The sequence below is a fragment of the Companilactobacillus sp. FL22-3 genome (assembly GCF_054881455.1).
Map to the genome: position 1 here is coordinate 57672 of NZ_JBTYYZ010000008.1, position 57671 is coordinate 115342.

Consider the following 57671-nt stretch of genomic DNA (forward strand, 5'->3'; position numbering starts at 1 on the left):
TGCCAAGTTGAACATATTGACTTGTGTTGATTCCCGCTAAATGTAAGATCGTTGGTAAGACATCGATCTCGCCACCGTAAGTGTGATTGATACCGCCTTTAAGTCCTTTCATGTGAATCATAAAAGGAACCTTTTGCATTTGCGAATCATTGAAGTCTGTCCAGCTACTATTGTCTACGCCTAATAATGGTGCTAAAGCGGTATTTTGACTGTCTGAGAGTCCGTAATGATCACCATAGAGGATTATCATAGAGTTATCATAAATGCCGCTAGACTTGAGATAATCGAAGAACTCTTTCAAGGCGTTATCGAGATAGTGCGCCGTTACAAAGTAGTTATTGACAGCACTATTATCGGTATTAGGAGCTTGGAATCCATCGTTATCCTCATCTGGCAATTGGAATGGGTAGTGATTAGTGACGGTGATGAATTTAGCATAGAAAGGTTGTTGCAACTGTTCGAGATATTTGACACTTTCAGAGAGCATCAATTTATCTTTCATACCATATTCCAAGCTAGAATCATCAGTCTTGTTAAAATAACTGGAATCAAAGAAATAATTGTAACCCATATTCTTATAAACATTGTCACGATTCCAGAAACTGCCTATATTTCCATGGAAAACAGCACTAGTGTAGCCTTGTTTTTGACCCAGGATTGCTGGAGCCGCTTGGAAGGTGTTGTCGCTGCCGAGTTTTGAGAAAAGTGAACCTTCGGGCAAACCGAACAAGCCCGTTTCTAGCATATTTTCGGCATCTGATGTCTTTCCTTGACCGACTTCATGATAAAAATTATCAAATGACATGGTATTTTTATCGTTATAAAGACTGTTTAAAAATGGAGTGACTTCTTGACCGTCGACTTTATCATTGATCAGGAATTGTTGAAAACTTTCTAAATGGATGATGATGATATTTTTGCCCTTGGCTTTGCCAAAATAGGCTGGATTGGGCTTAGCATAATTTTGCTTGATGTAAGTAAGCACGTCATCCATGTCAGTACCGACGGCTTCTGAACGGACCTGATTGTTTTGGACTGTTTTGATTGAATCGTAAGTTAAAAATGTATTCAGTCCTAAGTACTTTACAATGTAAGCTCGATCAAAAGTTCGTCCTAACAACTGGGGACGGTTGCTCTCGGCAAGTGTCAAATTAAAAGAGAACAAGAAAATCCCCAAAAAAGTGGTCGCAATTGCGGTCAATTTTCGCATAGGACGTTGATCTAACTTGATAAAACCAGTTAAAAATAACACCCCAATGATGATGAAATCCAGACCATAAATAACATCGTGGACTTGCATCATATTGGCGGCACTGCCACCCAGACCTTTAGAAACCTTCGAGACTCCAGCAATCGTATTGAAAGATAAAAAGTCGCTGAATTCACGATAATAAAGAATATTGCCATAAAGCAAAAGTGATTCTAAAAAGTAAATTACACCCATAACGATGTAAGAAATTTTAGCACGGTTGATGTATAACGATAGACTCAATAAAATAACTGCTGTAGCGATAGGATTAAGGATCAAGATCAAATGTTGTAACGGGTCCGAAACGCCTAATGAAAAATCGAGATAGTAGGCGATGACCGTTTTGATCCAGAGGAAAAAGATTAGAAGACCCATGAAACCTAGTCTTTTGCTCAAAATACTTTTAAATTTATTCATAGAAAATCCCTTGTTTATAAAAATTCTTTAATAATTCTGTAGAAAAGCTAAATAAATTGCTTAATTGTTAGTATAATACGTTATAGGTAAAAAGTGGGAAAGAATGAGTGAAATGATATTTTTAGGACCGTTATACAATTACATATATCAACTATATGCAATGAAAATCAATCATTTTCCATTGATTCGGCTTTCCTTTTATGCTGTTGATAAAGCAATATTATATACCTTATTTTTTATTATCCTAAGGGTTGTATGGGTAAAAATTAAGCACAAAAAAACACATCCAAGCCGAGAAATCGGTTTAGTGGCTTTTGTGTTTTACGTGCTCCTGCTTTTTGCTTTGACAGTTTTTCGGGATGGCTATTTCATTTGGCAATTCAAATTTTATTTCCATCGACCATTATCCGAAATTAATATAGTTCCACTCGTTGAAACCTTTAAATTATCAAAAGGGCAATCGTTAGTAGACTTTTTTTATAATTTATATGGTAATATTGTGTGGTTCGTTCCGATGGGAGTATTTATTCCGGCATTGACCAAACGAAAACTTGGTTTTTCCCAAGTGGTTTTGATCGGTGCTTTGATTTCAACCTCGATTGAAGCTCTGCAGTTCATTTTGAACACTGGAGTAACAGATATTGATGATGTAATCTTTAATACTCTCGGTGCGGCGGTCGGATATTTGGTATATTTTGTTGGAAAATGGATAAAAAGTTCCAGAAAAGTTTGAAATTTTCTTCGAAAATGATTAATATAGTTTTGACGATATATATGGAGGAGAGAAAATGACACAAATTAAATTTGATGATTCAAAATTAGGCAAGTTTGTTCATGAGAACGAACTTGGCGAGATGCAAGCACTTGTTACTGCTGCTGATGACGAACTACGTAAGGGTACTGGTGCCGGTGCTGACTTCCGTGGTTTCATCGACTTGCCTGTTAATTATGACAAGGATGAATTCGCTCGCATTAAAAAAGCTGCTAAAAAGATCCAATCTGATTCAGAAGTATTTATCGGAATTGGTATTGGTGGCTCATACTTAGGTGCACGTGCTGCAATCGATTTTCTAAGTTCATCATTCTACAATGTTAAAAATGAAAAAGATGTTCCCGAAGTTTACTTCTGTGGTAACTCAATTTCTCCTAACTACATTGCTGACTTACTAGAAGTTATCGGTGACCGTGACTTCAGTATCAACGTAATTTCAAAATCAGGTACAACAACAGAACCTTCAATCGCTTTCCGTATTTTGAAAGCTAAGTTGATTGAAAAGTATGGTGTTGATGGTGCTAAAGGCCGTATCTATGCTACAACAGATCGTGCTAAGGGTGCTTTGAAGACTGAATCAGATGCAGAAGGCTACGAAGAATTCGTTGTTCCTGATGATATCGGTGGTCGTTTCTCAGTTCTTACAGCTGTTGGTCTATTGCCAATCGCCGTTGCTGGTATCGACATCGACAAGTTGATGGAAGGTGCTGCTCAATCACGTGAAGACTACTCATCAGCTGATCTTACAAAGAACGATGCTTACAAGTACGCTGCTTTGAGAAATATCTTGTACCGTAAAGGTTACACAACAGAATTGCTAGAAAACTACGAACCAAACGTTCAATACTTTGGTGAATGGTGGAAGCAATTGATGGGTGAATCTGAAGGTAAAGATCAAAAAGGTATCTACCCATCATCAGCTAACTTCTCAACTGACTTGCACTCACTAGGTCAATATATCCAAGAAGGCCGTCGTAACTTGATGGAAACTGTTGTCTTGATCGACACACCAAGACATGACGTTACAATTCCTGCCGAAAAAGATAATCTTGACGGTTTGAAGTACTTGGAAAACAAGTCAATGGACTATGTAAACAAGAAAGCTTACGAAGGTGTTGTGCTTGCACATACTGACGGTGGTGTTCCTGTTATGTCAGTTCATATCGAAAAACAAGATGCCTATAACTTAGGTTACTTGATGTACTTCTTCGAAATTGCTGTTGGTATTTCTGGTTACTTGAATGGTATCAACCCATTCAACCAACCAGGTGTTGAAGCATATAAGAAGAACATGTTCGCATTGCTAGGTCGTCCTGGTTATGAAGAACTTGGCGAAGAATTAAACAAGAGACTATAATTTTTAACTAAAAAAGTCATTTCTGAAATTCAGTAGAATTTTGGAAATGGCTTTTTTGTCGTTACTGGAGATGTTTTCGCTCAGATGTAGCAAGCGAATGCAGAATGCCCCTACTTGACGATGATTTAAAACTAAAACAATAGGGCTGATTAGCATCAGTCCTATTGTTTACTCTTTTGTATAAACGATTTCATGCAATAAACCGAATTTAGTCTGTTCGGCAATCCGATCAGCTGTTTCCTGAAAACCATACATTTCAAAAAAGGCTCGAGCAGATAGATTATTTTTCAATACAATTAAATTAAGTGAATCATAGTCCTTAGACAAAATATCTAAAGCGCTTTGAAATAGTTTTTGACCGATCCCTTGATGTTGAAATTTAGGCAAAACGTAAAATGAATAAATTTCACCAAAGCCGTAATATTTTTGTCTACGAGCGGGCCCAAAGGTACAGACACCAATGGTTTTTTGGTTGTCAGTGGCGATTAAAGTATTGTTCCATCTAGTCTTAGGATTCCAGGTCGTTTTCAGATCTAATTGATCCAAGAGCAATTCAGGAACTAAACCATGGTAGGAATAACGCCAAGTTTGATAGTAGACTTGTTTGATGGCTTCAAAATCAGAACTTCTATTTGTTCTTGATATTTCAATCGAATCAATCATATTAATCACGACTTTCAACCGAGCTGTTTTCAGCAGCAAAGACACCTAATTTACCAAAGACTAAACCAAGCACGAACCCGGCAAGGGTTAATGTGACCCAACCGAGGCCTTGGCTAGCCATTGGCACGTATTGATGATAGAAGTTCAAGGCAGCTTTAACAACGGCTAAATTAGTTACAGCAGCGGGTGAAGTATTTAACATGTCAAAGATAGCAGGTAAAACGGTAAACGCAATTGTCATTTTATAAACGACCCCTGCATATGGTTTGGCATGGACAGTCAATGATACCAGGATCAAGGCAAGTGAAAGTGGGTAGAGGAGCATAAGGACTGGCAATGACCATGCGATGATATTATCAAGTCCAGCGTTGGCAACTACGAATGAAAGAACGGTGGTAGTTCTTAACCAAGCTAAGTAGCTAACTTTAGGGAACAATTTGTGGAAATCTTGTGCGAATGAAGCAACGAGTCCCATTGCAGTTGTGAAGACTCCTAGAGTGACAAGAACGCCTAAGAAGGCAGCTCCAAAGTTACCAAAGTAGTAATTGACGATTTGTGATAAAGCAACGCCGCCGTTAGCAGAGAGAGTTAATTTGCTCAAACTGAAAGCACCTAATAAAACTAATCCAAAATAGACCAATACTTCTAAGGCGATACTCAAAGATCCGGCTTTAGCAGTTAAACCAGATAATTCTCTATCTTTGTATCCTAAATCTTTAACAGCGTGAACAAAGGTAACACTTAAGGCTAATAGCGCAACGGCATCAATAGTGTTGTAACCTTCAAGCAAACCACTGACGGTGGAATTAGTTTGATAAGCTTGAGTTGGCATATGGTTCAAGCCACCCATGGGATGTAAGAAAGCAGCCACAAAGACTACGGCCAATAATACTAAGAAAATCGTATTGAGATATTTTCCAACGTATTTTAATAAGCGATTTTGATGAACGGTCAAAATATAAGCTAGAGCAAAGAATGCAGCCGTAAATAAAAACATCCCGACGGTGTCATATTTTTTAGGCAAAAATGGTTGAACGGCCATTTGAAAAGCTGTCGCTGCAGTACGCGGAGTACCAAAGAAAGGTCCGATAGTTAAGTGGACTAAAACTAAAAACAATGCGGCATAGAATTTTCCAACTGGTCTAGCTAAATCGTATAAACCGTCACTCTTAGTAACGACAACTGCCAAAATGGCTAATAAAGGGAAAAGCGAACCAGAAATTGCGAATCCAAAAGCGGCCGAAAGCCAGTTATTACCAGCTAATTGGCCTAAATGAACTGGAAAAATCAAATTTCCAGAACCAAAGAACATTCCAAAAATTAATGAACTAACTACTAGTAAATGAAGTACCTGTTTCTTATTTGTATTTTTTCCTGATAAATCGTAATTGTCTTCCATAAAAAATCCTCCTAAAAATGGTGTTTCTAATCTGTGTAATGCCACTAATGTCAGAATCCATTTTTAACCACCTCACTTTTTCTTAAAAAACGTAACGAATAACCTCTAAGTTTTGAATGAGAAACATAAGTATTCTTCAACCCTTGCTAATAAAAAAGAGATAAAAAAAGCCCTCTTCCAGCTAAGGAAAAGGGCTCGAGTCGAACGGTACCACCTTTTTTGAGTATTCAAAGAACACTCGCTCGTTTAACAGACAAAGAATCTATCTGCTAGCCAAATAATGGTGGCAACCACGGTAACCTACATTTCGGAACCGAACTCAGAAATGATTTTCGAAATTCTCTTGACGATCACTTTCCACTCGACGTGACTCACTAAGCGTACTTGAGATTTCTACTTTTTTCTTCAACGTTTTATTGGTTCGTATTATAGTCATCTAAATTTTAAAAAGCAAGAGTATTTTTAATCAAATTACATTTTTTATAATTTATGTGGTGTCCGATTGAGAAAATGTTTGGCGCCGTCGATCACGTGAAAATAAGTTGCTAAGCTAAACATGTCAGGATTGAGACTCCGTAAAAATGGCCACTCACGTAGCGAACCTTTAAATAAAGAATTGTTTTGTTCGATAAATTTCTTGCTGACCATTTGCGGTTGGTCCATGAAGAGACCAGATTGATACAAATAGTTTGAATAATCAAAGAAATATTTAGCAGTACGTTGTTCGCCAATGTTATTTCTTAAAATCTTTGTCCGATCACCGATGAAACCTAGTGAGTTGCGGACAACTTGGCGGCTATTGTCGGATTTAGACAAATAAGCAAAGAGCTCTTCAAAGAAATGTTGATAAGCATGAATCTCACCACTACTCAAATAGGCTCGGGGATGATTCTTGAAAGGATATTTCCAATTGTTAAGATTGTATTCCCATTTTTGACCGATCCAAATTGTGAACGGTAATTCGTAGAAAACCTGCGTCATATCTTGTTCAAAACACTCATTGATTATTTCCGAGTAATCATTACCTAAGAGTCGTTTGATTTCATTATTCATGGTTGGATTAATAAATTTAGTTCCATCCGTATCATCGGTTAAATCTAGTAATTGTTGCCAAGTGTCAGGTGTAAATAAGTTTGGCTTGATATTTTGGACGAGCTTCAAATTGATTGGCGCCGAGTTTAAAGTGTAGCCGGCATCAAAAGAATGATCCATCAGTTGTAAAGTTTGAACAAAGTGACCGCCTAAGGAATGACCAATGCCATATATCAGTGACTGGGAAGCAATATGTGACTTTAAATAACGGACAAAGTCACGAGCTACTAGTAGTTGCCGGTCTTCTTTAGTGTTGCCAATCAAAATAGAGTTAACGTTATAATCCCAATCTTTATAATTTTCAAGAATAGAATTTTCAAAACGCTTACTACGGGACTTGATTTTCTTATCGACGCTAGCTTCAGTACCTTTAAAGGCGATGTAACACTCTTTGACACCGTCAATTATTAATTCAAAAGCAATACAAGAGAATCCACATTCTGCCGCCTCAGGGATGATATCGCGTACGTCGTAAGAACGGATATATTCTGGTAAGCGGTTCGTCAAACTGTAAATCAAAAATTTCAAATAATTTTCGGGACGAAATTCTTGATACAAGTAACGATCATAATCGAATTGCAGTAATTTTGTCCGGAATTCTGAATTGTGGAGCAATTCGCCAGCCTGATAAGGTTCATGACGAATGTTCAGTGGCAATAAATTATTTAATAGCAGGATTACATAGATTTGATTTAAATAACCTCGACAAGGATTGATCTGTTCGTCTTCAATCATTTCAATCAATTGTTTAAGTTTATTAATTTTACGATTACGTGAAGGCATCGTGAAATTATTTTGGCTGTGAGTCTGATCTAAGTTTTTAAGTCTCAATGCTTTATCGATCAATTGCGGGTGGATAGTTGAATCCTTTTTAAATTGAGGAGCTCGTAAGTCGATAATTTGGTTAAGAACTAGATTAGTTAAACGAGTCTTTTCTTTGTTCAAATATGAATAACTGAAATAGAGTCGTTTATTTTGAGGCAGCAGTTGTTTGCTGTCTTCCTTGCTGAAAGTCAATGGAAAGTTTTTATGGGCTCGAAAATTGAGTAAATCGAGTTGATCATAAACGTGATTCAAACGGTTTAAATTGCTTAATAATTCTTTCATGTGATCACCTCTCATCATTTTCATTTTAACAAATTGTTGATATATAAGGAATTAAGAACAATTTTAAAAATAGTTCACAAATGTGGTACTTTACACTTGTGTTATATCACATATGTGCTATAATAGTATTTGTGGAGGTTGGAGAAAGATGAAAATAGACATTAAATCATACATAGAAGACAACGGGTTAACAATATATGTGATAGCCAAAAAGAGTGGCTATGGCTATACGACCCTGCATAAATCTTTCAACAAAAAACAATCTTCCGCCACATCGATCAATTTGCGTGATATAGAGGCAATCGCCAAGGCGCAGGATACGCAAATGTGGAAAGTTCTGCGTGAATTGGAGATGCATTATCTAAAGTGAGGAGGCTTTTTATATATGGCAAGATCATTTTGGGACGACGATCCATTCAACAGTAATATGGACGAAATTTTTAACAATTTTATGAATCAATCAAGGGGCAATTCACAGGCAAAGTATTATGTTAACGGCCATGAATTAACTCCTGAAGAATTAGCAAAATATCAAGAAGCTCGAGTAGCTGGTCAAAACATTCCAGTTACTGACAGCGATAGTAAACAAAAAAATGGCACAATGTTAGACAAACTCGGACGTAACTTAACTCAAGAGGCCAAAGATGGTTTACTTGATCCAGTTATTGGCCGGGATAAAGAAATTCAAGAAACAGCTGAAGTTTTAAGTCGGAGAACGAAGAATAATCCAATTCTTGTTGGTGATGCTGGTGTAGGTAAGACTGCTGTCGTTGAAGGGTTAGCTCAAGCTATCGTCAAGGGCAATGTACCAGAAGCAATTAAAGATAAACAGATTATTTCCATTGATTTATCGTCACTAGAAGCTGGAACACAGTATCGTGGTTCCTTTGAAGAAAACATTCAGAATTTACTCAAAGAAGTTAAAAAGGCCGGTAACGTAGTCTTATTCTTTGATGAAATTCATCAGATCATTGGAGCCGGTTCATCAGGTTCAGATTCAGGTAGTAAAGGTTTAGCCGATATCATCAAACCAGCTTTGAGCCGTGGTGAGATTTCAATTATTGGTGCAACGACACAAGATGAATATCGTAATACGATCATGAAAGATGCTGCTTTAGCCAGAAGATTCAATGACGTAACGATCAATGAACCAAGTAAAGACGCCACCTTGGCCATTTTGAAAGGTTTAAGAAAAGTTTATGAGAATCATCATCATGTCAAATTACCAGATGAGGTCTTGAAAGCAGCCGTTGACTACTCGGTTCAATATATTCCTCAAAGATCTTTACCAGACAAGGCAATTGACTTGATCGATATGACAGCTGCGCATTTAGCAGCTAAGAATCCGGTCACCGATAAAGTCAGTTTGGAAAAAGATTTGAAACAGGCACAAAAAGATAAGGATGAAGCTGCTGCTAAAGAAGATTACGAAAAGGCTGCTAACTTGAAGAAACAGATTGAAAGTATTCAAGCTAAGTTGAATCAGGATGATACAAGCAGTGAAGAACCAGTAGCTAGCGTCAATGATATTGCTGAATCAGTTCAAAGATTGACTGGCGTACCAGTTTCTCAAATGGGAGCTAGTGATATCGAAAGACTCAAAGGTATGGGTAAACGCCTTAAAGACAAGGTCATTGGCCAAGATGAAGCCGTTGACATGGTCGTTAGAGCCATTCGTCGTAACAGAGCTGGCTTTGATGAAGGCAATCGTCCAATCGGTAGTTTCTTATTCGTTGGACCTACCGGAGTTGGTAAGACTGAATTGGTAAAACAATTAGCTCAAGATATGTTTGGTTCCAAGAATTCGATCATTCGTTTGGATATGAGTGAATATTCTGATTTAACAGCGGTTTCTAAGTTGATTGGGACATCAGCTGGTTATGTTGGCTATGAAGATAACGGCAATACTTTGACTGAAAAAGTTCGTCGTAATCCATACTCAATTGTTTTATTGGATGAAATTGAAAAGGCTAACCCTCAAGTGTTGACCTTATTACTTCAAGTAATGGATGACGGTCGTTTGACTGATGGACAAGGAAATGTCGTTGATTTCAAGAACACGATCATTATTGCTACTTCAAATGCTGGTTTCAGCACTAAAGGCAGCAAGAATGAAAAATTAATGGACAAATTAGCACCATACTTCAGTCCAGAATTCTTAAACAGATTCAATGGTATCGTTGAGTTCACGCATCTATCTAAAGATGACTTGAATCAAATCGTTGAATTAATGTTGAACGATGTTAACCGTAATTTAGCTAAAAAGGGAATTAAACTAGAAGTTACTCCTGAAGCTAAGGAATGGTTGATTGACGAAGGTTATGATGAAGCCATGGGTGCAAGACCATTACGTCGTGTGATTGAACAACAAATTAGAGATAAAGTTGCTGAGTTCTATCTCGATCATATTGACGTCAAGGATTTGAAGGCTGATTTAGTTGATGGCACGATTAAGATTTCTGAAAAATCTGCGGTTACTAATTAATAATTAACAATTTAAAATTGCTGTATTGCTGGGATGGTTTTTTGGATTCTAGTGATGCAGCTTTTTTTGTGGTGGTTCACTGCCGTCTTCCGTTCGGCTCTGAGGGGTCTGGAACGCCATGGGCATCGCTTTGAACCAATTGAAGTTCGCAATTGTTTCAAAGTCGAGCCTTGTTCTAAGTGTGCTTCGCCCACTAAGAACAATTTCATGGCTGAGACCCCTCAGAGCTCTCACTACAGCCTAGGATGTTAAAATATGTTTGGATATCCCTCAAGTGAACAAGTTCAAGAGCAGTAGCAAGTTCAAAGGCTAAAGATTAAGGTCAAAAGCTTAAATGCTTAAGGTCTTAAAGATTTAAAGGCTTAAAAACAAATAGAACCTATATTTTTTATAGAAATTAAAAAATGTATTGAATTGATATGATTATGTCAGTTCAATACATTTTTTGTCTTATCCTTTATCTTTTGCCCTTAAGCACTAGGGGTTTCCAGCTTCCACTCCTACCAAGCAAAATAAGGAACGTAGGATTCCTATAAATATCACTAACAAATCAAATACGCAGTATCCTAGTCAGGAGCGGAAGTTCTGGGGGATATCAGTGGTGAAATTTTACTTAATTGGCGATCTTTGCCAATTTAGTAAAAGGTCGAGCTTGAAGACCGTCAGCTTGCTGAGGGGCTCCAAGTCGGCCCACCACGTTCCATATCCCTCAGAACTAGAGCGGATGACGGCAGTGAACCACCAATAAACGCCTCCCAAAGTAGTACAATGAATGCAAAAAGTTTAGGGTCGTGTTATGAAGTGACTTTGTTAGAATTGAATCTGATTTTAATTGTTACAGGAATTGTGGCTGGTATTGTTAGTACAGCTGCGGGTTTGGCTTCGTTGGTTTCTTATCCAGTTTTGTTAGCTTTAGGATTACCTCCAGTAACTGCAAATGTAACCAATACCTTGGGTTTGCTGTTCACTAGTGTGGGAGCGGTGGCGTCTTCGCAAAAGGAATTGAAGGGTCATGGTAAGAGTTTGGGACTAATGCTGCCACTGACGCTTTTGGGTAGTATTGTCGGAGCTTTTTTATTGTTTTTGATTCCAGAAGCAACTTTTGCCAAAATCGTGCCTTTCTTTATCTTCGTAGCCGCAATTTTGATTTTTTTTCCGCATCGCACTCGGTTGTCGGGTCAAGAAGTTAAAGTTCCTTCGATGGGGAAAAAGCTTTTGACTTGGTTAGCCATCTTTCTAATTGGTAGTTATACGGGTTATTTTGGTGCTGCTGGTGGAGTTTTGATGTTGTCATTATTGGCTTGGACTTCGAATGTTTCTTTTCCTGAATATAACGCTCAAAAGAACTTGGCTTTGGGATTGGCTAATGTGGTGGCAGCGGTGATCTATGTTACAAAAACACCAATTCCTTGGAACCATGTGATCTTTTTGGGGATCGGTTTTTTGATTGGTGGCTTCTTGGGACCTAGAATCGTTCGTCATTTACCAGCCCAATTGTTGAAAATTTTAATCGGTATTGGAGCTTTGATTTTGGCTGGCAGTTTATTCGTTCAGGCCTATCATCTTTGAGAAAAAAACTCAATTGAATGTTTTTTCAACCATTAGACGATTCTTAGGGTAAAAGACGAACGTTACCTGCTGATTTTAGAAAATGGATAGCTAATCTGCTGATTTAATTACTAAAATAATAGCAAAAGCCGAACTATATTTATAATTAATGATATAAATGTTTCTAACCTACTTGTCAAAACCCGAATAATCTGTAATACTAGATAAGTTCAAAAAAGAGATTATTTTTTTAAGGGGCGTTTATAGTGAATTCATTAGACAATAGAGGGAATTTAAGTTTCTTGGAACGTTTATTCCATCTTGAAGAAGCCCAAACGAATGTTAAGCGTGAGATCTTAGCTGGTCTGACGACATTTGTTTCGATGGCTTATATTTTATTCGTTAATCCTCAGGTGTTAGGGGATTCCGGTATGAATAAGGGCTCACTGTTCACGGCAACGGCTTTGACAGCGGTTGTTGGTTCGGTATTAATGGGGATTTTAGCTAATTATCCAATTGCGATTGCTCCAGGTCTTGGAGACAATGCCTTTTTCAGTTATTCAGTGGTAATTGCCATGGGAATTCCTTGGCAAACTGCAATGGCAGGGGTTTTTGTTGCCAGTTTGATTTTCTTAGTTTTATCGTTGATGAAAATTCGTGAGGTTGTCATCAATGCCATTCCTAAAGATTTGAAGTTAGCTGTGGCAGCGGGCTTGGGAATATTTATTGCCTTTGTCGGCCTGCAAGGTGGCGGTTTAATTACTGCTAGTAAGTCTTCTTTAGTAGCAATCGGTTCATTTGCTAATCCGACTACTTGGTTGACGATCGTTGGTTTGTTGGTTACAGCCATTTTGATGGCTCGAAAGATTCCTGGTGCTATTTTTATTGGTATGGTCTTTACGACGATCGTTGGTCTAATCACCAAGTTGATTCCAGCACCAGCACATATTGTTTCTGCCATTCCTAGTTTAAAGCCAACTTTTGGAGTTGGTGTGGCGCATATCGGTGATATTAAAGAACCACAGCTCTGGGCGGTAGTAATTATCTTCTTGTTAGTGGCTTTCTTTGATACGGCGGGTACTTTGATTGGCTTAGCCGAACAAGTCGATGTTATGCAAGATGAGAACGGGAAGATGCCTAGAATTGGTCATGCTTTGATGGCTGATTCAATTTCTATGGTCAGTGGGGCAGTCTTTGGTACTACTCCACCAACGGCCTATGTTGAATCTTCTGCAGGTATTGCAGTAGGTGGTCGGACTGGTTTGACTTCAATCACGGTGGGGGTATTGTTTGCCTTATCGATGTTCTTCTCACCATTATTGACAGTTGTGACAAGTAACGTTACGGCCCCAGTTTTGATTATCGTAGGTACTTTGATGGCACAATCGATGAAGGGAATCCAGTGGGATCGATTTGAGATTGCCCTACCAGCATTCTTGACGATTGTTGGTATGCCTTTGACCTACAATATTTCTTACGGAATCGCTTTTGGATTCTTAGTTTATCCAATTACGATGTTAGCTGCCGGCAAACGTAAAGAAATCAATCCAATTATGTATGGATTGTTCGTAGTTTTTGTAATTTTGCTATATATTATCAATATCTTGCCAAAAGCTAGTTTGGCATAAAAAAATAATTCAAGATTTTAAGCATAAAATAAGTCCTATAGTGTGGCTAAACGCCAGATTATAGGGCTTTTTTTGTCTTAAAGACCAATTTCAAATGCAAAAAAATTGCTTAGATAGCTCTTTTAATTACACTCATGAAATTTCGAAAAGGAATATAATGAAAGGGTAATCGCTTACAAGGAGGGGTAAACAAGTATGAAAAAAATTATTAACAAAGTAGAGGACATCGTACCAGAAATGATCTCAGGACTGGTTAGAACAAATTCTGATCTAGTTAAACAAATTTCAGGAACGACTGCGGTTGTGAGAAATGATCGTAAGTTCAAAGAGTCTAAACAAGTCGGAATCGTCTCTGGCGGTGGCAGTGGTCATGAACCTTTGCATGCTGGATATGTTGGTGATGGAATGTTGAGTGCTGCAGTTGCCGGTGAGGTCTTTACTTCACCCACTCCTGACCAAATTTATGAGGCTATTAAAGCTGTCGACCAAGGACAAGGCGTTTTGTTGATCGTGAAGAATTATTCTGGCGATGTGATGAACTTTGACATGGCCAAAGAGATGGCTGAAGCTGACGATATTGAAATTAAGACAATTGTTGTAGATGACGATATTTCAGTTAAAAATAGTGAATTCACTCAAGGTAAACGTGGTGTTGCTGGAACGGCTCTGGTCGAAAAAATTGTTGGTGCGGCCGCTCGTTCAGGCATGGATTTAGCCGATTTAGCAGCGTTGGGTCAAAAGGTGATCGATAACACTAAGACGATTGGTATTGCCTTACAAGCAGCCACAGTTCCCGCTGTGGGCCATCCTGGTTTTGAATTGGCTGATGATGAAATTGAATATGGTATCGGTATCCACAATGAACGTGGTTATGCGGTCGAAAAGATTCAGCCTGCAAAGAAATTAGCCCACGAATTGATTGAAAAAATAATGAATGAATTTTCTGATTCAGAAGGTGATTTCGCTATTTTAGTCAATGGTATGGGTGCTACGCCGTTGATGGAACAATATATTTTTGCCAATGATGTCTTAAATGAATTAGAAAGCGACCAGATCAAAGTTTCCTTTACTAAAGTTGGCAACTTGGTTACTTCGCTTGATATGCAAGGAATTTCTTTAACAATTATGAAAGCTGACAGCGATTGGATCAAATACTTGCAAGAACCAGTCAATACAATCGCTTGGTAAAGAGGGAGATTTGATGAAATTAGAATTAGCAGCTGCAAAAAAATGGATTGATTTATTCGTACAACAACTTGAAAATCAACAAACGACTTTAAATGAACTCGATACAGCAATTGGTGATGGCGATCACGGAACCAATATGAAACGTGGAGCTATTGCTATTGGTGAGTCATTCGAAAAAAAGAACCCAGAGAATCTTGCTGACCTTTATAAGGCAACCGCCTTTGCGATGATCCAAAAAGTTGGAGGAGCTTCCGGACCATTGTATGGAACTGCCTTTTTGGATATGTCTAAAGCAGTAAAAAGTGAAAATATTGAACTAGCTGATTTGATTCAAATTGGGACTGATGGGCTCAAACGTCGTGGTGAATCCGATGTCGGTATGAAGACTATGATCGATGTTTGGCAACCAGTTAGTGATGCTCTAGCGGCTAATAAGTTTGATCAAGCAGTGATTGATTCCGCCTTAGAATCAGTGAAGGGATTAGTTGCTACAAAGGGACGTGCTAGTTATTTAGAGGAGAAATCAAAAGGTCATATAGATCCAGGAGCTCAATCGAGTGCCTATCTATTCAGTGCTTTACTCGAAGTGATGGGAGAATAAATATGAAATATGGAATTTTGATTGTTTCGCATTCTTCAGATATCGCCAAAGGTGTTAAGGCACTAATATCACAAGCAGCGCCTGATTTGTCGATTACAGTTGCTGGAGGAACTGACGATGGAGAAATCGGTTCTTCTTTAGAAAAAATTCAGCAGGCCGTTGACGATAATACTGGTGATGAGATCTTAGCCTTTTACGACTTAGGCAGTTCCAAAATGAATTTGGAAATGTTATTAGAAATGACCGATCGGGTAATTCATAAATATGATGTCGCTTTGGTTGAAGGAGCATATACAGCGGCTACTTTAGCCCAGGTTGAAGCACCCTTAGCCACGATTGAAGATAATCTGAAAAAATTAATCATCAAATAAAAAAAGATATCTAATTCAAATACGAATTAGTGCGTTAGTCCTTGTCAAGTTGACAACTGAAATAATATAAAATTGAATATGTTTCTAAATGGCCATATCTCGGTATTCTGCTGGGGTATGGCCATTTCTTGTATGTGATCTGCTTATTTCATTAAAGTAGTGAATCCCATCATTCTCTAATCGAACTAATTCCTCAAATGTCTTCGGAGTTGGGTGTATGTCCATCCATCGAAGCTTGAATTCACTCCGCCAACGTTCCATTGAGGCATTGTCATATGGCGTTCCCGGACGAGACATACTTCTGGTGACGCTATGTTGATCAAGGAAATTATTAAATGAGTTCGATGTAAAGGCGGCTCCTCGATCTGTATGTACCATCGGATGAAATTATATTATTTCATCTGACAACCACAAAGGGATTATCGCAAATAATAAGCTAATCTTTTTTTAATGTAAATAGATTTTTTGACATTTTATATAATGATGTCACTGTATTACCATCGTTGGTTCTGAAGGGAACAGTGTATATAAGTCAAAATTAAAAAATAATTATTGGTTTTTAATAAAATTAGAGTATTATTACAACAATACCTTAGGAAGGAAGTACTGATATTGAAGACTAATCCAGAAAAAGTTTCATTTAATGTATCTCCAACAGATTTAGGATATGTCGATTTGCTCATTTCAAGGGGAATATATACTACGAGAACAGACTTTTTTCATAATGCTATTAAAGATGAACTGACAAATAATCAGAAACAAATAGGAGTATTGTCTGAAGAATTACATCCTAAATATGATAGTTCGATAGAATTAATTATCGGAACGTATAGTTATTCAGATGAAGAGATATTAAATTTAATGAGAGTAGGAAAAACTAATTTAGTAGTCATAGGGAAGTTGGATTTGACGAGGGTCACAGATACAAAAAATTATATGAAGCAATACATACCATTCGTGTTTTTGGAAAGTTTAATGCATCAGAGGAGATTTTCTTGCATTATACAAATTAAGTGATAGATGGGAGGAGTATTATGAAGAATAAGTCGAATAAACAACTCTGGCTATCCGTTTTCAGTTTGCTTACAGGATCAATTGCCAGTGAGGTTTTCACATTTGCATTGGGGATGTATATTTTAAAAATATACAAATCTAGTTTTCTATTTTCTATGATAATTTTGACTGGACCAGTGGTATCACTGCTTTTAAGCCCACTAATTGGACATGTTGTAGATAATTTTTCACATAAAAAAATTGTAATGATATCACAATCGGTAAGTATTATTGTAATGGCTATTGCAACACTACTGATTTTCAATTGGTTTAATAAATATATCTTCATACTGTTAGTCATTATATTATCAGGCATACTTGAGGCCTGTGATGCCTTTCAGTCAACTGCTTATAAAGCATCGACTACGGGGATAGTTGTCAAAGAAGATCAACAAAAGATTATTGCATTAGAACAAGGTGTGAATATTGTAGTAACTTTATTGAGCCCAATTTTAGGTGGGGTGTTGTATGCAATACTGCCAATAAAGTATTTCTTTTCTTTTGATTTAATAGGTGAAATTTTAACGTTGTTATTAATTATTCCATTAAATTTCCAATTGTTTAGTACCTTGAAGACAGCAGTTACACAAAAAAGAAAGCACATTCTCGAGGATTTCAAAGAAGGTATCAGCTTTATCATTAAGGATAAGATTTTAGTTTCTTTGACAGTTTTCAGCGTTGTGATAAACCTTTGTCTAGCTTCTATCAATGTTGGTGTTCCCTATATTTTGTTGACGAAGTTATCCATGAATACGAGAGAATACGGAGTCATCCAAGCCCTTCTGGCTCTAGGAATGTTAGGTGCAAGCTTGATTTGGAGCACTGTAAAGTTGAAATCTTCTTTGTTAAAAACTACAGGCTTATTTGGATTACTGGTAACGTTGAGTTTGATTCTGTTTTGTTCGCCAATAGCTTCGAGAAGTTATGTAGGTATTACCTATGGAATAGCGATGACAATTTTAGGATTTGCAATTGTATCAATTAATATGCCATCTTCAATTTACGTAAGAACACAAGTAGAAGAGGATTATCAGGGAAGAATTAATATATTTTTTAATTCGACTTTGGGAATCTTAACACCCATTGGAACGGCTGTATTTGGAATACTATTTGAAAAGGTATCAGGCACAATATTATTCTTTGTTTCAGCATTAATAATATTGTTGATGTCAATTTTGTTAATTACTGAGAATAATGTAACCTCAAATGAGGTACATACAAAATTCTGATAAATATAAAATTCTTTCTCATATTTAGCTATATAAAGTTAATCGATATACAAAAAATCGCCTAATCACATTACATGATTAGGCGATTAAAATTAACTGAACTCCAATTCATTGGGTCCACTTCAAATACGAATTAGGTCTCTTTTGATGTTAACCATTATATTTAGAAAGTTTAAATTCAACGTGGTCTTTATTCTTTAATTTTTTCTTGTCGGCGGAAACGTCAACTTGTTTCTTATTGACTGTGTAAGTCCAGTAAATCTTTTTCTTGGCATTTTGTTTGTGACCGTCGATTTTGGTAATAAAGCCGCCTTTGTCAGTAACTTTGAAAGCCTTCTTCAAGCCAGTAGTTACTGAGGCACCTTTCTTAACTGTGACAGTTTTTTTAGCAATCTGTTTGGTATTTTTTTTCAAGGTATAAGTTACCTTGATATTCTTAGTTGAACTTGCTTGAACTGTTGTAGCAGTGGCAGGTGCAAAGACGCCCAACAGCATAAGCAATGAAGCTAAGAAAGCCGCAAATTTTTTCATATTAATTTTCCTCCTCATATTTTCACAACAGATTTAATTATAGCAAATTAAAAACCTTCTGAATCAAATAGATTTTTTCAGTGAATACGTTAAAATAAGAATATTATGTAAAAAGAGGTGGCAAGATGAATCTGTTGATTAAAAACTTTCGAGAAAATATCAATAGTTTGACTAGTTTTATTTATTTGGTCAACGTAATCTTGATTACCTTGCTCTACAACAATCCCGTCATTTTATTAGGTATCAGTTGTTCGTTAATAATTATGGCGAGCCTAACACGAAAGGAAAAATTAAAAAGTTATGGTCAGTTTTCAATCGTAATCTTTATCGTGACCGTTATTTTTAATCTGTTGTTAAATCAAAGAGGAAACGACCTATTATGGCAAATTCCTTTCGTCAGAATCACTAGCGAATCGTTGGTCAATGCGTTGACGTTGGGCCTTTCATTCGTAAATTTATTATGGGCCTTTTATTTATATGACAGTATGATTCGAATCAAAAGTATTTTTGAATTATTGGCCAATCTGTTTAAAAGTATTGCTATTATTTTTATTTTAACGGTAAAATTTATTCCTGAGATTATTCAGATTTATCAAAATACCAAAGCAATCAGTCGATTTCGCGTAGCAATTATGGCTGAACGTCGTAATTGGTTGAAGAGAATCAGACAGACAATTGATTTGAACGAAGTTATCTTGAATAAAGCTATTGCTAATTTTATGAATGTTTCGGATACATTGATTCTGAAAAGGTATGACACTAGACAACGTCACTTTGGCCGAATTGAATTTAAAAAGTTGGATTGGTTTGTCGTAATTTTAAGTGGAGCCAGTCTCTTATTTAATTCTGTCATGACAATCATGAAGTTCGGTAAGATCAACTTTGGATCTGCTGATTTAGAGATATCGTTTAGCTTAGTAAGAACAATTTTACTTGCTAATTGTTTATTTATTTTATTACCGTTGTTAATAGGAGGCATGAATTACTTATGGTGGAAATTGCACAGTTCCAAGACTACAGCTTCCAATACAATAACAGCCAAAAATTATCGTTAGATAAGATTAACTTTTCACTTGCACAAGGTGACTTCATAACTTTGATCGGTGCTACTGGTAGTGGCAAGAGTACTTTCTTGAAGCAGTTTTTGCCTAAGTTGGCAGCTGGAAGAGTTATTTCGGGACAGTTAGTCAAGACGACTCAAAATATTAGCTATGTTTCCCAATTCGTTGATAATCAGATGATCATGGAAAATCCGCGGGATGAATTGAAGTTTGTTTTGGATAACCAAGGCGCGAGTGAAAATGAAATTCAATTAAGAATCACGGAGATTGCCAGCTTTTTAGGAATAATTGACTTATTGGACCAACCGGTTAAACAGTTGTCGGGTGGGCAAAAGCAGTTGGTCAATCTAGCATCGGCTTTGATTTTAAAACCGGATCTTTTGTTGTTGGATGAACCGACTGCTCAGTTGGACCCAGTAGCATCCGAGAAATTGTTGCAGATGGTTCATAAAGTCAATGTGGAATTCAACATGACGATTGTCTTAGTTGAACACGAATTAGAGCAGGCCGTAAAGTTTACCAAACGTTTACTGATCATGGAAGATGGGCAATTGTGCCTTAACGAGCCGATTAATAAGGCTTTACCACGATTGTTTGAGAATAAATCATACCGCAATTTTTTGACGCAAATAGACCGTCTGGCCTTGGAACTGAATTTGGATGTGCAGTTGCCAATTAATAACCAAAATTTAAATCATTCTCTGAAAAATCAGCTTGCAAGTTTCGTCAGTCGAGAAGTTTCACAATCCCAAGTATCGAGTCCAGTTTTGTTAGCAGCAAAGAATATAAGCTTTCGTTTTGAGTTTAATGGCCGACAAATTATTGACAACGTAACGCTGCAACTTGAGACGGGACATTCCTACTGTATTGTCGGTCCAAATGGGATGGGGAAGACAACTTTATTGAAAGTGTTGACTCAACAATTAAAACCACAGTCTGGTAAGTTAAGCCTTAACGGACAAAGTTATGATCAGACTTTTTTTCAACAAGTCTTCGTACTTCCCCAAAATCCGGCCGATTTATTTATGAAGGAAACTGTGGCTGAAGAACTTTCGTTTCAAATCAAGCAGAGCCATAGTTCCCAAACCATTGCAGAGATTTTGGGGCAATTTTCCTTAACTGGCTTAGAGGAGAAGAGTCCTTATGATCTCAGTGGCGGACAACAAGAATTCTTGGCATTAGCCTTAGGATTTATCAAAAATCCCGCAATTATTTTCTTAGATGAACCGACAAAAGGATTAGACCCCAATAAAAGAATCGAATTAGGTCATTTGTTGCACAAGTTTCAAAAACAAGGTGGCACGATTTTAGCCAATAGTCATGATTTATTGTTCGCAGCCAGTTATTTCGACCAAATTGCGATGATGTTTGCGGGAAAGCTGAGTGAATTTGCAGAACCAGTCACTTTTTTCAGTGATAAGTTCTTTTATACGACGGAAATAAACAAAGCCTTACGGGATATTTTTCCGCAGGCTTTAACTTGGAAGGATGTTTTAAAACGTGAATCGTAAATCAGTATCGTTATTAGCAGTGGCATTAGTTGTCTTATTGTTGATGGTAATTTTTGCCAGTAAAAATTATCTCTTGTTTTCATTTGGCTTTTTAGTGGTCACAATGGGGATTTATTTCTGGCGTTTTGAAAAGTCAGGTCATAATTCAAGAGAAGTTGTCTTTATTGCAATTATTTGCGCTTTAGCGGTAGTTGGTCGCATTATCTTTGCGGCGCTTCCAGCGGTTAAACCAGAGCTGTTTATCTTAATAATGGGTGCCATTGTCAGTGGACCAGAGACAGGTTTTTTGATGGGCACGATTATTGCTTTGACTTCCAATATGTATTTTGGACAAGGAATCTGGACGCCTTGGCAAATGTTTGCCTTAGGTTTGATCGGTTTGATTTCAGGCTTGTTGATGAACCGAAAACTTCCTACTTGGCTGTTGGTTGTTTGGGGATTTTTTAGTGGCTTTTTGATGGGATGGATCATGGATATCTACTATATCATTGGTTTTGTTGACCCAATCACGATTAAAAGTGTTCTTGCTGCAATTCTGGCCAGTTTTTATTTTGATTTTGTGCATGCTTTATTTACAGCTGTTTTGTTATTAATTGTTGGAAAAAGGTGGATCAAGCTGTTCAATAACTATAAATTGAAATACAACTTGTTCCCTGACGGTAATTAAAAAAGAACAAACCATTTTGGCTTGTTCTTTGCGATTAAGGAATCAATAAGTAAGCGAGTGAACCAACGATCCCTCCAGCGAGAGGTCCTAAGATTGGTACCCAACTGTATGACCAGTCGGAATTACCTTTGTTGGCAATTGGTAAAATTTGATGAGCAATTCTGGGACCAAGATCTCGGGCGGGATTAATAGCATAACCAGTCGTACCACCAAGGGAGAAACCAATTGCGGTGATCAATAACCCGACGACGATTGGGTTAAGACCTTGAGTGAATTTTCCACGGGTGAAGGCTAGTAGGGCAAAGACTAGGACAAATGTCCCAATAAATTCACTAAGAAAGTTGAAGAAATAATTACGAATGGCTGGTCCAGTAGCAAAAACCCCTAAAATAGTTGCAGGGTCATCTGTTTCTTGCCAGTGTGGGTAATAATTGATCCAAACAATAACTGCACCCACGATTGCTCCTAAAATTTGAGCAATGATGTAAGGAATGACTGATGACCAAGGGAAAACACCGGCTATTGCCATCCCAACAGTTACAGCTGGATTTAAATGAGCAGGGCTCAAGAAAGCGGAACAATAGATTCCTAGAGTTACGGCTAATCCCCAGCCTAAAGCAATGGCGATCCAACCAGAACCTTCAGCTTTTGATTTCTTCAAACTGACAGCAGCGACTACGCCATCACCCAATAAAATCAAAACCAAGGTACCGATGAATTCACCGACTAATTGTAACGCTAAACTATCTTGCATAAGCTTTCCTCCTATAATTCACATGACTGCGCTTACATGTTATTATTATAACCAGACGCCAGTCCAAACGCCATGAAATACTTTTGTGAAGGATTGTTTCGGCGATAATTTGTTTAGGAGAATTTTAAAAGGAGTATTTGAAAATGAAAATTTATACACGCACTGGCGATAAAGGTCAAACTAGAATCATTGGTAATGATGTTTTATATAAGTCAGCTCCAAGAATCAACGCTTACGGCACGATTGATGAATTGAACTCATTAGTTGGGGTCACGATTGCCAATTTATCTGATCAGACCGAGAAATTACATCAAGAATTGGAAGAAATTCAACAGTTGTTATTTGACTGTGGGACTGATTTGGCAATTTCAGCAACGGATAAGAAACATGAATTTATTTTTAAAGATGACAATGGCTCAGTCGACTGGTTGGAAAAAAAGATTGATCAGTATACTGACGCTACGCCTAAGATTCAGAAGTTTATTTTGCCTGGTGGCTCCAAGACCGCTGCAAATTTGCATTTGGCTCGGACAGTTAACAGACGTGCTGAAAGAGAAATCGTAGCTTTGATGCAGGAAGAACCGATTAATGAATTTGTCTTGAAGTTTATTAATCGCTTATCAGATTACTTTTTCGCTGCAGCAAGATATAGCAACGTTTTAGATGACGTTGAAGATATTCAATACCGTAACAGTAAACCGGTTTTTAGATAGGAGAAAGTTATGCGTTCGGAAAAAGAAAAAATGTTGGCGGGCGACTTATATATTGCTCATGATCCACAATTACGAACTGAGTTTCATAAGGCCAAGCGATTGACCAGAGAATTAAACCACACGACAGAAGATCAGCCACAAGAGCGTCAAAGAATTATCAAGGAACTCTTCAAAGCAAGCGGCAAGGGCGTTTATTTGGAACCGCCTTTTTATACCGACTATGGTTGTAATACTGAAGTTGGCGATAATTTTTACGCAAATTATGAGTGTGTTATTCTCGATATTGCTGAGGTAAAGATCGGCAATAATGTCTTCTTTGGCCCCCGCGTGGGACTCTATACGGCTGGACATCCAATCGATGCCGTCATTAGAAATGAAGCGTTTGAATTTGGCAAACCAATTACGATCGGCAATGATGTTTGGGTTGGCGGTAATGTCGTTATCAATCCCGGTGTCACTGTCGGCAATAATGTTGTCATTGGTTCAGGTTCGATTGTGACAAAAGATATTCCTGATAATGTGATTGCCGTCGGAAATCCTTGCAAGGTTTTGCGAGAGATTAACGATGATGAAAAGAAATTCTGGCAAGCTGAAAAGCAAAAATACTATGAAAATTAACTGATTAATTCAAATTTTATGTGAACACGAAAAAACAACCTTGATTAAGAAAAAGGTTGTTTTTTGTTATATCATGAAAACGGGACAAAACACGTTTATGCTACAATGTTAAAGATAAACAATGTTCTAGTCTCATTTTCTAAATTTCTATATAGGGGGAGGATAATCAAATTTTGTTTTTGTAATTTGATTATGGTTATATCCTACCAACCGAATTTGAAATATCTGTTGAGAAGATGAGACGAAAGCTTAAACAAATTGTGAAGATTATTTGATTACTAAATTCCAAAAAGTTCTTCTAAATGTTGAATAACGCCTTGTTGGTTATTATCGACAGTCTCAAAAGGTGCAGTCTCTTTAACATCTAGTGCTGCATTTTTCATTGCTACACCGTGGCCCACGTAACTCAACATTTCTAGGTCGTTGCCACCGTCACCAAAAGCGCACATTTCGTCTGGTGAGATATTTAGCTTGCGAGAAAGATATTGTAGACCAGTTGCTTTGTTGACATCAGCTCTGATAACGTCGATGTCACCGTGACCACTAGTAACGATCGAAACTTCAGGACCAATTAAATCAGACAATTTCTGCATATATTCTTCAGTTTGGTCTTTGGGACAGTTACATGAAAATTTGAGAATACCATCGTCAATATCGGAGAAACTGTCAACCGAAGTTAACTCTGGAAAATAAAAATTGGAAATTTTGTAATATTCAGGAGTAGCAGACTTCAAAATATAAGCAGATTTTTGGCCACACATAATACCGGTGACATCAGGCAAGCTGTTTAAAACAGCAATCGTTTTTTGCAAAGTGGCCTCATCGAATGTATCTTGTTGGAAAACCTCTTCGTGACTGCCGATCAAAGCACCGTTTTCAGCTACAAAGAGCGTTTTAGGAAAGTCTTTAAAAAAATTACGTAATTGATAATACTGATTACCACTAGCTGAAACGAAAGTTATCCCGTGCTCAGTCATGTAGTCATAAACACGCTGGAAGCGAGCGTGATCAAAGTGCTTATCGTCGGTTAAAAATGTTCCGTCCATATCAGTTGCAACTAATTTAATTGTCATAATTATTCCTCTCAATTTAAACATTATAGTAATGATTTTATCTGGAATGATTGGTTCGTAGCAATTGATTTTAGCAAATTAATTAAATGAAAAATTTGGCAATTGCATGAGCAATTCCTTCATTATCATTGCTATCCGTAACATAAGTTGCATGTGACTTAACTAGCTCTGTACCGTTGCCCATAGCGATTGCTGTACCGGCAAAGTCAAACATTGGCAAATCATTTTGCTCATCGCCAAAGACCATGACCTCGTCGGGTGAAATATTTAAAATATCGGTGAGCAATTTAAGGCCACTGCCTTTATTCACATTTTGGTGCATTAAATCGAGGAAGTTTTTGCCTGCCCGAACGACATAACCGATGTCGCCAAAGGTTTTTTTGACCAGCGGTTCGTAGTTATCGAGTTCTTCTTTTTCACCTACGATTGCCGCTTTAGTTATTTCAAAATCCGCCGGTAGTTCGTCTGGAGTTCGTTGATAAATTCCAGCACTATTTTCATAAGCTTGAACAACGGCGATACGATTGATATCTCGATCGGAAGTAATAACTCTGCTTTGGTCATCTAACACGTAGTAGGGCATTTTGTTACTAGTGACGAAGTCGACAAACTGACGATAGACTTGATTATCGAGGGTTTGACGTTGCAAAATCGAACCGGAAACTGTTTCAATAATGGCACCGTTGTTGGTGATTACGTATTGATTATCGCCGTGTAGTCCTAAATCTTGCAAGAATGGGCTGACTCCGGCCAGTGGTCTGCCAGAGCAGAGAACGATTTTAACCCCTTGTTGAAGCAGGTTTTGAAGTGATTTCTTAGTTTGGGTAGTGATTTGTCCTACCGAATTCAATAAAGTATCATCGATATCTAAAGCAACAAGTTTGATCATATTTACTCCTTAATAAACTTAGTTAAATAAGCAGTGATATTGTATCAAATAAGTAAAGCGGTTTCAAACACGTGCTGAATCGGATAAAAGCTGCTTGGCAGAAATTTGTTCGTCATTATCAAATAGTTGTAAAATGGTCAAAGAGTTTTGTTATCAAAGTGATAGTTAGGCCTTTAAACTCATAAGAATACTCCTAAATGATATTTTTCAAACCGCTTTTAACAAAAAAAATTATTGAATATTAATTTAAAATATGTTTAAACAACATGTATAATGAATCTAATTATATAACTATCAAATTTTACAAGGATGGTGAACCATGCTAAAAAATGATTACAATATTGAACTAAAACGTCTAAGTCAAATCAAGCCAGTTGATATCCCTCATTTGAACGATGTGACCATGATTGTTAAAGACCGTATTGATAAACATTCATATGAACCGATGATTTATGATCATCTGAAAACATTGCCAGACGACCCTAGTTTGCCCAACGACTTAACTCAATTAAGAGACGGCAATAATCATGAAGACATTGATCAAAAAGAATATCAAAATGTAGTGGTTGAGGATGAGTCGATTGATGAATTAGGAAGAGAAGTCAGATATCTAAAGATTCATCAAAAACCAGTTAAAGATTCGACCAAGGCATTGATTTATTTGCATGGTGGGGCCTTCTATGGTGGTACGCCAGAAGATACTTTGCCATTTTTAAAACTTTTAGCCACAAAATTTCGAGGAACTATTTATAGCGTGGATTATGGAATTGCCCCAGAAAATCCGTATCCGTCTGCCATAGAAGATGTTTTATCAGTTGTTTCAGCTCTCAAGTCAAACTACACTTCACTATCACTTAGTGGCGACTCAGCTGGAGCGGCGATTGCTTTAAGCGTCAGTCAGCTCTGCAATTTGATGGGATTGTGCCAGATCGATAAACACATCTTGTTCTATCCTACAGTGGTTCACGGTTCGGACCATGAGGGTGCGCTTTGGGACGATAAAAAGATCAATATTGTTGATGCTCAAAGAAGAGCTTTGCATAACAATTACACGCAGTTTAAATCATTGGATACGATCATGACAGACTATTACACGGCCCACCAAAAGTTTGATTTGTCGTCGCCAATATTATCGCCACTATATGCTGATCCAAAGATTTTTAAGAATGTTTTAGTCTTAACTGGTGAATTTGATCCATTCCGATTGCAGGATGAGACTTTCATTCAAAAAATTGGTATGGCTGGATCTCAGGCTAAATATATTCGCTATGGTGGCTTAGCTCACGCATTCTTAAATTATGTCAACCAGATTCCAGCTGTGGAAGACAGTTTGTTAGAGTGTGCTAAAGAGCTGAATGATTAGAAAATACTTATTTTGAATATCTAAAAACAAAAATACCCGTTGATTCTCTGAAATCCAAGAATCAGCGGGTATTTAGTTTGAAAAAATTTGTTGCGAATTGTTCCAATCAGCTATTTTCGATAGTTTCAGTTTCTAACTGATCCTTTTGTTGACGGAGTTTTTTCAGCTCCATTCTCCAAGTGCTGACTAAGACTAATACAGAACCGATCCAAGCTAGTGGGTTGGCCATTGCCGCACCATAGAATCCAAACAAGCGGATCAAGACGATTCCGGCAAAAATTCTCATCAAAAGTTCCGCAATTCCGGCAATTGTTGGTGCCTTTTGGTTACCAAGTCCTTGAAGGGTGTATCTGACAATAAACAAGATTGACAGGATAAAGTAACTAGAACCGTTGAAGTAGTAATATATTTGAATTAAATTTAGGATTACATCTTGACTGCCGTTCATAAAGAGCTGCGAAATGTTTTGTCCAAAGATAATTAAGAAAGCGCCAATCACCAAACTAGAGGAAACGGAAATAATAATGCCGGCTTTGACACCTTGTAAGATTCGATGGAACTTTTTGGCACCTAAATTCTGAGCGGTATAGTTTACCAAAGCTAATCCAAAACTGAAGGCTGGTAATGTGGCAATCTGCTCGACACGTCCAGCGACAGTATAAGCAGCTACCGCATTAGCTCCCAGTGTATTCAACATAACTTGTAAGATAATTGAACCGATGGCAATAATAGACGATTGAAAACCCATTGGTAAACTGATTCTTAGTAGTTCTTTGATTTCTGCTTTATCTATTTTAAAGTCGCTTCTACTCAAGATTAGATAAGGAACGTGACTTCGAATATAAAAATAGAGAATTACAAAAGTGATTGTTTGTGCGACCACAGTAGCCAGTCCTGCACCAGCAACTCCCATATGTAGTAAGAGAATGAAAACCAGTTCCAATAGGATATTCAAAACGGTACTTACTATTAAGAAAAATAGCGGTACTCGAGAATCGCCTAAAGCGCGCATGGTATTTCCTAAAAAATCGAAACCTACAAAAGAGAATATTCCTGCAAAGATGATTTCCAAGAAGATAAATGAATCATGAATCAAAACTTTTGGAGTCTGCATTGCTATAAGCAGAGGATAAGCTATCAAGAGCGCCAGGATAGTAAAGATAACAGCAATCCAAAAGGAAATGATTATCCCTGAAGCAAAGCTTTTTCTAACCCCACGTTCATCGCTTGCTCCGTATTTTCTAGCAGTAAGAATCGTCAAACCACTGGTCATACCTTGAGCAAAGCCAATAACTAAAGCAGTTAATCCCCCCGTTGCACCAACACTGGCTAAAGCATCAACACTGATTGTTTTCCCAACAATTAAAGTATCAATGAAACTGTAAAATTGTTGGAAAAAGTTACCTAGTAATAAAGGAATCGTGTAAAGAAATATGACTTTCATAGGTCTGCCTTGTGTCAGATCTATCATAAAAGTCCCCGTCCTTTTTTTAGAATACGAATATTTTAGCATGTTTAATTATTAAGTCTATGGTAATAACTTATAAATCAAGATAAATTTAAAAGAATAATTTAAAGACAGGCTCAGGCTTGTTTTATAGCACAAAAAAGCCTCTGATTTCAGAATTGAAACCAGAGACAATCTGTATGTCAGTTAAAAGGTCAATTGAATCTCTTGTCCGGCAACTAAAGGTAATTTTTTGCCAGTGAAGATAACGGTGGCATCGCGGTCAGATTTAATAACAATATCGCCTTTGGTAATATGGAAACGATATTTCGTACCTTTAAAAATCAAACTGAAATCAATTTCATGCCACTGCTCTGGCAAATTAGGATTGATCTCTAATACCTCACCACGAGTATCTACTCCGGCGAAGAAAGTCGTAACGACATTTAAGGTTGCACCCATAACGCCGAGATGTAATCCTTCAGCAGTTGTACCGCCTTGAATATCATAGTAATCACTCGTTAAAGCTTCGTAAAATAGCTTCCAAGCCTTAGGATGATTGTTGATCTTCAACAGTAACATTGTATAAACGATTCGTGAAAGCGTAGAACCGTGAGTGGTTCTAGCCAAATAATAATTGATATTATCGGCCAGAAATCTGTCAGTATTGGTGATGGAGTAACCTAGATCAGACAAGATATCGAAAAATTCATTATCAGTCAGATTAAACAGAGCCATCAATGTATCGGCTTGTTTTGCGACTTGATAATTATCAGGATTATCGTCATTGGCTTTCAGAATCCGGTCCATTCGTGAGATATTGCCGTACTTTTGACGATATTTATCAAGATCGAGTTCTTTGAGATCAAAGTAGTTTTCAAATTGGCCAAGGATGTCATCTTTGAAATCTAATTTAAGACTTCTTCTGACATCATCCAATTTTTGAATCTCATAAGTGGAGAAATTAGTTCTCTCAAAATTATCTTCTAAGACGTCACTTGGTTCACTGGTGATGAGATAGAGCAGCTTTTTGAAGAGCCAGCTGACCATGATATTGGTATAGGCATTGTTTGTTAGTCCATCGTCATCATTGCCCGGATATCCTTCATGAAATTCATCAGGTCCCATGACATTTGAAATAGAGTACTGCTCGGTAATTGGATCAAGCTTAGCTAAATCTAGCCAGAATTTACTGATCTCTAGGAGCATTTCCAAGCCGTAGTCTGCCATGAAATTTTCATCGCGAGTCAAGTGGTAATAGTTCCAAATATTATAAGCAATAGCTAAGGAAACGTGACGCTGTTTACGTGAATTGTCTGGGTCCCACTGATTAGTGATAGGGTTGAGATGGACCTCTTGAGATTGTTCATCCCCATACATCGCACTTTGCCAAGGGTACATAGCACCGTTATAATCACTGTCTGACGCATAATCTTTTGCAGCCCCTAAACGATTGTAACGATACATTAATAAACTTTTGACTAAGTCTGGTTGATGGAGGACGTAGTAGTCCAAATCGAATAATTCATCCCAAAAGATATGACCACGATAGCCTTCACCTGTTAGACCACGGGACCCAATCGAAGCATCAAGATATTGGTTAGCTTCGATTTGAGCTGCACAATTCATACTGTAAATGTTGAATCTGAGCAATTTTTGCGCCGTTATATCGCCTTTGATCACAATGTTTTCGTTATGCCAGATTTTTTTCCATGAGGCTGTAGTTTCTGCTTGAGCTTGGGCAAAGCTTGGCAAAAATTCGTGTTTTTCCGCCGCAAGCTCGACATTAATATCGGTTTCAAGGGAAGTATATATCGTGACCTTTTTTTCGAAAGAGTATTTTTGACCGGCAATCGCTGTGAAAGCAACTTGTTGTTCGGCAATTTCATCTTGATTAGTTACCGAATATTGAGGGTCCTTAATCGTTGAATAGTCAATATCAGTCTTAATTGCCACTTGGACTTCTGATTGGTTAGTGTGCAACAACATCAATGATTGGGCAGCCGAATTTTTGATCGTATCAACGACAAGATGTCGTTTGGCTAAGTTGCGATATCTTTCGACATTTGAATTGACAACGGTGCCATCTGTTTGAGTATAAATTGTCACTTTGCCAGAAAAGTTGAGCGGCTCAACGATGTATTGTAAGTAATAATCATGATAGTGAGCTAGTGAGGCCAGCTTTTTTTCGGTAATCTTTAATTCTTTGCCATCCAGCAATTTCACTAGCATATCGATCGTCAAAACACCTGTCCGCAAGTCTAAAGAACGATTGCTTTCTAGGATAAAGTCTTCATCGATTGTAAAAGGTTCGCCATCATCGATTCCAAAACTGATATATTGAGCATTAGGTAAGTTAACTAAGTCTTCATTGATGATGTCACGTCCGTTAATAGGTGTTGATAATTGATTGAACACACCTGCTACATAAGTGGCTGGATAATTGTCGTCATTTGCTTTGGCTTCAAGATAAGTACCCCGTAATCCCAAGAAGCCATTGCCAATCGTTTGCATAGATTCTTGACCGTATTGACGTTTACCGTGATTGACTCCATAGTAATCCAGATGCCAAGTGGAATTATCGATTTCTTCTTGAACCGCTTGGTGGATATCGTCATGTTCAAGTTCATCCAGATTGATCACGGGAATATGGAAGACGTCTTCTATGGCAGTGGCAAAGTCGACGATATTGTTTTGGAAAACAAAAATATTATTTTTGAGTAAAAATACGTTAGGATTAGTAATGATAATCACGTCAAAGGAGTCATTAAATGTCTCTTTAAATTTTTGTAGGATTTGATTTAATTCCATATCATCACTGAAAGCAAAAAAATTATCATCAATATTTTTTATATTATCGGCATAATAGAATTTAGTATCTGTGACCTTTAAATACATTGATTTCATCTTAAGATCCTCCGTAGAATATTAAAGTTAGATTGGAACAAGTCTTGAATATATGTTTAAACACATCTCTACGTAGACTATTATACAACATGGTAATCTATATTTAATGCAAATTTCATAATAATAAATCTTCTAACTTGATGTTTACACATATTCAGTTGTACTATAGCTTTGGTTGGAATGTAACCATTTACAAAACTAAAGGAGGTTTTTTCCAATGAAGGGTTCAGTTAAACTACTTGCTCCCGTTTCTGGGAAAGTCATTGAAATGACCAAAGTTCATGACCCTATGTTCTCTGCTAAAGATATGGGTGAAGGTTTCGGCGTTATCCCTAACGATTCAACGATCGTAGCTCCTGTCTCTGGTAAAGTTATGTTAGTTGCTTCAACCAAGCATGCTGTAGGCTTTACGACCGATGATGGTTTAGAAGTCTTGGTACATATGGGTGTTGATACGGTTGAACTCAATGGTACACCGTTTGAAGTTTTTATTAAGGAAGGCGACACGGTCAAAGCTGGCGACAAGATTGCCACAATGGATCTTGATGCAGTCAATAAGGCTGGTAAAGCAACCGATATTATTGTCGCTATCACTAATACTGCCAAGGTCGTTAAAGAGATTCATGTGACGACTGGTGATATTAAGGCTGGTGATGATGCAGCCGAAGTCTTACCACTTGCTCCTGGAGAGACTGCTGCAAAGCCAAGTGGCAAAGTCGATTATGACCAATTAGGTGCCGATATTGTTAAAAATGTCGGTGGAGTCGAAAATGTTCGCAGCGTTATTCACTGTATTACTAGAGTCCGTTTCTATCTCAAGGATGACAATAAGGCTAATGATGCTGTCATCAAAGGGATGAATGGTGTCATTGATGTCGCTAAAGCTGGTGGACAATATCAAGTTGTTATCGGACCAGCAGTTGTGGACGTTTATGATGCTGTTGTCAAGGCCTTAGGACCTGGTTTTGGAGACAGCGATGACGCAGTAGCACAACCAAAAGCTAAGGCTCCAGATGGTGTCTGGCCAAAAACTAAGTTTTATTTCAGCTCATTAATCGGTGTTATTACTGCAAGTATGATGCCAATTATCGGACTGTTAGCCGCTTCAAGTATTTTGAAGGGACTTTTAGCTTTAATCGTTTCCGCTAAATGGATTTCTGCTACGAGTTCAACTTATATGATTATTAATGCAATGGGCGATTCAGTCTTTTATTTCTTACCAATTTTAGTTGGATTCACAGCTGCAAAACGTTTAGGTGCAAACCAAATTATCATGGGAGTTATCGGTGGTGTCTTGGCTTATCCAACATTAGTTCAAGTCGCTACTAAATCGAGTTCAATGGCGATGAATATCAATTCAAACTTCTTTGGTATTCCGATTCATATTGCCAACTATACCTACTCGATCTTCCCAATGATTGCTGCCGCATGGATTGCTTCTAAGCTGGAACCATGGCTCAAGAAACACATCGTACTCTCATTGAGAATGATCCTCAGTCCTTTACTTGAAGTATTTATTGTCAGCGCAATCATTATTGTCGTTGTGGGACCTATTATTACTTTAATTAGTTCATACTTAGCTGCCGGAATCGTGGCAATGCTAGTAATTAGTCCAGCTATTTCAGGTCTGATCATTGGTGGATTGTATCAATGTTTGGTTATTTTTGGTCTACATTGGGCCGTTATTCCAGTGGTTGCCAGTCAAATTGCGACAACTGGACATAGTGCTTTGAATGCTATCGTTTCAACAACGATGGTGGCTCAAGGTGCTGCTGCAATGGCTGTCTTCATTAAGACTAAGAACCATATTGATATTAAGCAAATTGCTGGTGCTGCAACGCTATCAGCCTTTTCTGGTGTTACTGAACCTGCAATGTATGGTATTAAATTGAAGTATGGTCGTATTTTCTGGACTGCTAATATTGGTAGTGCGGTAGGTGGATTATTGACCGGCTTGTTACATGTTGATATGTGGGGCTTCGCCGGTTCATTGATCGGTTTTGCATCATTTATCAATCCTAAGGGAATTGACAGTAGCTTTACTGGTTACTTGATTGCTTCTGCAGCTACAATCGTTGTTGCCTTTGTATGTACTTATATGTTTGGCTTCAAAGAAGAAGATTTCGATCACAGTCATGAAGTTGAAAAAGTAAGTTTAGGTAGTCGTGAACCAGCTGCTACTAATTAATTTAAGAGTCTCTTAAAAACGATTTTTTTATTAGGATTTGTCATATAATAATGGCAAGTCCTTTTTTTGTACCGGAGGTGTAGCATTAATGGGTGAAGTTAAAATCAGACCCACTCGGCCTGAAGAAGTTGAAGAATTATGGGAAATTGGATTCAGTGACCCCAGGGCTGAATGGACTAAATTCAATGGACCTTATTTTAATCAGAAACTACCAACCAAGGAAGAATTCGTCAGTGTTTTAGCCTATAAGAATTGGATCAACCGTCCCAACCGACTATTGATTACTTATGATGATCAAATTGTTGGTTCAGTCGGAGCAGGTTTTGAAGATGGTGATTTGCATCGTTGGTTAGATATGGGGATAATTGTTTATCGTAGTGATTTGTGGGACCAACAGATTGGTAGCCGTGCTTTAAAACTTTTCATTGATTATCTGTTCAAATTATATGATTTACCACATCTAGGTTTGACGACTTGGTCAGGAAATCCACGCATGATGCATGTCGCCCAAAAAGTGGGGATGAAGCAAGAAGCTTGTATCCGTCAGGTCCGTTATTACCATGACCAGTATTACGATAGCGTTAAATATGGAATTTTAAGAAATGAATGGAAAGATTTGAAGAAACAATAGGATCGACAGCTAATTTGTGGTTGGGTCTGAAGTGTAGCTTCATTCTCAGGCAATAAACATTTCATTGAAGTGAACCAGCAAAGTTGGTTGGTTCACTGTTTTTTTGTCTCGAAAATAGTGGTTAATTTAAGGTCTCAAACTCGGGACCAATAAGGAGTTAAGTGGACAATGTTTGTCTGACTGCTTACAATTAAAAACGAGTTTCTACTTATATAATGAGGAGTTTTGATTTTATGAAATATATGCTTGGCGTTGACATTGGTACGACAAGTACAAAAAGTGTACTCTATGACCTAAAAGGTAAAGTGATAGCCCATGCCAATAGTGGTTATAAATTGTATCAAGAAGTACCAGATATGGCTGAAGAAGACCCAGAAGAAATTTTTGATGCCGTAATTGAAGTGATGAGTCAAACTTTGCGTCAGATTGATGTTAAAGCCGATGAACTAAAGGGCGTTTCCTTTTCTTGTGCCATGCATAGCTTGATTCTGATGGATAAAAATGATCAGCCTTTGACGCGAGCCATTACTTGGGCTGACAACCGGGCTGCCAAATACAGTGAAGAACTAAATGAAAATGGTTGCGGAGCTCAGATCTACGCAAAAACCGGAACCCCAATTCATCCTATGGCACCACTGTCCAAAATCTTGTGGTTACGAAATGAAAAGCCAGAATTATTCAAAAAAACTAAGAAGTTTATTGATTTGAAGTCTTATATCTTCTTCAAATTGTTTGGTGTCTATAAAATGGACTATTCGTTGGCCTCGGCTACTGGATTGTTCAACATTTTTACGTTGGATTGGGAAAAACAGGTTTTGGATCTTTTGCAAATTCAATCAGAGCAATTACCAGATCTAGTCGAGACAACCGACATGATCACTGGATTAAAACCTCAATTTGCGGATCTTTTAGAGATTGATACTCAAACACCATTCGTCTATGGAGCTAGTGATGGGGTACTTTCAAATTTAGGGGTGAATGCAATTGAGCCAGGAGTAGTGGCGGTAACAATTGGTACTAGCGGTGCCGTCCGTGTAGTAGTGGATAAAACTATCGTTGATCCTGATGGAAAATTGTTCTGTTATGCATTAACAAACGATAAATGGGTCCTTGGCGGCCCCGTCAATAATGGTGGGATCGTCTTTCGTTGGGTCAAGGATCAATTATTTGCCCCAGAAAGAATTACAGCCCAACAAATGCAAATTTCGGCTTATGATCTTTTGACACAAATTGCTGAAAAGATTCCCGCTGGTTCAGATGGTTTACTGTTTCATCCCTATCTTGGCGGAGAACGGGCACCGATTTGGAATGCCTATGCTAGAGGCTCATTTTTTGGCTTAACTAGAAAGCACACGAGAGCACATATGGTTCGTGCAGCCTTAGAGGGAATAGTTTACAATCTGTACGTAGTCATGTTGACAATCGAAAAACTTACCGGTAAACCCGTCAGTATTCAGGCAACTGGTGGTTTTTCACGGTCAAGTTTGTGGCGACAGATGTTGGCTGACATCTTTGAACAGCCAGTGACCATTCCCGAGAGTTTTGAAAGTTCATGTCTGGGAGCAGCGGTTTTAGGGATGTACGCTCTGGGTTATATTGATGATTTAGCGGCCGTAAAAAATATGGTTGGAGTAACCCACGTTCACCAGCCTAATCAAAAAAACTTTGAAGTTTATCGTGAATTATTACCGATTTGGATCAGATTGTCTGATATCTTATCTCCGGAATACAAAGAAATTGCAGAATTTCAAAAGCGACATGAAAAATAAATTAGAATGCAAAAAAAGTTTCAAATTTAACTTTTAAAAAAAGATGCCAATAATCCTTTTATATCAAGGACGGTGGCATCTTTTTTAATCTTTTTATAACCTAAACGTTAATGAAATAAATGAAAATGGCGCTGTCTTGTGTCGGATTATGTCAATTTTTATAAAAAAAGGATCGTTGAATTATCAACGCTAAGTACCATTTATGTTGCAATTATATTACTAAGATTACAGAAAACAGCTTTTTTGTAAACTTACAGACGTTGTCATGTAATATATTCCTGTTAGTATATGCAACATAGCAAATGAGGGCTAAGAAAAATATTTTATATATAAGGATGTAATCAATTCATGAAAAAAGTTTTATCAATCGCTTTAGTAAGTACTATGGCTTTAACAGCAATCGCAACAACTACTAAGACTGCTCAAGCTGCAGTAATACTCGACAGTAAACACGTTCAAGTTGAAGCAGGGGACACATACAAGAGCATCGCTGCTAATGCAGGTGTAACAATCGCTGAACTAGAACAAGCAAACGGCCGTGAAGTTGGCGGATTTGACTTGATTTTCCCAGGTGAAACAGTTACATTACCAGGTGCTACATCAACCCAAGCAACACAAACTACACAAACTACACAAACAACTGATACAAGTTATCAAGCACCAACACAATCAACTCAAACACAAACAACACAAGCTGCTTCACAAACACAAACAGCCACACAATCAACTACTGCTACTACAGGTACATCACAAGGAACATTCAAGATTTCATTCTATGATCCAGCTGTTTTAGGTTCAAACATGGGTTATGGTGGTGTTGCTGCTAACCTTTCAGTATTCCCTAAGGGTACAACACTTAAGATCACACTTTCTGATGGTACAGTTTTGATCAGAACAGTTAATGATACAGGTACATTTGCATACAGTAACCCTAACCAATTAGACGTTGCTATGCCAAATAACCAAATCCCTTCATACGGTGTAACAACTGCATCTGTTGAAGTACTTTAAGAATAAATTGTCAATTATTGAGAGACTTGATTAATTTCAAGTCTTTTTTTGTTTAATTCACACTTTGCAAAGTCAGTTCGTAAATCCTATACTAGTTAGCAAAGAGGGAGTGAATTAAATGAAAAATACAAGTTCTGATTGTACTGAAATTCTAGTCGGTAAAGCCGCTAGTATGGATGGTTCCACTATTGTCGCCCGTAATGAAGACGGTTATGGTCCAATCAATCCGATTAAGTTTGTTGCTCATGAAGCTCAAGATAAAAAAGATGCTTTTTATGTCTCGGTAACTACTGGTGTTAAAGTTCCGCTACCTAATCACTCTTACCGTTATACCGCTACACCACAAGCTGACCAAAGCGATGGTCAGTACGAAGAGGCAGGTATCAATGAGTTTAACGTTGGGATGAGTTCTACTGAAACAACCGCAACTAACGCTCGTGTCTTAGGTTATGATCCATTAGTAAATGATGGTATCAATGAAGAAGCTATGTTGACACTAGTTTTACCTTACATTAAAAGTGCTAAAGAAGGAGCAAAACGCTTAGGTGCCTTGTTGGAAAAGTATGGTACAGGCGAATGCAATAGTATTGCTTTTAATGACAAGGATGAAATTTGGCTATTAGAGACAGCTGGTGGTCATCATTGGGCTGCAATGCGCTTGCCAGAAGATACCTATGCAATTGTTCCTAACCAAACAGTCATGCAAGAAGTTGATGTCAATGACACTGACAATTTCTTAGTTGCCACTGATCTAGTTGATTTCGTTGAGAAACATCATTTGAATCCTCAACCTGGCCACTTTAATTTCAGAGATATCTTTGGAACTCAAGATGAGGCCGATGCTTATTACAATACACCCCGTACTTGGTACGGTCAGAAGTTATTCAATCCTGAGATCGAACAAGAACCAACGTCTCAAGATATGCCTTTGTTGAGAAAACCTACGAAGAAGATTTCAATTGAGGATGTTCAATTCTTCTTATCATCACATTACAATGGAACGAAGTATGATCCATTTGGAACCTTTGCTTCAGGAACTGCCGCACAACAACGTCAATTCCGTTCAATCGCAATGGATCGTAATCAAGCTTCTTCAATTTTACAAATTAGAAATGACGTTGACGAAAATCATGCTGCCATACAATGGCTATCAATGGGCTTCTTTGCTTACAGTCCATACGTTCCATTCTATACAAATATCACTGATACACCTGAGGATTACAAGAATACGACTAATGATGTCGACATTGATAATGTTTATTGGCTCGAAAAAACTTTGTCCGTCTTGATCGAACCACATTATCATGAATATTCTGACATGATCCATGCCTATTTAGATGGTTGTCAGTCATTTGCACGTCAGCGCTTAGAGGTAACTGATCGAGTCATCGATGGATTTACTGATGATGTTTCGGAGTTTTTGACTGAAAGCAATTTGAAGACCGCTACTGAAATATCAAGTCGTACTCACAAGCTATTTGACCAAATCGTTAAAAAAGGTTTGCTACTTTCTAAGACAACTTGGGAGAAGGGACAAAACCTTTAATCAAAAGACCGTTGAGGTCTTTTTTTGTTGACTAAAAATAAAAATGTTTTAGAATTTGAAGATAAGAAAAGTTTGGAGTGAATTTATGAGAAAAGTTAAGTGGATCATACTATTACTTTTAATCATGATTCCTATTTTTAGTAATCAACAAACTGTTAGTGCCAGCACCGAAAAAAGACAAACACCGACCCTTTTTTTCCATGGTTTTGGCGGTACACAGCGGTCAATGGATTATTTGATCGATCAATCTCAACGTGATGGCTTCGCTACAAGAACGCTGACCATCGTTGTAACGCCTGGTGGCAAGGTTCTAACTTATGGCTCTTGGCCAAAATCGGCTAAGAACCCTGAGATTCAAGTGTTGTTTGAGAATAACCACGAATCAGATTATCATCATACGGCTCAGTGGATTGATTCTATCCTAACGAAATTGCATCAAAAGTATGGTGTCGACCATTTTAATGCCGTGGCTCATTCTTGGGGTAATAATGCCATTATGTATTACTTAGAGAACTACAGTCAGAAAAGAAATCAGCCCCAGATTAAATCACTAGTCAACATTGCTGCACCGATGCAAGTTCTCCAGCGTGATATTTATCGTCGCAACGATTGGCGTTATTCGAACCAATTACGCAAAGATTTTCAGTCATATACCAAACCTAACTCTGAAATTAGAAAACTACCGATCCGAGAATTGAATATTATGGGACAGTTGAGTCCTGACGACCACTTTGACAAAGCAGTCCCCGTTTCATCTGCACGTTCTTTAAGAAAAGTCTTTAAAGGGCCTGACCAAAGCTATCAAGCACATCTATTCACTGGTCCCAAGGCAGAACACAGTGCTTTAACTCGTCGTAATCCTCGAGTTTTACATGAGATTGAGCATTTTTTATGGGAAGCTGATTAATATTCCGCAAATCTTTATAGCGAATTCATTAAATCGTCACATTTTTTCTTTAAAGTAGCAGTTAAAATATTAAATGAGTGAAAAATGGGTGATGCAATGAATTTTTTGATAATTGCAGTGATTTTTATTCTTGGACTCAGCTTAGTAAATTTTGGCGGTCACATGAAGAGTAGAATAGCCGCAAAAATCTTCTATTTGATTGGGACAGTCAACATCTTGCTGGCAATGTATATAGCTTGGCCAAAGTAAAAAAGAGGTCCAGTAAGTCTAGTTTTTGGAACCCAATATAAAAAAAGTGATCTAATTCGTATTTTGAATTAGGTCACTTTTATTTTTGCTCAGCAAGCTATATGTATGTGAATGAAATTGGTAGAGATAATCGTTTTATTCGACGGCAACTAATTGAACATTGTCGACGGAAGTAGACAGTTTTAATTTTTCGATCAATTCACCAATTGTCCCATTGAGGTGACTGATATCTAACGAGATGACCACTGTAGCGACGTTATGAATTGGAATATTTTGATTGATCGTTAAAATACTGGCATTCGATTCAGAAATGTCGACGAGGACCTTTGAAAGAATACCTTGTTCGTGATCAAGCATCATTGAGATAACGGCTTTACGGTCGTTCATCTCTTCATCAGGTAGGAAGACTAGATCCTTATATTTATAATAAGTTCCTCGACTGATGCCGACTTTTTTGACCGCTTCACTAACGTTATGAACTTTTTTTGTTTCGAGAAGATTTCTTGCCTTGATCACGCGATCAAATGATTCAGGAAGAATCGAGCTATCGACAATATAATATTTTTCCACAGTCTGAATCTCCTATCGATTTAAATTAACATTTAAATTATATCATTGAACAAGGTTTGTTTGGTTTAAAGATGAGGCTTTTTTTGCTATTCTAAGAGTGATCGGAGATGTTAATATTGAAGACTTTAGTAGTAGTATCTCATCCAGAGATTAATAATTCACAGACACAACAATTTTTACAAGAGGGTGCCAAACTACAAGATGTTACTTGGCATCATGTTGAGAGTTTGCAGTCGATCGATGTTGCTAAAGAACAGAAGTTATTATTTGAAAATGATCGGATTATCCTTCAATTTCCATTATACTGGTACGCTGCTCCTGAAGGATTGAAGCATTGGGAGGATCAAGTTCTGACCCGCAATTTTGTTTATGGTGATGGCGATGACAATTTAGCTGACAAAGAGTTTGGTATCGTGGTCAGTACCGGAATGCCCTTAACAGCTTTTCGTCGTGGTGGAAGCGAAAATTTCACGATCGATGAGATCATGGCGCCTTATTATGCGATTGCCAAACGGGGAAAAATGCAGATCATGCCTACCTTCACAATTGCTCAATTTCAGTATTTGACAGAAAAAGGCCAGATGCAATTGTTGATCGACTATCAGCGTTTTTTGACTCAAGAGTATCCTGATACGTTGACACATCGTCAAGAATGGTTTGAACGAGAATTTACCGATCGCTTTAAAAACTTTGATGGCACGAATTGTAATGAATGCGAAACGATTTTAAATACATTCATTCAACAATCAGAAGACATTGAACAGTTGAAAAGCACGATTGGTCTAATTAAAAAAGGGGAGGATGAGTAAGTATGGATGATAATGGTGCTTGGTTAAAAAACAAAGTCAACGAACTATCAAAAGAACAGCATTCTTACGAAAACCGAGCTTTTTTAGTAGCAATGGAGAATATTATTGACGAACAAAATCGCCGCTTGGAACAATTAAAAGGCGAAGTCGATGGACGGCTTTGGAATCATGAACAGTGGTAAAAAAAAGGACAGCTAATTCCTAATTTGGATTAGCTGTCTTTTCGCTTCTTAATGAACGAAGATAAACTCACGGTTATCTTTATTGAGAAAGGTCAAATCGTTGATATCAAGATTTAAATAGTCGTGAAAGCGGGTTTTCAAAGCATTAGCGGCCTTGACATGATCTTCTTTTCGGTCTGGTTGAATATTTTCCATATAGAAAAGTAAGTTTTTAGTGTCATCAGTTGCTGCAACTCTGGCACTATCACGCCAAGCCCAGCAGCGGGATAGGATATCTTTATCATCGCGATAAACTACTTCTCCTGGTAAGGCTTCTTCGATCTCATCTTCACCGATAGGCGTAAACTTTTCACCGCCTTTAGCAACGGTTAAATGAATATCACCTATGATGTTATCGAGATTTTCAGCTGCAATGGGGAAAGCGTACTCTAAAGAAACTGAGTTGTAGACATCAACAACTGGATTGATATTGCCGACACCTTTATTGTTCTTAGCGCGTTTTAGTAAATTTTCGACCGCGTTGCGAGCGCCTTTTTTGGTTTTGAACTTTCGATAAGCTTCTCGCCAAGCCGCAACAACCGGATTGACACTGATGGGATCGTCAGGAACCCATTTCTTAGCAATTTCATTGGCATTTTGAATCAAATCAGCTGGAACATTTGTTGCATCGTGATTATCAACGTTGTGAGCTGTCATAACGGCGATTTCTACCTCAGGGAAAATATCCCAAAATTCTTGATCTACAATAATTTTTTGCATCCGTAATCCCTCCGAAAGATTATATAAACCCATTATAAGCTATTACTAGCTGATATTTCAGAAAATCAAAAATTAAATAATTGACTAGCTGTAACTGTGTGAGTAACATGTTATGTGATTAAGGGAGGAATTTGCTGTGAACTATTTAATAACTGGAACCACTGGACATTTAGGTCATCAGATCTTGCAACAATTGTTGAAATTAGTACCAAAGAAAAATGTAACTGCTGGAGTTCATACAATTGCCAAGGCCAAGGCAATTAAAGATGCTGGTATCAAAGTGAGCCCAATTGATTTTAATGATCCTAAGACCTTGAATCAAGCATTCTCGAATCAAGATGTCTTGATTTACGTGCCTAGCAAAAGTCATGACAGTTTTAGTCGTGTGTCGGAATTAGAGCACGTCATCATGGCCGCTAAAACTGCCAAAATCAAACATTTCTTGGCGATGGGATTTATTGCCGATCAAGTAAATAATCCGTTTGCCTTGTCAGCTTTCTATGGTTATTTGCCCAGACGCTTAGCTAGCAGTGGTTTGAATTATACTATCATCAGAAATGCTTTGTATGCAGATCCATTGGTGCCATATCTACCTGAGTTGATCGAACGAAAAAATGTTATTTATCCGATGCAAGATCAGGCTTTGTCATTTATTAGTTTAACCGAGAGCGCGGCAGCGTTTGCCAAAGTTGCGGCAACTGAAACGCTAATGGTTACTGGTAAAGTTTATACTTTAACACAAGCTCGTAATTATACGATGCCCCAGCTGGCAGAAGTTTTGTCGAAAGTTTCCGGAACAAAGATTGGTTACCAGCCAGTCAGTTCGAGTGAATTTGCCCAAATGTATAATCAGGGTAACGAAGGTCATATGTTGGCGTCGATGTATGATGCTGGAGCAATTGGCTTGTTGAATGAGACTAGCCGAGATTTTGAGACAATTATGGGTCATGGACCATTGACTTTAGAGGAATATTTAAAACAGAATTATCAAGCATAAAAATAGCCACTGATTCGCATTTTTAGAATCAGTGGCTATTGCTAATTATTTAAGGTTTTTGCTTTTTGTTCGACTAAGATTGTTTCAATAATATCCTGTAGCGTAACATTGTTAAATTTTCTCAAGGCCGCCATTTTAGCTTCTTCATAATAATTACCGAGGACTTTTTGAATATTTCCTCCCACAATACATTCTGGATTGGTATTCGTGTCCAATGTGAACAGCTGTCGGTCGTTTTCGACTGCTAAATAGATATCTAACAGCGTAATATCTTTAGGTTCTCTGGCAAGGCGTGGTTCAGCTGTACCTTTCTTAGTTGCAATCAACTGATTTTCTCTGAGGTTACTCATCAAACGACGAACCACTACCGGTGAAGTTTGGATACTCTGAGCGATTAATTCGCTGGATAGTTTTTGACTCTGATAGACTTCAATGAATGCTAAAATGTGAACCGAATCACTGAAACGTGTGGAAACTCTCATAAAATATTACCTCAATCTGTAACTTTTATTATTACAACCGCTATATTAGCTACTTTTTAACAAATAGTCAATAATTTGGTGATATGCTAATGAATTGACACTAATCTAGGGATAAACTATATTATTCATGTTACTTAAAAAGTTACATGGAAGAGATTAACATGATAAAGTTTGAGCACGTTTCTAAACAATATGAGGGCACTCTAGCTATAAACGATTTAAATTTAGAGATCTCAGATGGAGACTTCTTTGTTTTAGTTGGTACGTCAGGTAGTGGCAAGACTACTACTCTGAGAATGATCAATCGATTGATCAAGCCAACTGCTGGGGAAATTCTCATCGATAATAAAAATATTGAAAACTATGATTTACAAAAAATGCGGCTGAATATGGGTTATGTTTTACAAAACATTGCCTTGTTTCCTAATTTGACAATTGAGGAAAATATCACGATCCAACCTGATTCTTTACACTGGCCAAAAGAAAAACGCCATCAAGTCGCTTGGGATTTATTGAAAAAGGTGGGGCTTGATCCTCAAAAATACGCCCAACGTTTGCCAAATGAATTATCTGGTGGGGAACAGCAGCGTGTAGGAATCATTCGAGCACTGGCAACAAGTCCCCAATTAGTCTTGATGGATGAACCGTTCAGTGCTTTGGACCCCATTTCTCGGACCCAATTGCAAGATCTAGTCTTGAGATTACACCGTGAGTTACAGACAACTTTTATCTTTGTGACCCATGATATGCACGAGGCGATTCGTTTAGGAGATACAATTGCAGTTTTGAGTAAGGGTAAATTAGAACAAGTTGGCAATCGGGATGAAATTTTGAACCACCCTAAAAATGATTTTGTTCGTGGCTTCTTTCAAAATGAAAAGAACGGCCAAAATACGGTCGGAGAAATCATTGACGCTGGTTTTGGTACGATCACTGATGAGGTCTTAAATTCGACCTTATTAAAATCCGATTCCATCAATCGTTTGGCCACTGAATTAAAGGAAAATCAGGGTGTAGTGGTCTTTAATGATGATAGTGAAAACTATCAACTCTCTACGGCTGACTTATTGGACTTCTTAGCTAAGGAGAGTGAGGAATAATGAGCGCATTAATTCATGTTTTACAAACCCAAAGTAGTGGTATTTGGGAAGCTTTGGGTCAACACATTTCAATTTCCTTGATTTCATTATTCATTGCTGCTGTAATCGCCATCCCTTTGGCTATTATTTTAATGACGCATAAACGGATTGCGGAAATAATTTTACAAATAACCAGTATTTTACAGACGATTCCAAGTTTAGCACTGTTAGGAATTTTGATTCCTATTGTAGGTATCGGGACAATTCCAGCGATAATTGCTTTAGTCGTGTATGCCGTGATGCCTATCTTTCAAAATACATATTCAGGTCTAACGAATATCGATCCTAACTTAGAAGATGCGGCAGAAGCCTTTGGTCTATCGCGTTCAAAAAAATTGTTAAAATTTCAATTGCCATTAGCAATGCCAATGATTATTTCAGGTATTCGTATTGCCATGGTCATGATCATCGGAACCGCCACTTTGGCAGCTTTGATCGGCGCAGGTGGACTTGGGACGTATATTCTGTTGGGAATTGAGACGAACAACAATGCTTTACTGCTCGTAGGTGCCATTCTTTCGGCCATTTTGACCTTGATTTTCAGTGGTCTGATCAAAGGTATTTCCAAATTGTCGCTGAAAAAAATGGGAATCTTATTTGCAACATTTGTGGTCGTTTTAGGCGGTTGGGCAGGATACCGCAGTATTGTTAAACCACCTGTCGACATTACAATTGCCGGTAAGATGGGTAGTGAACCGGAGATCTTGATCAATATGTACAAAGATTTGATTGAACAAGATAATCCGAATGTAAAAGTTTCCGTTAAACCAAATTTTGGTGGGACTTCATTTCTGTATAAGGCTTTGCAGTCAGGTTCAATTGATATCTATCCTGAATTTACGGGGACAGTTTTGCAAGCTTTAGTCACTACCAAACAGACTGTCAGTCATAATCCTGAAAAAACATATCAGCTGGCCAAATCTTTGTTGAAAAAAGAAGCCAATATGGAATACCTCACACCAATGAAATATCAAAATGGTTATGATTTAGCGGTGAAAAAGAGCTTTGCCCAAAAATATAATTTAAAAACCATCAGTGACTTAAAGAAAGTTGAACATCGACTTCACGCTGGTTTCGATCCCGATTTTTATCAACAAAAAGATGGTTTCCCAGGTATTCAAAAGAAATACGGCTTAGAAATAGCTAGCGTTAAGACGATGGAGCCATCGATTCGTTATAAGGCAATTGCTAATGGGAAAGTTAACTTAGTTGATGGCTATACTACTGATCCCGAAATTAAAGAGTACAACTTGGTAGCACTGAAAGATGATAAGAATCATTTCCCACCTTATCAAGGAGCACCATTGATGACGGAAAAATTTGCCATGGAACACCCTGAAATCAAGCGAAGTTTAAATAAATTAGCTGGAAAAATCAGTGAGTCTGATATGCAAAAAATGAATTATTTAGTAACTGTTAAGCATGAGAAAGCTTCAAAAGTTGCCCGTGATTATCTAGTTGCTCATGATTTACTTAAATAGTTGAGTTGAATACTCAACTTTTTTTGTGTCTAATGGCAATTTTGTTGTAACATAATCTTCATTGAGAAGGAGTGATTTTATCAAAAATTCAATACAGACAAGGATCATCGGGTTGGTTTCAGGCTTGGTCCTCAATGCGTTTGGCAATGGACTCTGTATTTCAGCCAACATGGGTAGTGGCTTGTGGACAGCTTCTGCAGTCAATATGACAAAGTGGTTTGGATGGAATACTGGATTATTATTATTCATTATCGGGGTGATCAATGCGATCACCAATCAATTTCTAATTCGTCGCTTTGATGGTCGGAGATTAATTGGGGAAATTTTATATGTGATGTTCTTTAGTTATTTTGTAAATGTTTTTACCGTTATGCTCAATGCAATCGGGGTACCAAACTTATCAGTCTTTGTGCGCACTATTTTGTCATGTTTAGGTGTGGCCTTTTTCTGTGTGGCGATTTCACTTTATCAAAGAGCCAATATAGTTATGCACCCTAACGATGATACGACGAATATCTTGCGATTCATGTATTTGAAAGGTAATTCAACAGCAGCCCAAATTATTGATTTTATTCCACCGATTATAATAATTATTATTGCCGGTTTAGCAATCCACAACGTATATTCAGTTAATATTGGAACAATTTTTTCATTTATCTTCAATGGAATTTTGATTGCGGCTTCAGATAAGTGGATCTGGCCTAGCTTAAAGCATAATTTTGCTACCAAGTTTGATTAAAATAATGATATTTGGTATATAAGTGAAATTTTCTCTAATTAGTTATATAATGATTACACAGGTAGAAAGGAAAACGCTTTCACAAAGTATGCCTGTGTGGTTTTAATAATTAATTAGGTGGTGCGTATTGATGAAATTGAATGACAATACCGAAGCAAAGAGAGTTCTATCGGAGCTGTATACCGATATTAATAATGCCAAGGACTTAGATAAAGAGGGATATACTAAGGACTTTGTCTTAAAAACATATAATTTATTAAATAAAAATTATTCTTTCCAATATTTATTTGGTAGATTACGTGATGATCGACAAGTTAAACATACCCTTAATCAACTTGAGGGTGGCGAAGAATATATGGAACAAATCAATCAATTTGCTCACAATGTTGGCTATGCAATTAATTAAAAATTGAATATTTTACCGAAACCTCAGCTTGCTGGGGTTTTATTTTGGCCTTTTTTAAATCTTTTGTTGTATTTGCAACAAAATGAGCGTACAATATTTTTTATTCGAAAGCGAGGCAATTATCATGGCTGATATTTTGAGATCGATTGGCGTAATAGCTCGTTCCTTAGATTCAATCAGTAACATTGAATTTAAACAATATAATTTGACCAAGGGACAATACATTTACTTGGCTAGAATTTATGAGCATCCCGGAATTATTCAAGAAAAGGTTGCAGAAATGATCAAAGTGGATCGAACTACGGCCGCAAGAGCAATTCAGAAGTTAGAAAATAATGGCTTCGTTACTAGAGAGCAGTCTGTTGACAATAAAAAAGAGAAGAAGCTTTTTGTAACGCAAAAGGGCAAAGATACTTATCCAATTTTGGCTCGTGAGGAGCATTATTCAAATGAAATTGCTTTGAAAGGATTGTCCGCCAGTGAGCGTAAACAGATTTTTCAATTATTGGAAACTGTTGAAAGTAATATTGCTGACAATTGGGAGTACGTCAAGAAAGGTAATAAGCGGATCTATTGATGATAACGATTAAAAGATGTACTTTAGACGACTTGGCCACTTTACAAAACGTCAGTATTGAAACCTTTACCGATACTTTTGCACAATCCAATACACCGCAAGATTTAGCGGACTATTTAGAGCAAGCTTACAATCTTTCTACCTTGCGAAAAGAGCTATTGAATCAACATTCGGAATTTTATTTTATTCTAGTTAATGGTCAAGTTGCGGGCTTTTTAAAGATAAATATTTTGGATGCACAAACGGAAAAGATGGCAGATTATTTTATCGAAATTCAAAGAATCTATGTCCGAACTAAGTTTAAACGACAGCATCTTGGAAGCCAATTGATGGATTTAGCTTTGAGGCGCGGGGTTGAATTACATAAACATCAAGCTTGGCTTGGTGTGTGGGAGAAAAACTTCACAGCTCAGAAATTTTACGAATCAAAAGGATTTAAACGTTTTGGTTCACATAGATTTTGTATGGGAGATTCAGTGCAGACTGACTATATTTTAACAAAGGATTTGAGGGAAAATGACACAAGTAATCGTAGATAAAAAATTTTGGGAGCTATTCCCAGAGGCACAAATAAGTACCTTGACCATTCATCAAATTGACAATCATGTCAACGAAAAGGATGATCCTTATTTTACCAAGCTGTTGAATGATGCAGCTCAAATTTCACAACAATATATAACCAATGAATCATTTAAAGATAATGAAGTGGTTGATGAATGGCGACAAGCCTTTCGTAAGTTCAAAACTAAGAAGGGTGTCCGTTGTTCAATTGAGGCGCTATTAAAAAGGGTCAGTCAAGGACGAGAATTTACACCAATTAACCCCTTAGTAGACATTTATAACAGTATTTCTTTGAAATATGGTGTGCCCTGTGGTGGTGAAAATATCAATGCTTTTGTGGGTGACTTACATTTAGGAGAGGCCAAAGGTGGCGAGAATTTTAAACCACTGGGTGCGACTGAAGATTCACCCGCATTACCAGGCGAGATAATTTATTATGATGAAGCTGGAGCTATCTGTCGTTGTTTGAACTGGCGGGAAGCTCAACGAACTATGTTAACAGAAGATACTACCGATTCAGTTTTGGTAATTGAAGCCATCAATCAAAAACAAGCTTTGCGTGCTAATGAAGCTGTTGTAGAATTGAAAAAACTGATTGCAGATTACTTTAAAGTTGACGGTAAGATTGAACATTTGAGTAAGGAACATCCCCAAACTGACAATTTGTAATCATAAAAAAGGCAAAATCAACTAGGATAAACTAGTGATTTTGCCTTTTTATCTATTAAAAATTAAACAGTTGTTAACGATCGATATCGATCAAGCCAAAAGTTAAAACAGTGATACCAATAACTAAGGCACAAATGAAGTAAAAGAAGATCGTCGTGGTATTAATACCGATTCCTAGAGAGAAACCAATCAGGTAAGGTCCGACCGCAGCTCCGATTCTTCCAATTGATTGCGTAAAGCCGATACCCATACCTCGTAATTCGATGGGATATTGAGTTGGCGTTAGTGCAATCATGATACCCCAAGCGCCTAGAGTGAAGAATGATAAGAGACATCCGCTGAATAGTACCATTGCTTCAGAATTGGCGTTTCCAAAGAGAAAGGCGCCAATAATAGTCCCAATCAAATAAATTGTCAGAACTTTTTTGCGACTGATTTTTCCCATTAAGTATGCAGCTAGAAAGTATCCTGGCAGTTGAGCAAATGTAGTGATCAAGGTGTAAGTGAAACTCAATGAGATCGATAAGTTACGTTTGATCAAAATACTAGGTAACCACAGAAAGAGACCATAATAAACGAACATGATAACGAACCAGAGAATACTCAAGCAAAGCGTCGTGCGACTAAATTTGGTCGACCAAATTTCTTTGAAAGCAAAATTCATTTTTAATTTATCATTTTTCACATTAGTTTCTGCTGGTAAGTGATGACGTAAAACCAGTGTGTAGAGAGCAGTTACTGATGTAATGATGACAGTAAATTTCCAACCGTATGCAGGCATCACCAGCGTTGCTAGTAGTGAAGCAAAGATCCAACCCACAGCCCAGAAGCTATCGACTAAAATTAACATCTTGGAACGTTGGTGTCCTGAAAATGAGTCAGCAATAATAACGGATGCTACTGGCAATTCGCCACCTAGACCGACCCCAGTTAAGAAGCGGATGAAGAGAAATTCATTAACATTATTAGTTAAAGCTAAAAATAAATTGCTGATCGAAAAGATCAATAAGGTCACCATCATGATATTTTTCTTTCCAAAACGATCAGCTAAGTAGCCGAAGAGAACTGCTCCGACCATCATTCCGATTGTTGTGATTGAGCCTACTAAACCGATCTGACTCGCAGTCAATCCCCAATCCTTTTTGATCAATGGCATTATAAATGATAATAAAGCAACGTCGGCGGCATCGAATAACCAGGCCGTTCCAATGACCATTAAAAGTTTTAGACCACCGCGTTTAGATGTTTCAATCTTTTGTGATTCCAAATTGCACCTCCAAGATTTATAGTGAAATATTACTATTTTTAGTAAAGGTAAAATTTACCTTTAATACTATAAAAAAAGACTACCACTAGTCTTTTTGATGGTCAAGTTATCATTTCAATTGATACAGTTTGGCTGGACGTCCACTTTTTCCGTGTTCCAAGCCGATTTCTTTAAAGAGGTGAGCGTGAGTTTTGCGGAAATTGGAATTATCAATTTGTTGAATATCTTCTTTTAGGAATGTGGCATAGACTTCACGAGCCTGTTTCAGAGTGAAACTAGTGCCTAAAATCAACAGGATAGTTGGTAAATAATCCAGTCGGTTAAGGATACGTTTGAAAGCTAAACGCAAGATCAACGCATGATCGCTGACAAGTTGAGCTTGACCTTGATACTGGTCGATGGTGTTATAAAAGTCTTCAACCGAAATTTTTGAACTAAGAGTCGTAAACTCTAAATCTTGGTATTTTAGTAAGTATTGTTCAGCTGAATAGCCAACTTCAAACCAGTTCACTTTTTCGGCTCCATAACCGGCTTTTAATTTAGGCATGGTTGGCAAATAAGTCATATACGTTAATGCAATTTCTCGATATTCTTCAGAGCGTTTGACATTGCTAAAAGTAGCTAATTGTTCTGTATAGAAATTGGGCAGATTAATTCCGATTTTTTCACGGATCAGTCGTAGTGAAGCTTGATCGGCACTTTCATCACTCCGTAAAGCAGTGATAGGTAAGCCCCAACGGCCAGTGTAATTGCCCAAAGAATTTTTAACTAACAGAATTAGTACTTTTTTGGTTTCATGATTGTAGCTCCAAATGATATTAGCAACGTTGATGAATAATTTATTTTGAAAATTCACTTCTGACATTTTTTAAATTCATCCTTTAACTATTTAATTATCTACTATTATAATTGACCTTTCGTCTAATTGGCTTCTTATGTTTGTAAATAATTCCTGAAAATTATATAACCTACCTAGAGATTGGTTGATCTCTAATTTTTAAACCAGATTAGTCTTGCATTTCTTCCCGATGGTCCCTGAGATAGACTACTGCAAGATAAGGGACTATAACATATCGATTTTTGATAGATATGAAGGGGAATATCTCATGAAAAAAATTTTAAAAAATAGTATGTTAATCGGTGCAGCTGTTTTAGGTGTTGCTTCGGTAGCTGGATCAAGCTATGTGGTCAAGGCGGCGGAAACACCTACCCAAACTAGTTTATCAAGTAGTGCTACAGCTAATTTGCAACCGGGTACAATTCAGTTGCTGACTGTACCTAACATTGATTTTGGCACCGTAAAATCTAGTGCTAATGATGTTACTTATGAGTCGTCGACCTTTAGTAGTGGTTTGGAAGTTGCTAACCCTGGTGAACCTACAGGTTGGAATGTTGTCGTTTCAAGTCCAGGATTTGCAATGGGGACACCAACTGATACACCAACTACTGCCGTCGGTCAAACTTTATTAGGAGCTAAACTTTCGATTAAAGATTCAGTTGAAAGTCCAGTGCATGCAGTAGATGCAGATAACGTTTCAGTTGCACCTGTCTTCACAAGTAGTATTCCAATCACAACTGCACCAGCTCCTGTACTAAATGCACCAACTGATACTGGTGTCGGTGCCTTTATGACAAGTTTCAACAACAGTGATGCTTCGTTGAGCGTGCCTGCTGGTAATATCGGTGGTTCATATTCAGCCATTCTGGATTGGACTTTATCTAATGCACCAGCTTAAAAAATGAATTAAGAGGGGTATATTTTTATATGCCTCTTTTTTTTATAGGAGGTAATCTTTTGAAGAAATATCTGATGGTTTTTCTAACCATAGTTGTTGGTGCATTTGTAGCAATCGTTTTTAATCAAGGTGAAGTTAAAGCAGCAGCTACAGCATCGCAAATCAATTATAGCATCTCACCAGAATTGCCTGATAATCAAGTAGCTCAAAATATTGGATATTACGACCTCAAAGTCGACCCGAATCAAAAGCAAACTATCAAATTTAAGATTAATAATTATGACACCACAGATCATACTTATATGGTGTCGGTGAATCGTGCCACAACTGATTTCAATGGCATTATTGATTATTCAGCACATGGAGTGACACCTGGCAATGACTTGAGTTACAACATTGAAGATTTAGTGACTTATCCGCATGAAGTCTCTGTCAGTGCCAAATCTTCCAAGGAAGTTTCAATTAATTTAAATGCACCAAAGGGAAATTTTGATGGAGTATTGCTTGGAGGCATCTTTGTTGAAGAGAATAACCAAGTCTCCCAAGCCAAAGCCACCAAGGGGATCTCATTAAGAAATCGTTATAGTTATGTATTGGGATTACAATTGCAGCAAAACACTGATCCAGTGCGCCCTGATTTGAAATTTGTCAGTGCTTATCAAAATGACGTTAATGGTCAAATTGCTGTCAATGCAGTGTTAGATAACGATGTACCAACTTTGGAAAGAAAAGTCTCAGTCGATGCTAGAGTTACACCTGCAAATAGTAAAAAAGTTGTTTTGAAACTGTCGAAAAAAAATATGACTTTTGCGCCCGATAGTAAATTCAGTCTTCCAATTGATGTTAATAATACAACTGGTCCAAATAAGAATAAACGTCTCCAGCCAGGAAAATATACAGTTTATGTCAAAGTTTTGGCTAATGATCGCAAGAATTCTTGGAATTTGAAACGTGATTTCACAATTACCGCTCGTCAGGCTAACAAGATCAATCATAAGACACCAAACCGCTCGATGGATGTTTGGATCATTCTTGGACTGATTTTGATCCTAGTTGCAATTGGAGTCATCGTCATTATCTACTACCGGAGAAGACGGAAAAATAAATAATTAATTGTTGAATTAAAAAAACTGCCCTCCGATTCAATTTCAGAATCAAAAGGCAGTTTTTTGTTGTCAGAAAACGTTTATCAGGACAGTTCCAGAGATTACTAAGATCAGTCCGGCAATAGCGGTCGGTGAAATTGATTCGTGGTAAAAAACGATCCCAGCAATAGTAACTAAGATCAATCCCACGCTGCCCCAAGTGGCATAGGTCAAACTCAAAGGTAGACGTTTCAAAACGTGCGATAGGATGAAGAGACAGATAAAATATGACGCCAAAGTCCCTAAGGTTGGTAAGAGGTTAGTGAAGCCATCTGTTTTTTTTAGAAGTGAAGTTCCCAAGACTTCAAAACCGATTGACACTAACAGTAGTAAGTAGTTCATAGGCTTTTCCTCGGTTAAAATTTTTTCTCCAATATCATACACGTTTTTTATTTAAAAGACACTAGTTATTTTGAAAATGACATCAGTTTGAAATCTTTTTGAAATGAACAAAGAAATTATATTTTTTTATTGAAGAAAATATTTGCGCTTATATCAAAAGACTAATTGACAGTTAGTTTAAATTCCCTTAATTTTAATGATATTTGAAATGGGGAATAGGGGGAGATTTAATGTTCGAAAATGATGGTGCAATTCTCAAGATTCAAGTTAAAATTGCACTACGGGAAAAGTTTTATTTTATCTACACTTTGATCTTGCCAACTTTTATGGCATTTATAAACAAGAACCAATATTTTCAAGATAATGAATCAATCTATATGTACTGGTCGTATATTATTGTCACGACCATCTTCAATGGCTTTTTAATTAATATTATCCGTTTACGAGAAGGCGGGTTCTTTAAAACCCTTTCATATATGATGAAATCAAAGCATTCAATTATATTAGCTAATTTATTGGTTCAGTGTATTGTAATTCAAATTGAGATCTTGTTATTTAATTTGATCGTGACATTTTTTATCACGCCGCTGTCAATTTTCACGCTAGTTCACGGATTCTTAGTCGCTTTTTTAGCCACCGTAATTTGTTCAGCAATGCTGTCGATTTTACTGGTTTTAAAGATGAAACAAATCTATTTCAACTGGTTGATCGGGTGTTTGTTTGTGATTGGGATCGGTGCTCTTGGATTGCATCCAGTAGGGGTCTGGCACTATTTTTTGAGTGCTTTTAATCCCTTTCAAACGATCTACGGAATATATCAAATTCCTAACGTTTCTAACTCTTATGGCTTCTTTATGTTAATAATTGCCAGCGTTTATTTAATAATAGGAGGAATGATTTTTAAACACGTTTCGATTAAAAGTCAGTTAAAGTAGTGAAAATAGCAGATTTTAGTTATTCAACCAAGGATAAGCTGATATTTGAAAAGGTTGATTTTAGGTTTGAAGATAATGAAATTAATTTTATTCTCGGTCCAAAACAATCAGGGAAGACATTGCTTTTGGATAAAATTGCTGAAACTAGTAGGGATGAAGCTTTTATTGGTTTTCCACGGGTCGAAGAAATTGCTTACTTATCAGAACAAAATGACTTTTTGGTTAGCTTGACGGTTGCAGAAATTTTAGAATTTACTAATCAACTGGGGACATTTGTGCCGTTATTGCTACCGGTTGAAATTGAGAAATTGTTGTCGCATAAGTTTAATGATTTAAGTCGCTGCCAAAGAAAACTCGTTTTGATATATTTAAATGTGATTTTAGACCGGGAGTTGTATTTATTTGATGCGCCAGAATTAGATTTAAATCTTGCCGATTCTAAAAATATTTTCAGTTGGTTTCGTAATTTAGCTAACAGGGATAAAACCGTGATTGTGACAACTAATCGATTAGATAATATATTAGATACCGATAACGTTAACTATTTGAAGAATTCTCAAGAGGTTTTGGTGGATAGTTATTTGAAAGTGAAGTCACGAATGGCATTTTAAGAGGAGATTAATAATCATTTTGATTAGGAGCCTGGTTAATCATCGTAGAAAATGGGTATCTATTGCGTTATAATAACTTTTAATGCAAGTCATAATTTGTTATAACAAATTTTACAATTTGTTGAACTTGCGATTCTTTGGAGGAAACTTATGAAAGAGACGCCTAAATACGTAGTTGTGGCGAATCGTTTAAGACAGCAAATTTTAGAAAAAGAGTATGATATTAACGAACAATTGCCACAAGAAAATGCAATTGCCTCATCGTTAAACGTCAGTCGAATCACGGTAAGAAAAGCATTGGATATCTTAGTTAAAGAAGGACTGATTTATCGAATACAGGGATCTGGTACCTTTGTTAAGGATAATCAGCCTGGTGAAGAAATTGGTAAAAAAAATTCTTTAGAAATTTTTGATTTCAATAAATATCAGGTGAAGTTATTGAATTTTGGCGTTAGTAAGCCGGATAAAAACGTAATGAATCAGATGAATATTAATCAGTTTGATTTAACCTATGAAATTGAGAGAACTATTATAAGTGGCAGCGAGACTATTGCTTTACAATATATTTATATGCCGGTAAAAATAATTCAGGGTATGCGAATGGATTCCTTGATGGGTTCGATTTATGAATTTATTGAGAAAGAGTTAGACTTAACGGTGGGGACTGCTATCAGAACAATATCATCCGAAATTTCAAATACTGAGATTTCTAAAATATTGTCTCTCAAACAACCAGAACCACTGCTTACAATTGAACAAAGGTCTTTTTTAGATAATGGACAAATATTTGAATATACATACACTTATATTAGATCGTCAAAGTATTCGTTGCATGAATCAATTTAATCAGCACATTGGCTTTTAAGCCGATGTGCTTTTTTTTGCAATTTTATAATTTGTTATAACAACTTATAAAATTGTATTGACTTTAAAAGTATATGCTTTTATACTGAAAGCGTTAACAAATAGGAAAGGGGTTAGTTAGAATGAAACAATTAAAGATTGCAATTTTCTGTAGTGGGGGTTTTTCAACTAGTTTAGTTGGATCCAAGATGCAAAAAGTTTATGACGCGGAAGGAAAAGACGTTAAAGTTGATGCTTATGACTTCGGAATGATGGATGAAGTTGGCGATGATGTTGACGTAATTCTTCTGGCACCACAAATTGGTTGGGCCTTTGACCAGACTCAAAAGGCCTATCCCAACACAAAAGTCATTCTTTTAACAATGCAACAATTTGGCAGTATGGATGGTCAAACAATTGTTGATGTATTAAAAGAGAAAGGGATAGATTAAGATGAGTAAATCGAATGGAAATGGGATGCAAAAATTCCAAGCAAATTTTACTCGTATTGCTGGTAAAATTGCTGCTAACAAATTATTACTTACATTGCGTGATTCATTTATCATTGTTGCTGCCACTTCAATGATTGCTGGTTTTGCCATTATGATTCAAAATGTTTTCGTCGATCCAACCAATGGTTTGATTTTTGGTAAACAAGGTCTGCAATTGGGAAAACTAATAAGCGGTTCTTGGGCTGCATGGCAATCTTCAGGCCTGTTTAACGGATTAACGACAACAGGTAATTTAATTGGATTAGTTTCAAATGGTTCATTAAATACTTTTGCGGTATTATTAGTTGTTATTTTTTCACATACATTTTCACGTAAATATTTCCCAAAAAGTAAGGAACATATGACTTCTGTTCTTTACGCATTAGGTGCCTTCTTTATCTGTATGCCTTGGAAGTTTCAATACACTCCAGATGGATCAAAAAAAGCAATTGATGTTTTAAACTACATGGATACAACATTCTTTGGTACTAAGGGAGTATTCGCAGCTTTGCTGATCAGTGGTTTCTCAGTTTGGATTTATAATAAGGTTCTTGAAAAGAATATTACAATCAAGATGCCAGATTCAGTTCCACCAGCAGTAGCTCGTAGTTTTGAATCATTAATTCCCGGCGTTATTACTATGGGTGTCTTTATTATTTTAACTGGTATTAGTACAACCTTTACCGGTGAAACAATGCCAGAATTACTTTTGACAGCTTTACAAAAACCAGCTTTAGCAATTTCTGGTACAGGACTTTTTGCCTTTGTATCACAGACAACTTGGAGCTTATTGCAATGGTTTGGTATTCATCCAACATCAATTTGGGGACCTATCTTTGGATTAACATGGAACATCAATGATACTCAAAATATGTTGGGTCAAGCACATCATATTTATTCAACACTATTTATGAATTTCTCAACTGTCGCTGCAGG

Annotated in this window: 58 protein-coding genes and 1 other annotated feature (2 of these 59 cut by a window edge); of the genes, 41 read left to right on the top strand and 17 right to left on the bottom strand. The window is 37.2% G+C overall.

Going from position 1 to position 57671, the window contains the following annotated elements; all coding sequences use genetic code 11:
• Positions 1–1666 carry the 5' portion of an LTA synthase family protein gene (locus ACYT32_RS08520; protein ID WP_395265698.1) on the bottom strand. It extends 485 nt beyond the left edge of the window, so only the first 1666 of its 2151 coding nucleotides appear in the window; its start codon is at positions 1664–1666; its stop codon lies off the left edge, out of view.
• Between the two features lie 103 nt (positions 1667–1769).
• On the opposite strand from ACYT32_RS08520, the gene ACYT32_RS08525 reads away from it, so the two are divergent.
• Together ACYT32_RS08525 and ACYT32_RS08530 are read left to right on the top strand one after the other, a co-directional pair.
• On the top strand, positions 1770–2399 hold the full coding sequence (locus ACYT32_RS08525; protein ID WP_395265697.1) for a VanZ family protein: 630 nt from the start codon (positions 1770–1772) through the stop codon (positions 2397–2399).
• A gap of 55 nt (positions 2400–2454) precedes the next feature.
• Positions 2455–3795, top strand: coding sequence for a glucose-6-phosphate isomerase (locus ACYT32_RS08530; RefSeq protein ID WP_395265696.1), 1341 nt, complete (start codon positions 2455–2457; stop codon positions 3793–3795).
• A gap of 168 nt (positions 3796–3963) precedes the next feature.
• Here the strand turns inward: ACYT32_RS08530 and ACYT32_RS08535 are convergent, their stop codons facing one another.
• The 3 genes from ACYT32_RS08535 to ACYT32_RS08545 form a co-directional block, all read right to left on the bottom strand.
• Positions 3964–4458 carry a GNAT family N-acetyltransferase gene (locus tag ACYT32_RS08535; RefSeq protein ID WP_461793399.1) on the bottom strand — a complete coding sequence of 165 codons (495 nt, stop codon included), beginning with the start codon at positions 4456–4458 and terminating at the stop codon, positions 3964–3966.
• A gap of 1 nt (position 4459) precedes the next feature.
• Positions 4460–5857: a branched-chain amino acid transport system II carrier protein gene (brnQ, locus tag ACYT32_RS08540; RefSeq protein ID WP_395265695.1), complete on the bottom strand. Its 1398-nt coding sequence runs from the start codon at positions 5855–5857 to the stop codon at positions 4460–4462.
• A gap of 186 nt (positions 5858–6043) precedes the next feature.
• Positions 6044–6275 (bottom strand) — a binding site (T-box leader).
• Between the two features lie 62 nt (positions 6276–6337).
• Positions 6338–8056 (bottom strand): DUF6792 domain-containing protein, encoded by a 1719-nt coding sequence (locus tag ACYT32_RS08545; protein WP_395265694.1) that lies wholly within the window; start codon positions 8054–8056, stop codon positions 6338–6340.
• Between the two features lie 148 nt (positions 8057–8204).
• Here ACYT32_RS08545 and ACYT32_RS08550 point away from each other — a divergent pair, with 148 nt between their 5' ends.
• The 7 genes from ACYT32_RS08550 (at position 8205) to dhaM (ending at position 15877) form a co-directional block, all read left to right on the top strand.
• Positions 8205–8426, top strand: coding sequence for a transcriptional regulator (locus ACYT32_RS08550; RefSeq protein ID WP_395265693.1), 222 nt, complete (start codon positions 8205–8207; stop codon positions 8424–8426).
• 15 nt (positions 8427–8441) lie between these two features.
• Positions 8442–10541 carry an ATP-dependent Clp protease ATP-binding subunit gene (locus ACYT32_RS08555; RefSeq protein ID WP_395265692.1) on the top strand — a complete coding sequence of 700 codons (2100 nt, stop codon included), beginning with the start codon at positions 8442–8444 and terminating at the stop codon, positions 10539–10541.
• An 801-nt stretch (positions 10542–11342) separates the two neighbouring features.
• Positions 11343–12110: a sulfite exporter TauE/SafE family protein gene (locus tag ACYT32_RS08560; protein WP_461793400.1), complete on the top strand. Its 768-nt coding sequence runs from the start codon at positions 11343–11345 to the stop codon at positions 12108–12110.
• Between the two features lie 242 nt (positions 12111–12352).
• Complete coding sequence (locus ACYT32_RS08565) at positions 12353–13717, top strand: NCS2 family permease (RefSeq protein ID WP_395265764.1); 1365 nt, start codon at positions 12353–12355, stop codon at positions 13715–13717.
• Between the two features lie 195 nt (positions 13718–13912).
• On the top strand, positions 13913–14905 hold the full coding sequence (dhaK, locus tag ACYT32_RS08570) for a dihydroxyacetone kinase subunit DhaK (protein WP_395265690.1): 993 nt from the start codon (positions 13913–13915) through the stop codon (positions 14903–14905).
• A 13-nt stretch (positions 14906–14918) separates the two neighbouring features.
• Entirely contained in the window at positions 14919–15506 is a 588-nt protein-coding gene (dhaL, locus tag ACYT32_RS08575) for a dihydroxyacetone kinase subunit DhaL (RefSeq protein WP_461793401.1), read from the top strand.
• A gap of 2 nt (positions 15507–15508) precedes the next feature.
• Positions 15509–15877, top strand: a complete 369-nt coding sequence (dhaM, locus tag ACYT32_RS08580) for a dihydroxyacetone kinase phosphoryl donor subunit DhaM (RefSeq protein ID WP_395265688.1) — start codon at positions 15509–15511, stop codon at positions 15875–15877.
• A gap of 84 nt (positions 15878–15961) precedes the next feature.
• Here the strand turns inward: dhaM and ACYT32_RS08585 are convergent, their stop codons facing one another.
• Entirely contained in the window at positions 15962–16255 is a 294-nt protein-coding gene (locus ACYT32_RS08585) for a hypothetical protein (protein WP_395265687.1), read from the bottom strand.
• 234 nt (positions 16256–16489) lie between these two features.
• Between ACYT32_RS08585 and ACYT32_RS08590 the strand changes: the two genes are divergently transcribed.
• Both ACYT32_RS08590 and ACYT32_RS08595 read left to right on the top strand, forming a co-directional pair.
• Positions 16490–16894 carry a hypothetical protein gene (locus tag ACYT32_RS08590; protein ID WP_395265686.1) on the top strand — a complete coding sequence of 135 codons (405 nt, stop codon included), beginning with the start codon at positions 16490–16492 and terminating at the stop codon, positions 16892–16894.
• A 17-nt stretch (positions 16895–16911) separates the two neighbouring features.
• Complete coding sequence (locus ACYT32_RS08595; RefSeq protein WP_395265685.1) at positions 16912–18159, top strand: MFS transporter; 1248 nt, start codon at positions 16912–16914, stop codon at positions 18157–18159.
• A gap of 150 nt (positions 18160–18309) precedes the next feature.
• Here the strand turns inward: ACYT32_RS08595 and ACYT32_RS08600 are convergent, their stop codons facing one another.
• Positions 18310–18690: a DUF4430 domain-containing protein gene (locus ACYT32_RS08600; RefSeq protein WP_395265684.1), complete on the bottom strand. Its 381-nt coding sequence runs from the start codon at positions 18688–18690 to the stop codon at positions 18310–18312.
• Between the two features lie 125 nt (positions 18691–18815).
• Here ACYT32_RS08600 and ACYT32_RS08605 point away from each other — a divergent pair, with 125 nt between their 5' ends.
• The 3 genes from ACYT32_RS08605 to ACYT32_RS08615 are packed head-to-tail and all read left to right on the top strand — an operon-like array spanning position 18816 to position 21929.
• Positions 18816–19745 carry an energy-coupling factor transporter transmembrane component T gene (locus ACYT32_RS08605; RefSeq protein WP_395265683.1) on the top strand — a complete coding sequence of 310 codons (930 nt, stop codon included), beginning with the start codon at positions 18816–18818 and terminating at the stop codon, positions 19743–19745.
• Complete coding sequence (locus tag ACYT32_RS08610; RefSeq protein ID WP_395265682.1) at positions 19679–21262, top strand: ABC transporter ATP-binding protein; 1584 nt, start codon at positions 19679–19681, stop codon at positions 21260–21262. Before ACYT32_RS08605 ends, ACYT32_RS08610 begins: the two co-directional genes overlap by 67 nt.
• Positions 21252–21929, top strand: coding sequence for an ECF transporter S component (locus tag ACYT32_RS08615; RefSeq protein WP_395265681.1), 678 nt, complete (start codon positions 21252–21254; stop codon positions 21927–21929). Before ACYT32_RS08610 ends, ACYT32_RS08615 begins: the two co-directional genes overlap by 11 nt.
• Positions 21930–21963: 34 nt before the next feature.
• Here the strand turns inward: ACYT32_RS08615 and ACYT32_RS08620 are convergent, their stop codons facing one another.
• Complete coding sequence (locus tag ACYT32_RS08620; protein ID WP_395265680.1) at positions 21964–22683, bottom strand: MIP/aquaporin family protein; 720 nt, start codon at positions 22681–22683, stop codon at positions 21964–21966.
• Positions 22684–22826: 143 nt separating this feature from the next.
• Between ACYT32_RS08620 and ACYT32_RS08625 the strand changes: the two genes are divergently transcribed.
• Together ACYT32_RS08625 and ACYT32_RS08630 are read left to right on the top strand one after the other, a co-directional pair.
• Complete coding sequence (locus tag ACYT32_RS08625) at positions 22827–23396, top strand: cob(I)yrinic acid a,c-diamide adenosyltransferase (protein WP_395265679.1); 570 nt, start codon at positions 22827–22829, stop codon at positions 23394–23396.
• A 9-nt stretch (positions 23397–23405) separates the two neighbouring features.
• A complete protein-coding gene (locus ACYT32_RS08630; RefSeq protein ID WP_395265678.1) occupies positions 23406–24014 on the top strand; it encodes a sugar O-acetyltransferase in 609 nt (202 codons plus the stop codon).
• A 278-nt stretch (positions 24015–24292) separates the two neighbouring features.
• Here ACYT32_RS08630 and ACYT32_RS08635 read toward each other — a convergent pair whose 3' ends face one another.
• Positions 24293–25087, bottom strand: coding sequence for a Cof-type HAD-IIB family hydrolase (locus tag ACYT32_RS08635; RefSeq protein WP_395265677.1), 795 nt, complete (start codon positions 25085–25087; stop codon positions 24293–24295).
• Positions 25088–25169: 82 nt separating this feature from the next.
• Positions 25170–25976 (bottom strand): Cof-type HAD-IIB family hydrolase, encoded by an 807-nt coding sequence (locus ACYT32_RS08640; protein WP_395265676.1) that lies wholly within the window; start codon positions 25974–25976, stop codon positions 25170–25172.
• A gap of 319 nt (positions 25977–26295) precedes the next feature.
• Between ACYT32_RS08640 and ACYT32_RS08645 the strand changes: the two genes are divergently transcribed.
• Complete coding sequence (locus ACYT32_RS08645; protein ID WP_395265675.1) at positions 26296–27339, top strand: alpha/beta hydrolase fold domain-containing protein; 1044 nt, start codon at positions 26296–26298, stop codon at positions 27337–27339.
• A gap of 106 nt (positions 27340–27445) precedes the next feature.
• Here the strand turns inward: ACYT32_RS08645 and ACYT32_RS08650 are convergent, their stop codons facing one another.
• Both ACYT32_RS08650 and ACYT32_RS08655 read right to left on the bottom strand, forming a co-directional pair.
• A complete protein-coding gene (locus ACYT32_RS08650) occupies positions 27446–28810 on the bottom strand; it encodes an MATE family efflux transporter (protein ID WP_395265674.1) in 1365 nt (454 codons plus the stop codon).
• Positions 28811–28993: 183 nt separating this feature from the next.
• Entirely contained in the window at positions 28994–31693 is a 2700-nt protein-coding gene (locus ACYT32_RS08655; RefSeq protein ID WP_395265673.1) for a glycoside hydrolase family 65 protein, read from the bottom strand.
• Positions 31694–31910: 217 nt separating this feature from the next.
• Here ACYT32_RS08655 and ACYT32_RS08660 point away from each other — a divergent pair, with 217 nt between their 5' ends.
• From ACYT32_RS08660 to ACYT32_RS08690, 7 genes are all read left to right on the top strand, one after another.
• Positions 31911–33881: a glucose PTS transporter subunit IIA gene (locus ACYT32_RS08660; RefSeq protein ID WP_395265672.1), complete on the top strand. Its 1971-nt coding sequence runs from the start codon at positions 31911–31913 to the stop codon at positions 33879–33881.
• A gap of 88 nt (positions 33882–33969) precedes the next feature.
• Positions 33970–34512, top strand: coding sequence for a GNAT family N-acetyltransferase (locus ACYT32_RS08665; RefSeq protein WP_395265671.1), 543 nt, complete (start codon positions 33970–33972; stop codon positions 34510–34512).
• Positions 34513–34745: 233 nt separating this feature from the next.
• Positions 34746–36281 carry a gluconokinase gene (gene gntK, locus ACYT32_RS08670; RefSeq protein ID WP_395265670.1) on the top strand — a complete coding sequence of 512 codons (1536 nt, stop codon included), beginning with the start codon at positions 34746–34748 and terminating at the stop codon, positions 36279–36281.
• A 348-nt stretch (positions 36282–36629) separates the two neighbouring features.
• A complete protein-coding gene (locus ACYT32_RS08675) occupies positions 36630–37292 on the top strand; it encodes a DPBB and LysM peptidoglycan-binding domain-containing protein (protein WP_395265669.1) in 663 nt (220 codons plus the stop codon).
• A gap of 118 nt (positions 37293–37410) precedes the next feature.
• Positions 37411–38838 (top strand): C69 family dipeptidase, encoded by a 1428-nt coding sequence (locus tag ACYT32_RS08680; RefSeq protein WP_395265668.1) that lies wholly within the window; start codon positions 37411–37413, stop codon positions 38836–38838.
• An 85-nt stretch (positions 38839–38923) separates the two neighbouring features.
• Complete coding sequence (locus ACYT32_RS08685; RefSeq protein ID WP_395265667.1) at positions 38924–39745, top strand: alpha/beta fold hydrolase; 822 nt, start codon at positions 38924–38926, stop codon at positions 39743–39745.
• A 96-nt stretch (positions 39746–39841) separates the two neighbouring features.
• The gene (locus ACYT32_RS08690; RefSeq protein ID WP_395265666.1) at positions 39842–39994 is read left to right on the top strand and encodes a hypothetical protein; all 153 of its coding nucleotides are present in this window, start codon (positions 39842–39844) and stop codon (positions 39992–39994) included.
• Positions 39995–40129: 135 nt separating this feature from the next.
• Here the strand turns inward: ACYT32_RS08690 and ACYT32_RS08695 are convergent, their stop codons facing one another.
• Positions 40130–40564: an ACT domain-containing protein gene (locus ACYT32_RS08695; RefSeq protein WP_395265665.1), complete on the bottom strand. Its 435-nt coding sequence runs from the start codon at positions 40562–40564 to the stop codon at positions 40130–40132.
• 107 nt (positions 40565–40671) lie between these two features.
• On the opposite strand from ACYT32_RS08695, the gene ACYT32_RS08700 reads away from it, so the two are divergent.
• Complete coding sequence (locus ACYT32_RS08700) at positions 40672–41373, top strand: NAD(P)H-dependent oxidoreductase (RefSeq protein WP_461793403.1); 702 nt, start codon at positions 40672–40674, stop codon at positions 41371–41373.
• Between the two features lie 2 nt (positions 41374–41375).
• Positions 41376–41555 (top strand): hypothetical protein, encoded by a 180-nt coding sequence (locus ACYT32_RS08705; RefSeq protein ID WP_395265663.1) that lies wholly within the window; start codon positions 41376–41378, stop codon positions 41553–41555.
• Positions 41556–41603: 48 nt separating this feature from the next.
• Here the strand turns inward: ACYT32_RS08705 and ACYT32_RS08710 are convergent, their stop codons facing one another.
• Positions 41604–42314, bottom strand: coding sequence for a B3/B4 domain-containing protein (locus tag ACYT32_RS08710; protein ID WP_395265662.1), 711 nt, complete (start codon positions 42312–42314; stop codon positions 41604–41606).
• A 136-nt stretch (positions 42315–42450) separates the two neighbouring features.
• Here ACYT32_RS08710 and ACYT32_RS08715 point away from each other — a divergent pair, with 136 nt between their 5' ends.
• On the top strand, positions 42451–43311 hold the full coding sequence (locus tag ACYT32_RS08715) for an NmrA family NAD(P)-binding protein (protein WP_395265660.1): 861 nt from the start codon (positions 42451–42453) through the stop codon (positions 43309–43311).
• Positions 43312–43352: 41 nt separating this feature from the next.
• Here the strand turns inward: ACYT32_RS08715 and ACYT32_RS08720 are convergent, their stop codons facing one another.
• A complete protein-coding gene (locus ACYT32_RS08720; protein ID WP_395265659.1) occupies positions 43353–43793 on the bottom strand; it encodes an Rrf2 family transcriptional regulator in 441 nt (146 codons plus the stop codon).
• A 161-nt stretch (positions 43794–43954) separates the two neighbouring features.
• On the opposite strand from ACYT32_RS08720, the gene ACYT32_RS08725 reads away from it, so the two are divergent.
• From ACYT32_RS08725 to ACYT32_RS08755, 7 genes are all read left to right on the top strand, one after another.
• The gene (locus ACYT32_RS08725; RefSeq protein ID WP_395265658.1) at positions 43955–44893 is read left to right on the top strand and encodes an ABC transporter ATP-binding protein; all 939 of its coding nucleotides are present in this window, start codon (positions 43955–43957) and stop codon (positions 44891–44893) included.
• Complete coding sequence (locus tag ACYT32_RS08730; RefSeq protein WP_395265657.1) at positions 44893–46413, top strand: ABC transporter permease/substrate-binding protein; 1521 nt, start codon at positions 44893–44895, stop codon at positions 46411–46413. Before ACYT32_RS08725 ends, ACYT32_RS08730 begins: the two co-directional genes overlap by 1 nt.
• A gap of 169 nt (positions 46414–46582) precedes the next feature.
• On the top strand, positions 46583–47152 hold the full coding sequence (locus ACYT32_RS08735; protein ID WP_395265763.1) for a hypothetical protein: 570 nt from the start codon (positions 46583–46585) through the stop codon (positions 47150–47152).
• A gap of 130 nt (positions 47153–47282) precedes the next feature.
• Entirely contained in the window at positions 47283–47558 is a 276-nt protein-coding gene (locus tag ACYT32_RS08740) for a hypothetical protein (RefSeq protein ID WP_395265656.1), read from the top strand.
• 124 nt (positions 47559–47682) lie between these two features.
• Positions 47683–48135, top strand: a complete 453-nt coding sequence (locus tag ACYT32_RS08745) for a MarR family winged helix-turn-helix transcriptional regulator (RefSeq protein WP_395265655.1) — start codon at positions 47683–47685, stop codon at positions 48133–48135.
• Positions 48135–48674 carry a GNAT family N-acetyltransferase gene (locus ACYT32_RS08750; protein WP_395265654.1) on the top strand — a complete coding sequence of 180 codons (540 nt, stop codon included), beginning with the start codon at positions 48135–48137 and terminating at the stop codon, positions 48672–48674. The genes ACYT32_RS08745 and ACYT32_RS08750 overlap by 1 nt, the downstream gene beginning before the upstream one ends.
• Positions 48652–49365, top strand: a complete 714-nt coding sequence (locus ACYT32_RS08755) for a B3/B4 domain-containing protein (protein WP_395265653.1) — start codon at positions 48652–48654, stop codon at positions 49363–49365. Before ACYT32_RS08750 ends, ACYT32_RS08755 begins: the two co-directional genes overlap by 23 nt.
• Positions 49366–49438: 73 nt before the next feature.
• On the opposite strand, the gene ACYT32_RS08760 is transcribed toward ACYT32_RS08755, so the two are convergent.
• Both ACYT32_RS08760 and ACYT32_RS08765 read right to left on the bottom strand, forming a co-directional pair.
• Positions 49439–50617: an MFS transporter gene (locus ACYT32_RS08760; RefSeq protein ID WP_395265762.1), complete on the bottom strand. Its 1179-nt coding sequence runs from the start codon at positions 50615–50617 to the stop codon at positions 49439–49441.
• A gap of 124 nt (positions 50618–50741) precedes the next feature.
• On the bottom strand, positions 50742–51497 hold the full coding sequence (locus tag ACYT32_RS08765; protein ID WP_395265652.1) for an NrtR DNA-binding winged helix domain-containing protein: 756 nt from the start codon (positions 51495–51497) through the stop codon (positions 50742–50744).
• A gap of 241 nt (positions 51498–51738) precedes the next feature.
• On the opposite strand from ACYT32_RS08765, the gene ACYT32_RS08770 reads away from it, so the two are divergent.
• Both ACYT32_RS08770 and ACYT32_RS08775 read left to right on the top strand, forming a co-directional pair.
• Positions 51739–52368: a WxL domain-containing protein gene (locus ACYT32_RS08770; RefSeq protein WP_395265651.1), complete on the top strand. Its 630-nt coding sequence runs from the start codon at positions 51739–51741 to the stop codon at positions 52366–52368.
• Between the two features lie 59 nt (positions 52369–52427).
• Positions 52428–53477 (top strand): DUF916 and DUF3324 domain-containing protein, encoded by a 1050-nt coding sequence (locus tag ACYT32_RS08775; protein ID WP_395265650.1) that lies wholly within the window; start codon positions 52428–52430, stop codon positions 53475–53477.
• Positions 53478–53543: 66 nt separating this feature from the next.
• Here ACYT32_RS08775 and ACYT32_RS08780 read toward each other — a convergent pair whose 3' ends face one another.
• Positions 53544–53855 carry a DMT family transporter gene (locus tag ACYT32_RS08780; protein ID WP_395265649.1) on the bottom strand — a complete coding sequence of 104 codons (312 nt, stop codon included), beginning with the start codon at positions 53853–53855 and terminating at the stop codon, positions 53544–53546.
• 230 nt (positions 53856–54085) lie between these two features.
• On the opposite strand from ACYT32_RS08780, the gene ACYT32_RS08785 reads away from it, so the two are divergent.
• The 5 genes from ACYT32_RS08785 to ACYT32_RS08805 form a co-directional block, all read left to right on the top strand.
• Complete coding sequence (locus tag ACYT32_RS08785; RefSeq protein ID WP_395265648.1) at positions 54086–54790, top strand: hypothetical protein; 705 nt, start codon at positions 54086–54088, stop codon at positions 54788–54790.
• Positions 54790–55401, top strand: a complete 612-nt coding sequence (locus tag ACYT32_RS08790) for an ATP-binding cassette domain-containing protein (RefSeq protein ID WP_395265647.1) — start codon at positions 54790–54792, stop codon at positions 55399–55401. Before ACYT32_RS08785 ends, ACYT32_RS08790 begins: the two co-directional genes overlap by 1 nt.
• A 150-nt stretch (positions 55402–55551) precedes the next feature.
• Positions 55552–56247: a GntR family transcriptional regulator gene (locus tag ACYT32_RS08795; protein WP_395265646.1), complete on the top strand. Its 696-nt coding sequence runs from the start codon at positions 55552–55554 to the stop codon at positions 56245–56247.
• Positions 56248–56387: 140 nt separating this feature from the next.
• On the top strand, positions 56388–56696 hold the full coding sequence (locus tag ACYT32_RS08800) for a PTS sugar transporter subunit IIB (RefSeq protein WP_395265645.1): 309 nt from the start codon (positions 56388–56390) through the stop codon (positions 56694–56696).
• A gap of 1 nt (position 56697) precedes the next feature.
• On the top strand, positions 56698–57671 hold the 5' portion of the coding sequence (locus ACYT32_RS08805) for a PTS sugar transporter subunit IIC (protein ID WP_395265644.1). The gene runs 454 nt beyond the window's last position; only the first 974 of its 1428 coding nucleotides appear in the window; its start codon is at positions 56698–56700; its stop codon lies beyond the right edge, outside the window.

Bases quoted from the DNA above. Each gene is read 5' to 3' on its own strand.
- ACYT32_RS08525 (WP_395265697.1), top strand. From the start codon at position 1,770: ATGAGTGAAATGATATTTTTAGGACCGTTATACAATTACATATATCAA.
- ACYT32_RS08530 (WP_395265696.1), top strand. From the start codon at position 2,455: ATGACACAAATTAAATTTGATGATTCAAAATTAGGCAAGTTTGTTCAT.
- ACYT32_RS08535 (WP_461793399.1), bottom strand. From the start codon at position 4,458: ATGATTGATTCGATTGAAATATCAAGAACAAATAGAAGTTCTGATTTT.
- brnQ (WP_395265695.1), bottom strand. From the start codon at position 5,857: ATGGAAGACAATTACGATTTATCAGGAAAAAATACAAATAAGAAACAG.
- ACYT32_RS08545 (WP_395265694.1), bottom strand. From the start codon at position 8,056: ATGAAAGAATTATTAAGCAATTTAAACCGTTTGAATCACGTTTATGAT.
- ACYT32_RS08550 (WP_395265693.1), top strand. From the start codon at position 8,205: ATGAAAATAGACATTAAATCATACATAGAAGACAACGGGTTAACAATA.
- ACYT32_RS08555 (WP_395265692.1), top strand. From the start codon at position 8,442: ATGGCAAGATCATTTTGGGACGACGATCCATTCAACAGTAATATGGAC.
- dhaK (WP_395265690.1), top strand. From the start codon at position 13,913: ATGAAAAAAATTATTAACAAAGTAGAGGACATCGTACCAGAAATGATC.
- dhaL (WP_461793401.1), top strand. From the start codon at position 14,919: ATGAAATTAGAATTAGCAGCTGCAAAAAAATGGATTGATTTATTCGTA.
- dhaM (WP_395265688.1), top strand. From the start codon at position 15,509: ATGAAATATGGAATTTTGATTGTTTCGCATTCTTCAGATATCGCCAAA.
- ACYT32_RS08585 (WP_395265687.1), bottom strand. From the start codon at position 16,255: ATGGTACATACAGATCGAGGAGCCGCCTTTACATCGAACTCATTTAAT.
- ACYT32_RS08595 (WP_395265685.1), top strand. From the start codon at position 16,912: ATGAAGAATAAGTCGAATAAACAACTCTGGCTATCCGTTTTCAGTTTG.
- ACYT32_RS08600 (WP_395265684.1), bottom strand. From the start codon at position 18,690: ATGAAAAAATTTGCGGCTTTCTTAGCTTCATTGCTTATGCTGTTGGGC.
- ACYT32_RS08605 (WP_395265683.1), top strand. From the start codon at position 18,816: ATGAATCTGTTGATTAAAAACTTTCGAGAAAATATCAATAGTTTGACT.
- ACYT32_RS08610 (WP_395265682.1), top strand. From the start codon at position 19,679: ATGGTGGAAATTGCACAGTTCCAAGACTACAGCTTCCAATACAATAAC.
- ACYT32_RS08620 (WP_395265680.1), bottom strand. From the start codon at position 22,683: ATGCAAGATAGTTTAGCGTTACAATTAGTCGGTGAATTCATCGGTACC.
- ACYT32_RS08625 (WP_395265679.1), top strand. From the start codon at position 22,827: ATGAAAATTTATACACGCACTGGCGATAAAGGTCAAACTAGAATCATT.
- ACYT32_RS08630 (WP_395265678.1), top strand. From the start codon at position 23,406: ATGCGTTCGGAAAAAGAAAAAATGTTGGCGGGCGACTTATATATTGCT.
- ACYT32_RS08635 (WP_395265677.1), bottom strand. From the start codon at position 25,087: ATGACAATTAAATTAGTTGCAACTGATATGGACGGAACATTTTTAACC.
- ACYT32_RS08640 (WP_395265676.1), bottom strand. From the start codon at position 25,976: ATGATCAAACTTGTTGCTTTAGATATCGATGATACTTTATTGAATTCG.
- ACYT32_RS08645 (WP_395265675.1), top strand. From the start codon at position 26,296: ATGCTAAAAAATGATTACAATATTGAACTAAAACGTCTAAGTCAAATC.
- ACYT32_RS08650 (WP_395265674.1), bottom strand. From the start codon at position 28,810: ATGATAGATCTGACACAAGGCAGACCTATGAAAGTCATATTTCTTTAC.
- ACYT32_RS08655 (WP_395265673.1), bottom strand. From the start codon at position 31,693: ATGAAATCAATGTATTTAAAGGTCACAGATACTAAATTCTATTATGCC.
- ACYT32_RS08660 (WP_395265672.1), top strand. From the start codon at position 31,911: ATGAAGGGTTCAGTTAAACTACTTGCTCCCGTTTCTGGGAAAGTCATT.
- ACYT32_RS08665 (WP_395265671.1), top strand. From the start codon at position 33,970: ATGGGTGAAGTTAAAATCAGACCCACTCGGCCTGAAGAAGTTGAAGAA.
- gntK (WP_395265670.1), top strand. From the start codon at position 34,746: ATGAAATATATGCTTGGCGTTGACATTGGTACGACAAGTACAAAAAGT.
- ACYT32_RS08675 (WP_395265669.1), top strand. From the start codon at position 36,630: ATGAAAAAAGTTTTATCAATCGCTTTAGTAAGTACTATGGCTTTAACA.
- ACYT32_RS08680 (WP_395265668.1), top strand. From the start codon at position 37,411: ATGAAAAATACAAGTTCTGATTGTACTGAAATTCTAGTCGGTAAAGCC.
- ACYT32_RS08685 (WP_395265667.1), top strand. From the start codon at position 38,924: ATGAGAAAAGTTAAGTGGATCATACTATTACTTTTAATCATGATTCCT.
- ACYT32_RS08690 (WP_395265666.1), top strand. From the start codon at position 39,842: ATGAATTTTTTGATAATTGCAGTGATTTTTATTCTTGGACTCAGCTTA.
- ACYT32_RS08700 (WP_461793403.1), top strand. From the start codon at position 40,672: ATGTTAATATTGAAGACTTTAGTAGTAGTATCTCATCCAGAGATTAAT.
- ACYT32_RS08705 (WP_395265663.1), top strand. From the start codon at position 41,376: ATGGATGATAATGGTGCTTGGTTAAAAAACAAAGTCAACGAACTATCA.
- ACYT32_RS08710 (WP_395265662.1), bottom strand. From the start codon at position 42,314: ATGCAAAAAATTATTGTAGATCAAGAATTTTGGGATATTTTCCCTGAG.
- ACYT32_RS08720 (WP_395265659.1), bottom strand. From the start codon at position 43,793: ATGAGAGTTTCCACACGTTTCAGTGATTCGGTTCACATTTTAGCATTC.
- ACYT32_RS08725 (WP_395265658.1), top strand. From the start codon at position 43,955: ATGATAAAGTTTGAGCACGTTTCTAAACAATATGAGGGCACTCTAGCT.
- ACYT32_RS08730 (WP_395265657.1), top strand. From the start codon at position 44,893: ATGAGCGCATTAATTCATGTTTTACAAACCCAAAGTAGTGGTATTTGG.
- ACYT32_RS08735 (WP_395265763.1), top strand. From the start codon at position 46,583: ATGGGTAGTGGCTTGTGGACAGCTTCTGCAGTCAATATGACAAAGTGG.
- ACYT32_RS08740 (WP_395265656.1), top strand. From the start codon at position 47,283: ATGAAATTGAATGACAATACCGAAGCAAAGAGAGTTCTATCGGAGCTG.
- ACYT32_RS08745 (WP_395265655.1), top strand. From the start codon at position 47,683: ATGGCTGATATTTTGAGATCGATTGGCGTAATAGCTCGTTCCTTAGAT.
- ACYT32_RS08750 (WP_395265654.1), top strand. From the start codon at position 48,135: ATGATAACGATTAAAAGATGTACTTTAGACGACTTGGCCACTTTACAA.
- ACYT32_RS08755 (WP_395265653.1), top strand. From the start codon at position 48,652: ATGACACAAGTAATCGTAGATAAAAAATTTTGGGAGCTATTCCCAGAG.
- ACYT32_RS08765 (WP_395265652.1), bottom strand. From the start codon at position 51,497: ATGTCAGAAGTGAATTTTCAAAATAAATTATTCATCAACGTTGCTAAT.
- ACYT32_RS08770 (WP_395265651.1), top strand. From the start codon at position 51,739: ATGAAAAAAATTTTAAAAAATAGTATGTTAATCGGTGCAGCTGTTTTA.
- ACYT32_RS08780 (WP_395265649.1), bottom strand. From the start codon at position 53,855: ATGAACTACTTACTACTGTTAGTGTCAATCGGTTTTGAAGTCTTGGGA.
- ACYT32_RS08785 (WP_395265648.1), top strand. From the start codon at position 54,086: ATGTTCGAAAATGATGGTGCAATTCTCAAGATTCAAGTTAAAATTGCA.
- ACYT32_RS08795 (WP_395265646.1), top strand. From the start codon at position 55,552: ATGAAAGAGACGCCTAAATACGTAGTTGTGGCGAATCGTTTAAGACAG.
- ACYT32_RS08800 (WP_395265645.1), top strand. From the start codon at position 56,388: ATGAAACAATTAAAGATTGCAATTTTCTGTAGTGGGGGTTTTTCAACT.